The 57,671-nt window shown below is 40.1% G+C and carries 52 protein-coding genes and 4 pseudogenes (2 of these 56 running past the window's edge); 28 read left to right on the top strand and 28 right to left on the bottom strand.

Annotated elements, in window-relative coordinates; genetic code table 11:
* Together glgC and AL038_RS16215 are read left to right on the top strand one after the other, a co-directional pair.
* A protein-coding gene (gene glgC, locus AL038_RS16220; protein ID WP_201800101.1) for a glucose-1-phosphate adenylyltransferase crosses the window boundary here: on the top strand, window positions 1–937 show its 3' portion. It extends 464 nt beyond the left edge of the window; 937 of the gene's 1,401 nt are visible here — the last part of the coding sequence; its start codon lies off the left edge, out of view; the stop codon is at window positions 935–937.
* Window positions 938–1,056: 119 nt separating this feature from the next.
* Window positions 1,057–2,109 (top strand): class I fructose-bisphosphate aldolase, encoded by a 1,053-nt coding sequence (locus tag AL038_RS16215; RefSeq protein WP_062154592.1) that lies wholly within the window; start codon window positions 1,057–1,059, stop codon window positions 2,107–2,109.
* Between the two features lie 101 nt (window positions 2,110–2,210).
* On the opposite strand, the gene AL038_RS16210 is transcribed toward AL038_RS16215, so the two are convergent.
* From AL038_RS16210 to AL038_RS16190, 5 genes are all read right to left on the bottom strand, one after another.
* Window positions 2,211–2,459: a hypothetical protein gene (locus tag AL038_RS16210; RefSeq protein WP_062154590.1), complete on the bottom strand. Its 249-nt coding sequence runs from the start codon at window positions 2,457–2,459 to the stop codon at window positions 2,211–2,213.
* Between the two features lie 530 nt (window positions 2,460–2,989).
* Window positions 2,990–3,805: a serine O-acetyltransferase gene (gene cysE / locus AL038_RS16205; RefSeq protein WP_062154587.1), complete on the bottom strand. Its 816-nt coding sequence runs from the start codon at window positions 3,803–3,805 to the stop codon at window positions 2,990–2,992.
* Between the two features lie 361 nt (window positions 3,806–4,166).
* Entirely contained in the window at window positions 4,167–4,955 is a 789-nt protein-coding gene (locus AL038_RS18335) for a cupin domain-containing protein (protein WP_062154585.1), read from the bottom strand.
* A 268-nt stretch (window positions 4,956–5,223) separates the two neighbouring features.
* Window positions 5,224–5,781, bottom strand: coding sequence for a protoglobin domain-containing protein (locus AL038_RS16195; protein WP_062154584.1), 558 nt, complete (start codon window positions 5,779–5,781; stop codon window positions 5,224–5,226).
* A 231-nt stretch (window positions 5,782–6,012) separates the two neighbouring features.
* Window positions 6,013–8,043: a monovalent cation:proton antiporter family protein gene (locus AL038_RS16190; RefSeq protein ID WP_062154582.1), complete on the bottom strand. Its 2,031-nt coding sequence runs from the start codon at window positions 8,041–8,043 to the stop codon at window positions 6,013–6,015.
* Between the two features lie 271 nt (window positions 8,044–8,314).
* Between AL038_RS16190 and AL038_RS16185 the strand changes: the two genes are divergently transcribed.
* On the top strand, window positions 8,315–9,457 hold the full coding sequence (locus AL038_RS16185; protein ID WP_062154580.1) for a succinylglutamate desuccinylase/aspartoacylase family protein: 1,143 nt from the start codon (window positions 8,315–8,317) through the stop codon (window positions 9,455–9,457).
* A 117-nt stretch (window positions 9,458–9,574) separates the two neighbouring features.
* Here AL038_RS16185 and AL038_RS16180 read toward each other — a convergent pair whose 3' ends face one another.
* Entirely contained in the window at window positions 9,575–13,021 is a 3,447-nt protein-coding gene (locus AL038_RS16180) for an FAD-dependent oxidoreductase (protein ID WP_062154578.1), read from the bottom strand.
* Window positions 13,022–13,255: 234 nt separating this feature from the next.
* Here AL038_RS16180 and AL038_RS16175 point away from each other — a divergent pair, with 234 nt between their 5' ends.
* Window positions 13,256–14,242: an extracellular solute-binding protein gene (locus AL038_RS16175; RefSeq protein ID WP_062154576.1), complete on the top strand. Its 987-nt coding sequence runs from the start codon at window positions 13,256–13,258 to the stop codon at window positions 14,240–14,242.
* A gap of 66 nt (window positions 14,243–14,308) precedes the next feature.
* Window positions 14,309–16,018: a SpoIIE family protein phosphatase gene (locus tag AL038_RS16170; RefSeq protein WP_062154573.1), complete on the top strand. Its 1,710-nt coding sequence runs from the start codon at window positions 14,309–14,311 to the stop codon at window positions 16,016–16,018.
* An 82-nt stretch (window positions 16,019–16,100) separates the two neighbouring features.
* Here AL038_RS16170 and AL038_RS16165 read toward each other — a convergent pair whose 3' ends face one another.
* Complete coding sequence (locus AL038_RS16165; RefSeq protein WP_062154571.1) at window positions 16,101–18,023, bottom strand: sensor domain-containing diguanylate cyclase; 1,923 nt, start codon at window positions 18,021–18,023, stop codon at window positions 16,101–16,103.
* Window positions 18,024–18,211: 188 nt separating this feature from the next.
* Here AL038_RS16165 and AL038_RS16160 point away from each other — a divergent pair, with 188 nt between their 5' ends.
* Window positions 18,212–20,395, top strand: coding sequence for a PAS domain-containing hybrid sensor histidine kinase/response regulator (locus AL038_RS16160; protein WP_062154570.1), 2,184 nt, complete (start codon window positions 18,212–18,214; stop codon window positions 20,393–20,395).
* On the opposite strand, the gene AL038_RS16155 is transcribed toward AL038_RS16160, so the two are convergent.
* A complete protein-coding gene (locus AL038_RS16155; RefSeq protein ID WP_062154568.1) occupies window positions 20,376–20,558 on the bottom strand; it encodes a hypothetical protein in 183 nt (60 codons plus the stop codon). The genes AL038_RS16160 and AL038_RS16155 overlap by 20 nt on opposite strands.
* A gap of 215 nt (window positions 20,559–20,773) precedes the next feature.
* On the opposite strand from AL038_RS16155, the gene AL038_RS16150 reads away from it, so the two are divergent.
* A protein-coding gene (locus AL038_RS16150; protein WP_414635094.1) for an IS1 family transposase occupies window positions 20,774–21,477 on the top strand; the annotation gives its coding sequence in 2 pieces (ribosomal slippage) (window positions 20,774–21,053 and window positions 21,053–21,477; 705 coding nt in all).
* Window positions 21,478–21,499: 22 nt separating this feature from the next.
* Here the strand turns inward: AL038_RS16150 and AL038_RS16145 are convergent.
* A pseudogene (locus tag AL038_RS16145) lies at window positions 21,500–21,925 on the bottom strand (IS1 family transposase); the annotation flags it as partial.
* A gap of 47 nt (window positions 21,926–21,972) precedes the next feature.
* Here AL038_RS16145 and AL038_RS18640 point away from each other — a divergent pair.
* Both AL038_RS18640 and AL038_RS18635 read left to right on the top strand, forming a co-directional pair.
* On the top strand, window positions 21,973–22,338 hold the full coding sequence (locus AL038_RS18640; protein ID WP_062154562.1) for an IS630 transposase-related protein: 366 nt from the start codon (window positions 21,973–21,975) through the stop codon (window positions 22,336–22,338).
* A complete protein-coding gene (locus AL038_RS18635) occupies window positions 22,325–22,795 on the top strand; it encodes an IS630 family transposase (protein WP_106405028.1) in 471 nt (156 codons plus the stop codon). Before AL038_RS18640 ends, AL038_RS18635 begins: the two co-directional genes overlap by 14 nt.
* Window positions 22,796–22,814: 19 nt before the next feature.
* Here AL038_RS18635 and AL038_RS16130 read toward each other — a convergent pair whose 3' ends face one another.
* Entirely contained in the window at window positions 22,815–23,081 is a 267-nt protein-coding gene (locus AL038_RS16130) for an IS1/IS1595 family N-terminal zinc-binding domain-containing protein (protein WP_062154560.1), read from the bottom strand.
* A 78-nt stretch (window positions 23,082–23,159) separates the two neighbouring features.
* On the opposite strand from AL038_RS16130, the gene AL038_RS16125 reads away from it, so the two are divergent.
* The 3 genes and pseudogenes from AL038_RS16125 to AL038_RS19030 form a co-directional block, all read left to right on the top strand.
* The gene (locus AL038_RS16125; protein ID WP_062154558.1) at window positions 23,160–23,384 is read left to right on the top strand and encodes a hypothetical protein; all 225 of its coding nucleotides are present in this window, start codon (window positions 23,160–23,162) and stop codon (window positions 23,382–23,384) included.
* A gap of 45 nt (window positions 23,385–23,429) precedes the next feature.
* The gene (locus AL038_RS16120; protein WP_062154556.1) at window positions 23,430–24,053 is read left to right on the top strand and encodes a hypothetical protein; all 624 of its coding nucleotides are present in this window, start codon (window positions 23,430–23,432) and stop codon (window positions 24,051–24,053) included.
* A 47-nt stretch (window positions 24,054–24,100) separates the two neighbouring features.
* Window positions 24,101–24,844 (top strand): annotated as a pseudogene (locus tag AL038_RS19030) (RHS repeat domain-containing protein); the annotation flags it as partial.
* A 218-nt stretch (window positions 24,845–25,062) separates the two neighbouring features.
* Here the strand turns inward: AL038_RS19030 and AL038_RS16110 are convergent.
* Window positions 25,063–25,811 (bottom strand): IS5 family transposase gene (locus tag AL038_RS16110; protein WP_201800087.1). Its coding sequence is split into 2 segments (ribosomal slippage): window positions 25,063–25,397 and window positions 25,397–25,811, totalling 750 coding nucleotides; the frame shifts between segments, so codons are not numbered across the junction.
* 99 nt (window positions 25,812–25,910) lie between these two features.
* Between AL038_RS16110 and AL038_RS16105 the strand changes: the two genes are divergently transcribed.
* Window positions 25,911–26,417 carry an ankyrin repeat domain-containing protein gene (locus tag AL038_RS16105; protein WP_062154551.1) on the top strand — a complete coding sequence of 169 codons (507 nt, stop codon included), beginning with the start codon at window positions 25,911–25,913 and terminating at the stop codon, window positions 26,415–26,417.
* A gap of 152 nt (window positions 26,418–26,569) precedes the next feature.
* Here AL038_RS16105 and AL038_RS19025 read toward each other — a convergent pair.
* Together AL038_RS19025 and AL038_RS16095 are read right to left on the bottom strand one after the other, a co-directional pair.
* Window positions 26,570–26,806: pseudogene (locus tag AL038_RS19025) on the bottom strand (hypothetical protein); the annotation flags it as partial.
* 92 nt (window positions 26,807–26,898) lie between these two features.
* Window positions 26,899–27,312 (bottom strand): hypothetical protein, encoded by a 414-nt coding sequence (locus tag AL038_RS16095; RefSeq protein WP_062154549.1) that lies wholly within the window; start codon window positions 27,310–27,312, stop codon window positions 26,899–26,901.
* Between the two features lie 175 nt (window positions 27,313–27,487).
* Between AL038_RS16095 and AL038_RS16090 the strand changes: the two are divergent.
* A pseudogene (locus AL038_RS16090) lies at window positions 27,488–28,214 on the top strand (IS5 family transposase).
* Between the two features lie 298 nt (window positions 28,215–28,512).
* On the opposite strand, the gene AL038_RS16085 reads toward AL038_RS16090, so the two are convergent.
* Window positions 28,513–30,294, bottom strand: coding sequence for a tetratricopeptide repeat protein (locus AL038_RS16085; RefSeq protein WP_062154545.1), 1,782 nt, complete (start codon window positions 30,292–30,294; stop codon window positions 28,513–28,515).
* 336 nt (window positions 30,295–30,630) lie between these two features.
* On the opposite strand from AL038_RS16085, the gene AL038_RS16080 reads away from it, so the two are divergent.
* Together AL038_RS16080 and AL038_RS18195 are read left to right on the top strand one after the other, a co-directional pair.
* Window positions 30,631–30,939, top strand: coding sequence for an HdeA/HdeB family chaperone (locus tag AL038_RS16080; protein ID WP_062154542.1), 309 nt, complete (start codon window positions 30,631–30,633; stop codon window positions 30,937–30,939).
* Window positions 30,940–31,089: 150 nt separating this feature from the next.
* On the top strand, window positions 31,090–31,269 hold the full coding sequence (locus tag AL038_RS18195; RefSeq protein WP_062154540.1) for a hypothetical protein: 180 nt from the start codon (window positions 31,090–31,092) through the stop codon (window positions 31,267–31,269).
* Between the two features lie 225 nt (window positions 31,270–31,494).
* On the opposite strand, the gene AL038_RS18980 is transcribed toward AL038_RS18195, so the two are convergent.
* Together AL038_RS18980 and AL038_RS16070 are read right to left on the bottom strand one after the other, a co-directional pair.
* On the bottom strand, window positions 31,495–31,602 hold the full coding sequence (locus AL038_RS18980; protein WP_145917122.1) for an IS1/IS1595 family N-terminal zinc-binding domain-containing protein: 108 nt from the start codon (window positions 31,600–31,602) through the stop codon (window positions 31,495–31,497).
* A gap of 55 nt (window positions 31,603–31,657) precedes the next feature.
* Window positions 31,658–33,982, bottom strand: a complete 2,325-nt coding sequence (locus tag AL038_RS16070; protein WP_062154538.1) for a DNA translocase FtsK — start codon at window positions 33,980–33,982, stop codon at window positions 31,658–31,660.
* A gap of 250 nt (window positions 33,983–34,232) precedes the next feature.
* Here AL038_RS16070 and trxB point away from each other — a divergent pair, with 250 nt between their 5' ends.
* Window positions 34,233–35,189 carry a thioredoxin-disulfide reductase gene (gene trxB, locus AL038_RS16065; protein ID WP_062154536.1) on the top strand — a complete coding sequence of 319 codons (957 nt, stop codon included), beginning with the start codon at window positions 34,233–34,235 and terminating at the stop codon, window positions 35,187–35,189.
* A 125-nt stretch (window positions 35,190–35,314) separates the two neighbouring features.
* Window positions 35,315–36,514, top strand: a complete 1,200-nt coding sequence (locus AL038_RS16060; RefSeq protein WP_062154534.1) for a type II secretion system F family protein — start codon at window positions 35,315–35,317, stop codon at window positions 36,512–36,514.
* Window positions 36,515–36,926: 412 nt separating this feature from the next.
* On the opposite strand, the gene AL038_RS16055 is transcribed toward AL038_RS16060, so the two are convergent.
* The 8 genes from AL038_RS16055 to AL038_RS16020 all read right to left on the bottom strand — a co-directional run bounded on the left by AL038_RS16055 (window position 36,927) and on the right by AL038_RS16020 (window position 44,176).
* Window positions 36,927–37,322, bottom strand: coding sequence for a VOC family protein (locus tag AL038_RS16055; protein WP_062154532.1), 396 nt, complete (start codon window positions 37,320–37,322; stop codon window positions 36,927–36,929).
* Between the two features lie 133 nt (window positions 37,323–37,455).
* Window positions 37,456–38,490 carry a DNA cytosine methyltransferase gene (locus AL038_RS16050; protein ID WP_062154531.1) on the bottom strand — a complete coding sequence of 345 codons (1,035 nt, stop codon included), beginning with the start codon at window positions 38,488–38,490 and terminating at the stop codon, window positions 37,456–37,458.
* Between the two features lie 141 nt (window positions 38,491–38,631).
* On the bottom strand, window positions 38,632–40,050 hold the full coding sequence (locus AL038_RS16045; RefSeq protein WP_062154530.1) for an ATP-binding protein: 1,419 nt from the start codon (window positions 40,048–40,050) through the stop codon (window positions 38,632–38,634).
* A complete protein-coding gene (locus AL038_RS16040; RefSeq protein WP_062154529.1) occupies window positions 40,047–40,709 on the bottom strand; it encodes a response regulator in 663 nt (220 codons plus the stop codon). The genes AL038_RS16045 and AL038_RS16040 overlap by 4 nt, the downstream gene beginning before the upstream one ends.
* A 25-nt stretch (window positions 40,710–40,734) precedes the next feature.
* Window positions 40,735–41,937: an adenylate/guanylate cyclase domain-containing protein gene (locus AL038_RS16035; protein WP_062154528.1), complete on the bottom strand. Its 1,203-nt coding sequence runs from the start codon at window positions 41,935–41,937 to the stop codon at window positions 40,735–40,737.
* 78 nt (window positions 41,938–42,015) lie between these two features.
* Window positions 42,016–42,567 carry a diheme cytochrome c gene (locus AL038_RS16030; RefSeq protein ID WP_066246156.1) on the bottom strand — a complete coding sequence of 184 codons (552 nt, stop codon included), beginning with the start codon at window positions 42,565–42,567 and terminating at the stop codon, window positions 42,016–42,018.
* 27 nt (window positions 42,568–42,594) lie between these two features.
* On the bottom strand, window positions 42,595–42,999 hold the full coding sequence (locus tag AL038_RS16025) for a DUF1924 domain-containing protein (RefSeq protein ID WP_236839411.1): 405 nt from the start codon (window positions 42,997–42,999) through the stop codon (window positions 42,595–42,597).
* Between the two features lie 43 nt (window positions 43,000–43,042).
* Complete coding sequence (locus AL038_RS16020; protein ID WP_062154526.1) at window positions 43,043–44,176, bottom strand: cytochrome b/b6 domain-containing protein; 1,134 nt, start codon at window positions 44,174–44,176, stop codon at window positions 43,043–43,045.
* Between the two features lie 363 nt (window positions 44,177–44,539).
* Here AL038_RS16020 and msrA point away from each other — a divergent pair, with 363 nt between their 5' ends.
* A complete protein-coding gene (msrA, locus tag AL038_RS16015; RefSeq protein ID WP_062154524.1) occupies window positions 44,540–45,010 on the top strand; it encodes a peptide-methionine (S)-S-oxide reductase MsrA in 471 nt (156 codons plus the stop codon).
* A gap of 82 nt (window positions 45,011–45,092) precedes the next feature.
* Here the strand turns inward: msrA and AL038_RS16010 are convergent, their stop codons facing one another.
* From AL038_RS16010 to AL038_RS15995, 4 genes are read right to left on the bottom strand one after another with little or no spacing between them, the layout of a single operon-like run.
* The gene (locus tag AL038_RS16010; RefSeq protein WP_062154522.1) at window positions 45,093–45,566 is read right to left on the bottom strand and encodes a DUF2269 family protein; all 474 of its coding nucleotides are present in this window, start codon (window positions 45,564–45,566) and stop codon (window positions 45,093–45,095) included.
* 32 nt (window positions 45,567–45,598) lie between these two features.
* The gene (hemC, locus tag AL038_RS16005) at window positions 45,599–46,528 is read right to left on the bottom strand and encodes a hydroxymethylbilane synthase (RefSeq protein WP_062154520.1); all 930 of its coding nucleotides are present in this window, start codon (window positions 46,526–46,528) and stop codon (window positions 45,599–45,601) included.
* 19 nt (window positions 46,529–46,547) lie between these two features.
* Complete coding sequence (locus tag AL038_RS16000; RefSeq protein WP_236839409.1) at window positions 46,548–46,892, bottom strand: DUF6867 family protein; 345 nt, start codon at window positions 46,890–46,892, stop codon at window positions 46,548–46,550.
* Window positions 46,893–46,897: 5 nt separating this feature from the next.
* Window positions 46,898–49,252 (bottom strand): DUF5682 family protein, encoded by a 2,355-nt coding sequence (locus AL038_RS15995; RefSeq protein WP_062154517.1) that lies wholly within the window; start codon window positions 49,250–49,252, stop codon window positions 46,898–46,900.
* Window positions 49,253–49,572: 320 nt separating this feature from the next.
* Between AL038_RS15995 and AL038_RS15990 the strand changes: the two genes are divergently transcribed.
* The 9 genes from AL038_RS15990 to ccoG all read left to right on the top strand — a co-directional run.
* Complete coding sequence (locus tag AL038_RS15990) at window positions 49,573–50,349, top strand: tetratricopeptide repeat protein (RefSeq protein ID WP_062154515.1); 777 nt, start codon at window positions 49,573–49,575, stop codon at window positions 50,347–50,349.
* A 264-nt stretch (window positions 50,350–50,613) separates the two neighbouring features.
* Window positions 50,614–51,378: a quinoprotein dehydrogenase-associated SoxYZ-like carrier gene (locus AL038_RS15985; RefSeq protein WP_062154513.1), complete on the top strand. Its 765-nt coding sequence runs from the start codon at window positions 50,614–50,616 to the stop codon at window positions 51,376–51,378.
* On the top strand, window positions 51,375–52,316 hold the full coding sequence (locus AL038_RS15980) for a quinoprotein relay system zinc metallohydrolase 1 (protein ID WP_062154510.1): 942 nt from the start codon (window positions 51,375–51,377) through the stop codon (window positions 52,314–52,316). Before AL038_RS15985 ends, AL038_RS15980 begins: the two co-directional genes overlap by 4 nt.
* A 127-nt stretch (window positions 52,317–52,443) precedes the next feature.
* The gene (locus tag AL038_RS15975; RefSeq protein ID WP_062154508.1) at window positions 52,444–53,481 is read left to right on the top strand and encodes an FAD:protein FMN transferase; all 1,038 of its coding nucleotides are present in this window, start codon (window positions 52,444–52,446) and stop codon (window positions 53,479–53,481) included.
* Window positions 53,482–53,714: 233 nt separating this feature from the next.
* Window positions 53,715–53,849 (top strand): hypothetical protein, encoded by a 135-nt coding sequence (locus tag AL038_RS18840; RefSeq protein WP_272898028.1) that lies wholly within the window; start codon window positions 53,715–53,717, stop codon window positions 53,847–53,849.
* Between the two features lie 308 nt (window positions 53,850–54,157).
* Entirely contained in the window at window positions 54,158–55,021 is an 864-nt protein-coding gene (locus tag AL038_RS15970; RefSeq protein ID WP_062154506.1) for a YicC/YloC family endoribonuclease, read from the top strand.
* A 5-nt stretch (window positions 55,022–55,026) separates the two neighbouring features.
* A complete protein-coding gene (gene gmk / locus AL038_RS15965; RefSeq protein WP_062154504.1) occupies window positions 55,027–55,674 on the top strand; it encodes a guanylate kinase in 648 nt (215 codons plus the stop codon).
* The gene (locus AL038_RS15960; RefSeq protein ID WP_062154502.1) at window positions 55,675–56,397 is read left to right on the top strand and encodes an acetyltransferase domain-containing protein; all 723 of its coding nucleotides are present in this window, start codon (window positions 55,675–55,677) and stop codon (window positions 56,395–56,397) included.
* Window positions 56,398–56,668: 271 nt separating this feature from the next.
* Window positions 56,669–57,671 carry the 5' portion of a cytochrome c oxidase accessory protein CcoG gene (ccoG, locus tag AL038_RS15955; protein ID WP_062154501.1) on the top strand. 446 nt of this gene lie beyond the right edge of the window, so 1,003 of the gene's 1,449 nt are visible here — the first part of the coding sequence; it begins with the start codon at window positions 56,669–56,671; the stop codon falls past the right edge of the window.

The following is a 57,671-nucleotide window of genomic DNA, read 5'->3' as shown; positions in this document are numbered from 1 at the left end:
TGATTTAACCGTTGCTTGTTTAGATGTTCCCTTAGAAAGCGCGCGCAGTTTTGGCGTTATGCAAGTCGATAAAAGATGGCGAATTAAGACATTTGCGGAAAAACCTGAAAATCCGCTCCCTTCACCCAATAATCCAAATTATGCACTGGCTTCTATGGGGATTTATATTTTTAATACAGATTTTTTGTATGATCAGCTAGTTTATGATGCAAAAGAAACCTCTGACCATGATTTTGGTAAAGATATTATTCCCCGCGTGATTAAAGAAAATAAAGTTTTTGCTTACCCTTTTCGAGATATACAACAAACAGGACAAGTGGGCTATTGGCGCGATGTTGGGACGATTGATGCGTATTGGGAAGCTAATATGGAGTTAATTGCGGTTACTCCGCCGCTCAATTTATATGATCATGAATGGTCGATTTGGACATATCAAGAGCAACTACCCCCTGCTAAATTCGTATTTAATGATGAAGGACGGCGTGGATATGCTGTTGATTCTACGGTTTCAGGCGGTTGTATTATTTCAGGCGCGTTAATTGACCATTCACTTTTATTTTCCAATGTGATTGTGGACGATTATTCTGTTTTAAAAGACTGTGTTATTTTGCCTGACGTGCGTATAGCACAAAATTGTCGTCTTACGAAAGCGATTATCGATAAAGGTTGCTACATTAAGGCAGGGACAGTGATTGGAGAAAATCATGAAGAAGATAAGAAACGTTTTCGTATCAGTGAAAAGGGTGTAGTGTTGGTCACACCTGAAATGTTGGAACAATATATTCACGAATCACCTATTTATCCACGTTCACATACCGCTATTTTGCACGGTTCACAAGAATCAACACTGTCAACCACAGCTATACAGAAAAAAGCTAAAAAAACGAAAAAAAATCACAAAAAAACCCGCATTCACTCTGGTTATCTCGTAAAATAACCCGTTTAACATCGCTATATCAAAAACGATTTTTCATGACTGCTGAATCTCATTTTTAAAAAATGCGTTGATTCACTGGTTATTTATAATTAATAAATTTTGTACGGAGAAATATAAACATGACAAATATCGCTACTCTTTTGGGTACAGAAGCGGAGTCGTTATTAAATCACCAAAGCAAAGGAATTCCAAAAGAGATGCTTTCTTTACCCGGTCCTGATTTTATGGATCGTGTGATGAGCTTGACGGATAGAAAACCCAGTGTATTACGTAGTTTGGGTGGAATGTTTAATCATGGTCGTTTAGCGGGTACGGGCTATCTTTCTATTCTGCCTGTTGATCAAGGCATCGAACATTCTGGCGGTGCTTCTTTTGCCCCCAATCCCATTTATTTTGACCCTGAAAATATTGTAAAACTAGCCATTGCTGGCGACTGTAACGCGGTGGCTTCTACGCTGGGCGTGTTAAGTTCTATCGCACGAAAATATGTACATAAGATTCCTTTCATCGTCAAAATTAACCACAATGAAATTCTCAGTTATCCCAATATTTATGATCAAACCCTGTTTGCAAAAGTAGAACAAGCCTTTGATATGGGAGCGGCTGCGATTGGCGCAACGATTTATTTTGGTTCTCATGAATCGCGTCGACAAATTGAAGAAATCAGTGAAGCCTTTGCTTTAGCACATGATTTAGGAATGGCGACAGTATTATGGGCGTATTTACGTAATCCTGCTTTTAAACAAGGGGATACAGACTATCACACCGCCGCAGACTTAACAGGTCAAGCCAATCATATCGCGGCAACAATCAATGCGGATATTGTAAAACAAAAACAAGCAACGAATAACGGTGGTTATAACGCCATTAAATTCGGCAAGACTCATCCTAAGGTTTACAGTGAGCTGACAACAGACCATCCCATTGATTTAACCCGTTATCAAGTTGCTAATTGCTTTATGGGACGGGCGGGTTTAATTAATTCGGGTGGTGAGGCGGGTGGTAAAGATGATTTGAAAGATGCTGTGCGGACAGCCGTGATTAATAAACGGGCGGGTGGCACGGGTTTGATTTCGGGTCGCAAGGCTTTCCAAAAACCAATGGATGAGGGGGTAAAACTACTTCATGCCATTCAAGATGTTTATTTATCTAGTGAAGTCACCATTGCTTAAAACCGTTTCTTGCTAAAAAAAATGGGCGGTGTGTAACAGATACACTACGCCCATTTGTTCTAAGAAAAATATACGAATTATCACGCTTTGCTAATGCCTCATTAATTTACTTCACTATACAACCGACTCATAAAGCGCGAGTAAATTTCTCCTAACGTTTCTTCGTCAAACATTTCATTTAGTGTATATCGTAGTGCGTCTAACTCTCGTTGTTGCGTCGCGCACATAGCTTCCAAACGATTGGCTTTATCTACTGCCATAGCTGTTTGGCGTATAGAGCTGGTTAATACATTTGCATTAACATCACTCGTTTCTGTACGACTTCTTACGTCTAAAGTTGCGTCTATCATGACAGTCACCTCGTTAAATAGTTGTTGGGTACTGAGTTGATGGTAATAAATGCAAGACTTATACCGCGTACATCAAATTTAAAACCTTAATCCATACTTTATATTATAAAGCTATTCTGAGCGTAGCGTTTTAAACGATAACGGGGTACAACTTGACTCTCTAAAATAAGTATGGGCAGACAAGTAAGGGGTAAAGGACTTTTGCGACGGCTAAAGGGGGTATTTTTCAGACAATTGGTCAAGACGTACTCTTTTTCACATCAATGTACAAACTTTATACAGCGAAAACCAATTAATCCTGCTAATAGCTACAATAATGACAGGTGATTCGGTAGATATCTATGCAATATATATTCACAAACTATAACCTAGTTTAAATATAATGTGCTTATTATTTTCTTCAAGTCACTCTTTGCATAAAAATCTCAGCAGTGCCAAATAAACCTTACTTTCCTCATTCAAATAAAGCGTGTCTTTATCCTTCTCTATTTAGTACTATCATAACTGTCTGATTGGCGAATAACACATTATTATTCAATGGTATTTAAATCAGCCGATGGTATTGTTACCTTGCAAGCGGAAGCTGCTTTTTTACGCGCACGCAATCCAAAACACTGTTCATCTTCTGAGGTTGCCAACTCACATTTACCCTGCTGATGTAACAAACTGTGCATTTTTTGCATCTGCTGGTCCAATAAATGAATATCATCTAACATATTATTAATCGCATATTGCATAGAATCCATTTCCGACATGTCACCATCACAAGGCATACCATACGCATCAAAAATCTTTTTCTCTGTCTCCTGTTTATAGCGTTCTTTCCAATGAATATCCACATTAACGATTTTTGCAGGAATACCCACCATCGTTGCACCCTCAGGAACATCTTTAACAACCACCGCATTAGAACCAATCCGCGCGCCATCATGTACTTCAATAGGTCCTAATACTTTTGCCCCCGCCCCCACTACCACATTATTCCCCAAACTAGGATGACGTTTACCTTTTTGCCAAGACGTACCGCCCAAGGTAACGCCATGATATAAAGTACAATCGTCTCCAATAATAGCGGTTTCCCCAATCACCACGCCCATACCATGATCAATAAAAAACCGCCGTCCAATCACAGCCCCCGGATGAATTTCAATGCCTGTCAACCAACGGGCAAATGTGGACAAAGTACGCGCCAATAATTTCCAATTCGCCTGCCACAAACGATGACTTAATCGATGCCACAAAATCGCATGTAATCCGGGATAGTTTAATAAAATCTCTACAGTGCTACGAGCTGCGGGGTCGCGCGCAAAAATGCAAGCAACCGTTTCACGTAAATCGTTTAACATGATTATTATCCTACTTGTAAAATCAACTTTATTCCTCTTTTCCAATTAAGAACCATTCTGCTGAAAGAATCAACTATCCAACAAAATTCTACTTTTTTAAAGAAATAAGAAAATCAAGCTAATAAACAAGCCTATAAAAATTAGGTTTATATAACACCAAATAAATACAAGAAATTAATATTTATTCAGTTACAAAATAAGCAACAGCATAAACAGTAATCAAGATAAACCAACCCCTCTATTTTATCTTTATAGAACAATTAATCATGTTAATTTTTTGGATATAAGAGGGATTAGTGATAAGAAGAGCGGTTATGAGGGTGATGCCATAAACCAGATAAAAAAAGGTGTTTTCTATGTATTAGGCTTTTGTTCTAATTTCATCAATAAATTTAGCCGAAACACCATTAACAATAGAACGATTAATCATAGGATGATCTTCATCTTTTGCACCAAAATCAGTATCAGGATGATAAGCAATAACCACCAACTCATCCGTCGCATCCGTATGAAAAGAATGTATCGTATCTGTTGGAATAACAAAAATATCACCAACAACTAAAGGAACTTGATGGTCAGGTGTTGCACAAACACCTTGCCCACGAATAACCATACCAATTCTAACGCTAGGATGCGTATGTGGCGTTTGATTGGTTTGTGGCGGAAAAAATAGCGCGTTTAAACACGCATCACCATATTTAACGGGTGGAATCAATAAAGAATCTGTACAACCATCGATATAACATAAGCGTCCGCGCGGTTCTACTGCCCCGCCCAAACTAAATATTCCCCGATAGTCTAAGCGTTCAATAATAATGGCTTGTCCTGTACAACGAATTTCACCTTCAGTAACACAGGCATACATACCTGCATAAACAGGTAGCTTAAAATGCCCTGTTAATATTGATTCACCATCATGCTGATATAAAAAACAAGTGCTACCAGCAGGCACTACAAATGAAGCAGTACCTGATAAAGCATGTAATTTTGACGGAAATGCGAGAGTCGATTCGTCATACAATAAAGCAGTTTGAAAGGAGAATAAGCGGACAATGTGCATGAGTAATATTATTTTAATGGTGGAAAGGGTGATGAGAATGCACAACCATTGTGCGCCGTTAAGGCTATTTGACTCTGTGGGATTCGTCAATAATCAATGATTATTTTCTCCTAAAAATCTCCCTGTACTTATACACAAGCCTATATCTCACTAAATTACCTGCAAAAGTGGCAACCTGACACAACCCCTTTTAAAAAAGTGCGTTATGGTGCAAAAAGACACATCTAACGCACCCTACAAATTTTTTTACAAGCAACCACAATTTTCACTATTAGTACTTCTTAAAAAAAGCGCAGTAATCCAAATGAACGACGAAAGAACTTAAACACATCTAAATAAAATACTGCAAGATTAATAACTAAGATTTTAATGTGGACAACTTTTTATTAATTTCTAACTCCATCATACGTTGCAACAACGACAACTTAAAACCGCCCACATTTTCCATTGCTTCTATATAGTTAGTGAAATAACCCTCAGCAATAATTCCTGCAATGGTATCCGTCATTCGTTTAAATGCACTATAAACTCGCTCCGCCTCATCTAACTCGAATGTTCGTAAACATTTACCAAGAAAAACCTGTTGTAAACGGCTGGTCATGCCAAACATATAAGGATTTGTAACCCGTTTAGCAATATGGATTAAACCGACCGCCCATTGCTGTCGCCAAAAGTGAACATCATAATTACCGCAGATAACCGCTAAATACCACGCTTTCAATGTCCCCTCACGGGTTTTACGCTCATCATCCTTAAACACTGCGGCTGTTGGTTCATAAGCATAGAGCGTGTCATAAAAGACTTTTACTAGCCCGTCTGCCCACTGCTCTAGTTGTGGCGCGTATTTCCTCAGAATATCATAATCTTGCTGGGACAACCCTGTTAGAGTTGTCATATCTTTCAGCGTTTGCTCCATCGTTTTCTCCTCATCAATGTTGGTATTTCATCGCTTTGCTTTACAGCATAAATAATTAACCCAATTCCACAAGGCAAGAAATGAACCCGTTTCTACTCTGACTATCAAACACGGATAACACCACTTCAAGCAGCGTTATCCATTTCCTTAACACACGCCACACTTACCAGTTATTCAAGTCGTTGCGCTAACTACCTATAAATGACGTTTTTTACAAATGACAATAACCATTTACGATGCAGGTGTTTGTTCACCCTCTAAAATTTGTTTGGCAACGGCTAAATGTGCTGTTGTACCTAACAATAACACCGTGTCACCTACTTGCAACTCCTCATCAGGCTCAGGATTAATCAAATGTTTTTCACCCCGTCCGATACCAACAATACTCGCTCCTGTACGACTGCGTAACGCAACCTCACGGATTAAATGTTTCACAACAGGCGACGCTTGCGTTAATGTGACACAAGTTAATTGCGCTGTTTGCAACAATGTTTTTGGGGCTGGTATGTTCTGCTTATGATGATCGCTCAAACTTTCCCGAATAGTTAAATGCAACTTTGAATACAACATATTAAACCGTTTCCACATGGCGCGAACACTCCACGCCAAAAAGAGGAAAAGCACAACAAGTACCTGCCAAGGCGGTAAAATCGTTAAACTAAGCACCATTAACCAAATACTTAACAGTACAACACCCGTGATAAAAATAATCATGGTAAATACCGCTTGAATATGCGTTTTATGTTGGTTACTACTCAAATGTTCTGCACTTAATTCTGCTAACGCCATTGCTAAGGCTTGGAACTTAAAAAGGGTGTGCATCATAATCGGCAGACTTAAAAACATAGTGACAGTCCACAAAATAGTATGTTGTATTAAATAATTATCGCTAAAAACTACCCACTGATATTTATTTAATGTGTTTGCACCAATGAATAACGTTGCAACAATAAGAATATTCAAAACGATAGGAAACGCCATTTTGAATAAAATTTGTTTGATAACCTGCTGCTCATCACTATTACGTGTTGGCGACAAATTACTAACCCATTGATGATAAAGATTTAAAAAAGATAATATTGACGGCGAAACCCATTTTTCTAAAAAAACCACGACAGCATCCGAATTTTTAATTAAATAAGGGGTTAAGAGCGTTGTTATAACAGAAACCATAACGGCTATTGGATATAAAAACTCGCTAGTCACAGAAAGCGTTAAACCTAACTGAGCGATAATAAAAGAAAACTCCCCAATTTGAGATAAACCCATTCCAACCCGCAAGGATGTACGAGTATCATTACCCGCGAGAAACGCGCCTATTGAGCAAGTTACAATTTTTCCAACCACCACAGCAATGGTAATAACCAAAATAGGTAAAGCATAAGTAATTAATAAAATTGGATTAATTAACATACCTATTGTGACAAAAAACACCGCGCTGAACATATCGCGCACAGGCTCAATGAGTATGCCAATTTTGGCATTTTCCCGACTTTCCGCGACCAATACACCCGCTAAAAACGCGCCAAGCGCAACGCTATAGCCTAACCATGCAGCCATTAAAGACACACCAAAACAAATACCAAGTGTCGCAATCAACAACATTTCATTGTTACGATATTGAGCAATGTAGCGCAATGCTTTTGGCACAGACAACAAACCAATAATCATAACGAGGGCTAAAAAAACCGTTAGTCGTCCAATCATGCCTAACAGCTCGCTCATCTGCAACGACCCTGTTAGTGCGACACTAGACAACAATGCCAACATAGCAATGGCTAAAATATCTTCAATAATCAATACACCAAAAATAAGCGTTGCAAAACGTTCTTTAGTTAAATTTAAATCTTGTAATGCTTTGATAATAATGGTTGTTGAAGAAATAGACAAAATTGCGCCTAAAAAAAGGCTGTCCATTGCATTCCAGCCAAACCACTGTCCTAAATGATAACCAACCCATACCATCACCAAAATTTCTAAAAAAGCGGCAATAAATGCAGTTGCCCCCACTTTTAACAATTTACTGAGTTGAAAATGTTGCCCAATGCTGAACATCAACAAAATCACGCCTAATTCAGCTAATGTTTTAATCGTTTGCTCATCTTGTACCAACATAAACGGCGGGGTATGAGGACTGATGATTAATCCCGCGACAATATAGCCTAAAACAACAGGTTGCTTAAAACGGTGAAAGAGTATTGTCACTGCCCCCGCAATCACCATAATAACAGCCAAGTCTTGAAGTAAATCAATATGATGCATTATTAAAAAAGCCTCTCTATGCCATAAAATAATTTTGTGAATAAATTTGTCCTTTAAAGAACTATAGGTAGCAATTTTCAGAAAACAATGGTTTAAAAATGACTTAAATGGTTTTAATTAAAAAATCAGCATTATTTCCCTTAATTTGTCCCTACTAATCCATCAAGTCATAAAATTATTTTAGATATTTATATTGGTTGTATCGTCTAATTTAGACAAAATTGAATAAATCTAATAACTTTTACTAATAAACATCCACAGGACTATTTTTATGAAAACAACAACAACGCTTACCTTAGTTTCTCCATCCCCCCTAACCCAACGCAGTTTATTAGTACACCGCTACGGCATGGTAGGGGCGCGTCCTAAAGCCTATTTACATGCGGGATTACATGCAGATGAATTACCCGGTTTATTAGTTTTACATCATCTACAGCAATTATTGGATAATGCGGCAGAAAATGGCGAAATTATCGGGGAAATTGTCCTTGTACCCGTCGCAAATCCAATCGGTTTAGGACAATATTTAAATGGACATTTAGTTGGACGTTTTGATTTTGAAATAGGCAAAAATTTCAATCGAGATTATCCCGATTTAACAGAGGCCGTGTTAGCCATCGTTGAACCACAACTCACTAATTCTGCAACACAAAATGTGCAATGTATTCGTAGCGCGTTGCAACAACAGCTACAAATTCAAAGTAATGACACTGAACCAGAAGCCTTAAAAAAAGCCTTATTACGCTTATCTATTGATGCGGATGAAGTATTAGACTTACACTGCGACGGGGAAGCCTTAGTACATTTATATGTTTCAAAACATCATGTTGAACAAGGAATGACACTGGGCGCGCAACTGGGCGCGAAAACCATTTTAGTCGAGGACAATGTAGGTGGTGACTCATTTGACGAAGCGAATGCTGGGATATGGTGGAAATTGCGCGACAGGTTGCCAGACACCTTCCCTATTCCGTTAGCCTGCTTTTCGACAACCATAGAATTACGTGGGCGTGCCGACGTGGATGATACGCTTGCCCGTTCTGACGCGTTAAATCTTTTCCGCTATTTGCAACGGCGCGGAATTATCGCAGGCAAACCTGAACCATTACCCGCCTTACTCTGTAAACCAACGCCTTTAGAAGGTGCAGATGTTCTTAAAGCCCCGCTTGCAGGCATACTGGCGTATCACAAAGCACTTGGCGAATATGTTCACGCGGGCGAAGTAGTTGCTGATGTTGTCAATATCACGGCAAGCTCTCCCGAACAATCCCGTATTCCTGTAATTAGTCAAACAGATGGGGTTATTTTCGCGCGTCGATTAGAAAAATTAGTGCGTCCGGGGGAGAGTTTTTGCAAAATTGCAGGTACGCATAAACTCGCGCATCGGAAATATGGTAAATTGTTAGGTAATTGATATAAAAATGAAAAACCCTATATAAATGAAAAAGTTTTTTTATTTATTAATTCTGATTCAGACAGATTCTAAACGGATATTACCGCTATAAACGGCAGTATCCGTCATTTTTATACATCATCGCTCTGTTTGTAACAAATAATCCAACCACCGATTGCTTAAATATTCTTGTAACGTATTTTGTTGCAAACGCGCGTTTAAATTATCTATATCTATCCATTCAAGTGGTTGCTCTTGCCACGAACAGGCGAAAACCGCTTTAGTACGCATTCCCGTCACAGGGTCTATTTGCCATTGTAAACACTGAGCGCAAACACCTTTGAGCATACACTGCATAGTGCTGTAAACCGCGCCTGTAAAATCTGTTTTATCCACAAAATAGTCACGGAACGCGCCACAGCGAGCGTTTTGAACCGCGCGCAATAAGGCAGGACTGCCCAGCACTAACACCCGATTAACCACAGATAAAGGAATAGGTTGCACGGTTTGGGCGTAGCGACTTAACGCATCAAGCATCGAGTCGACAAAATGCAGGTCTTGTGGACGACCGTTAGTAAGCGGTGCTGTACTATCTGTTACCCAAACAATCACATCCGCCGCTGCTTCTAATTCAGTTTGACAATAAATATCTGTTGCTGAAGAAAAATGGGCGAAACACACTACCCGATTACCCGCCTGACGCATAGCGCGCCCAACCATGCAACTGTTTACAATACCCGCTTGTTCGGCAATGATTAAAACCGTTTCATTTCCATCACCAATGCGAGTACGTACCCCTGTTGGCCCCATTACTGCAAGCGGTTGTCCTGCTTGAAAAGTTGCGACCAGACGCGCGCTTGTACCTATTTTCTGAATTAAAAATTCAATTTCGCCACTGTCGGGTTGAACTTGTGAGGCAAACAATGCGAGGGCTTCCATGTGTAAGCGTGTACCTGCGATAACAGGGGCAAGACTTTCATAATTTTGCACACGGAAAAATTGTCCTGCTTGATAACGGCGAGCGGCAAGCGGTGCGCGAACGGTTAACGCAAGCGTTTGTTGACAACGGTGTTCCACTTTAACAACAATGGCTTGTAATTGGTCATAAAGGTAAGCACGAAAGGTTTGATAGGCGCGCTCATCCCCAATTTGTTGCACTCGCTCGGCAAAACTGGCCACAATCTGCGGGTAAATTTTTTGCGCGGACGCAATGGCTTTAACCACGCTTCCATGAAAAACAGGATGAGTATCACCCACTAAGGAGACACAACGTCCATCCTGCTGATACGAGGTAAATGCACCAAAATCAGAAACTTTACAATGAGCAGGTTTAACATCAGTTTGTTGTAAAGTATCTTGTTGACGGGTATATAAACGATATTGAAAACCATCCCTTTCTAATTCACCTTGATGTTCAAACGCATAAGCGACATTTGGACGCGCCCCTGTTGCAATAAAAACCGAGCGTGCAGATAAACATATCACTGCACCATCGCGTTTAAACTGAATAGCGGTTAAATGTCCCTCTGCATCTAAGTGGGCATGGTCTGGCTCGGCGTTTTCCACGTAAAAAATGCCTTCAGCCAATGCCTTATTTAATTCCTCATGATTGCGAATATAGGCAGGTGAGGCTTGTAAACTGCGACGATAAGCGATAGTAACACCGCCCCAGCGATGGAGTAATTGACGCAAATCGGGTGGTGTACCTGCCTGTTGGGCGCGGATTTTTTCAGCACGAACAGCGCGGGCATGGCTTAAAAACTCATCTAAAATTTCTAATGATTTTGTATCTAATCCCTGACGTAAACTACTTTCCCCCCATTGTTCGCTTAAAATTTCATAACGAAATAACGTTTTTTCAATTTGTAATAAATAATACGCTTGCACTTCCGTTGCGGTATCTGCGCCTGTTAATCCCCCGCCAATGACAACCGCAGGAAGGCGAATTTGTAAATTCGCTAAACTATTCAGTTTTGCCGCACCCGTGAGTTGTAAAGTCATTAAAAAATCATTGGCTTGACGCATTCCAATTGCCAAACTATTCGGAATTGCTAAGGCTTGTGGTAATCCTGCACCAACCGCAATAGCAAGATGGTCAAAGCCTAACGCCCATACATCTGCTATCGTCAATGTTCCCCCAAAACGCACACTACCAAATACTTGATAATGCGTGCGACGCAGTAACGATAAGTAAATCAATTTTAAAAAATTTTTATCCCAACGAACCGTAATCCCATATTCTGCCACACCACCAAACCCCGCCATAATGCGCTCGGCCAGTGGTTCTTGTAGTTGAGCATAATCACGGATAGGTTGTGTCAAGAATTCAATTGGTAATGGTTCTATTTTTAGCCCATCCACGCCCACGACGGCGAAGCCTTCCATTAACAAATGATGCGCAAGGGTAAATCCTGCAGGTCCTTGTCCTGCAATCAGGACTTTTAGCCCATTATATGGACAGGGTAAATATTGTTTTTGCCGTAGGGGATTCCAACGTGTGAGCAAATCATAAATTTCTACACCATAAGGCAATGCTAAAACATCCGTTAAAATGCGTGTTTCTGCTTGAGGAATATCAACAGGGTCTTGTTTTTGATAAATACAGCTCTTCATACAATCATTACAAATCCGATGCCCTGTTGCAGGACAAAAAGGATTATCAACCATGAGCATGGCAAGCGCACCAATCGTGTGAGCTTGTCGCTTGAGCAGGTGCATTTCAGAAATTTTTTCTCCTAATGGACAGCCTGTTAGCGTTACGCCTAATGGGTCAATTTTTAAAGTTAGTTCCCCTTTTTTCTCAGGAAAGCCTTTTGAGCAAAAATCACCATCATGCTCATGACAATACACGCAATAATCAACTTCACTTTGCACTTGACGGGCTGACATACGCGAATCTGTTAAATTAAAACCTTCTCGCTGTTGCTGTCCGTCTGTTATCAAACAGTCAATACTTTGATGTTTAACGGGAATTGTGTGGATTAAGTCATCATGATTGCGTTGATTAGGTAAGTGAAAACTGACCCAGTTTTGTACAAACTGTTGTGCGTCTGGTTCACGTAGCGCGTGAATGCACCATTGCGTTAATTGCTCTATCTCTTGCTTATAATCACTTGTATTACTTAAATAATATTGTCCTAATTGGGCTATTGCAAATTCCAAATCCGCTGTGTTTATTTGATATTTTTCAAATTCAGTGACAAGCCAATCTTGCAAATCAGCAAACGGTATTAAGGTTTCTACTTTGTTTAACCGCCGCCGCGCCCGCCGTTGTACGAACCATTTTTTAAATTCAAATATAGGGTTATGGTTTAAGGTTTGCTGGTTTGCCTTATTTAACGCGGTTTCTAGTCCAAACAACTGCGCAATAAAAATCTCTAATAGTGGCGCACAGGCTACTAATAATGTACTGATTTCAATGGGTGTAAATTCACAATTTGCATGACGATAAGCTAATAAATCGGTTTTTAATGCGGGCGATTGTTCGGCTAAAAAGTCGAGAAATTGCTGGTCAAAACGATAAAGTGTTTCTAAACGGGATAAATCCGCAAATGTGAAGCCGTTAAAGGGATAAGGTGCAGACATAGTTTTTCGTGTAATGGTTGTTAAAGGACAATTTTTTAATTAAAGGTGGTTTAAAACAAGATTTTCAGAATAATTGAGGCTAAGCAAATTATTGCTGTTTCTCTCTGGAAACCTTGAGAATTCTGTTAGTCCTGAAAATTCTATCGTGAACAACGCTTACGCTGTTCTTTGACAAGTTAGATGATAATGATTATCATTTGCTATAGAATGCAATATCATCGTCTGGAAAATATCATGAAAATACAAATAGTAGCGATTTTAGTGGGCTTGTTATCGAGCATACAGCCTATTCACGCCAGTGATGCAATTATTGTCTATTCTGCACGGATGGCGCATCTGATTAAACCTTTATTTGATGCTTATACGAAAAAAACAGGGGTTTCCATCAAATTTATTAGCGCGAAAGAAGAAGAACTGCTTGAACGTTTGGTAATTGAAGGAGAAAACACCCCAGCCGATTTATTATTAACGGTAGATGTGGGCAATTTATGGCTGGCAACGGAAAAGCAGGTATTGCGTCCAATAGATTCTGCTACGTTGGAAAAAAATATTCCTGCTCATTTGCGCGACCCTGAAAAGCGTTGGTTTGGGTTATCTGTGCGCGCACGTCCGATTATGTATAACACAGAAAAAATTAAACCAGAAGAATTAAAAGATTATGCAGATTTAGCTAACCCAAAATGGCAAGGTAAATTGTGTTTACGGACAGCAAAAAAAGTTTATAACCAGTCTTTAGTCGCAATGTTCATTGCGCGTGATGGCGTGGAAAAAACTAGAGCTGTATTAATGGGATGGGTAAATAATCTTGCGTTACCCGTACTCTCTAGCGATACACAGGTTATTGAATCTATTGCCAATGGACAATGTGAGGTTGGCATTGCAAATACTTATTATTTAGGGCGTTTACAACACGATAATCCAAATTTACCCGTTGCTATTCATTGGCATGATGGTGTACACATCAATATTTCTGGCGCAGGCGTAACGAAATATGCGAAACATCCTGACTTAGCAATACAATTGCTTGAATGGTTATCAAGCATGGAAGCACAAGACCAATTTGCTGAATTAAACTTTGAATATCCTGCTAATCCACAGGTTAAATTATCGGCGATTGTAGAAAAATGGGGGAGTTTTACCGCTGATACTTTACATGTTTCTGAAGCAGGGCGTTTGCAACTAGAAGCAACCCATTTAATGGAGCAAGTGGGTTATCGATGACGATAACATGATGAGATTTAACCGATTTAAGGAGGTGTTATTTTATTGAAATAAGAGGTTATAAATATGCACGTTTCCCTCAAATTTAGTTTACATGTGTTTTTTCTGCTAATTATTGCTGTTTTTCTTTTTGTTTTTCTGCGGGTTGCTAGCTCGGTAAATGCTGAACAACATCAATTTTATCGATTTCAGCTTAATCAATTTAAAACCACTCACGCACAACTCAATCAAATGATTATCGAATACCGTTACGAATTATTAGCCTTTCGTGACAATTTTGATAAAGAATTAGCCATTTTACAGCAATTACATGCTGAATTAACCCATATTCCTGCTTTTATTGATGCCGTTAATCAATCTGTAATGACTGAGTCTTTAGCCCAACAGGTTAATTTACTCATGAATAAACAAGCCATTATTATTGATTTTCGAGCGCAAAGTAAGCAGTTAAAAACGGCATTAAATTATTTAGAAGTGTTAAATTCTCAAATGGCGGGGGCAAGTTTTCAGCAAAATGAATGGTTTTTAGAATTTACCTTAAATGAGTTGTTATCTAAAATTGCGTTATTCAATACGGCAAAAGATGCGGAATTAGCGCAAAATTTACATGCCGTGGTGGAAAATGCAACGGCTTTTAAAACGGATTATGAAAAGTCCAGTAATAGTAAGTTAATGGAAGAGGTTATTGATAATGTTAATATTATCTTGCAAGCTAAGCCACATGTTGACCAGTTGACGACAAACTTGTTGACTTTACCGTTGTTAGCAAATTTGGAAAAGATAGAGAGTATTTATGATAATGGGTATCAAGCAGCGTTAAGCCAAGCAAATACTTATCGTGTAACGGCTTATTTACTCTCTTTGTGCTTGTTAGCATGGGTTGCGTGGTTATTTATTCATCATCTGTATAAAATCAGAAATGCGTTAAAACGCGCAAATGCAGAAATTAGCCATTTAAATACGAAATTAGAAAAGGAAAATGTTCGTTTAAGTGCAGAATTGGATATTACACGTCAATTGCAACAGATGATTTTACCTAAAGCGCATGAGTTAGCCGCGATTGAAGATTTAGATATTGCAGGGTTTATGCAACCTGCGGAAGAAGTAGGTGGTGATTATTATGATGTTATTCAGCATCATAATCGAATAAAAATCGGTATTGGTGATGTAACAGGGCATGGGTTAGAAAGTGGGGTGTTAATGTTAATGGTGCAAACGGCGGTACATACGCTGTTAGTGCATAATGAAAAAGACCCCGTTAAATTTTTAGGAACATTAAATAAAACCATTTATAGCAATGTTCAGCGGATGAATTGTGATAAAAATTTATCTTTATCTATTATTGATTATTATGATGGACAATTGTATTTAAGTGGACAACATGAAGATGTGATTATTATTCGTGCAGGTGGCAAAATTGAGCGGATTAGTACTGTAGATTTAGGCTTTCCTATTGGTTTGAGTGAAGATATTACGGATTTTATCGCCCAAACGCAAATTACGTTAAACCCGAATGATATTATCGTACTTTATACAGATGGAATTACAGAGGCAATGAATTCACAGAAAAAACAGTATGGTATTAAACGATTATGTGAAGTTGCCAGCCATTTTTGGGAATGTTCAGCAGAAATCATTCGGCAGAATATTATTAAAGATGTAGAAAAACATTTAGGGGGGTTAAAACAGATGGATGATATTACACTAATTATTATGAAAAAAAGGGATTTATTAGTGTCGTATGAGTCAATGTGTGGCGTTGGAGAATTGGTTTAGTGCGGTGATTCTAAATTCCCCCTTTAAAAAAGGGGGATAGATAAGTTTTTGCAATCTAATGGTTAGGCAAAATAATGGGTATTTAGCCTGTGTTTTCCGTTGTTTGGGTATAAAACCGATATGTGCCTTTGCCACTGCGTTTCGCGGAGTACATGGCGTTATCTGCTTGTTTTACAATATTTTCAATATCGTAATTATGCCCATCAAAAAAGGTGATGCCTATACTAACGCCAATACTGGCTTCTTGTTCCTTGTAAATATAGGGTTTTGTGAGATGTGCGAGAATTTTTTCTGCAATGGTCACTGCGTCTTGTTCGCGCATGACTTGTTCGGCAATCACCGTAAACTCATCACCGCCTAAACGGCAGGATACATCGCGGTCACGTAAACAGTGTTTGAGCCGCTTTGCAGCCTCTTGTAAGATAAAATCACCAAATTCATGTCCTAAACTATCATTCACTTTTTTAAATCCGTCTAAATCAAAGTACAGTAATACGCCTGTTTTTCCACTGAGTCGGGCTTTTGCCATGACTTGTTTTAAACGGGCTTGAAATAGACGGCGATTCGCTAAACCTGTGAGTGGGTCATAATGGGCAAGTTGTAAAAGTTCCTCTTCAACTTGTTTACGCTCGGTAATGTCTATCATCGTGCCTTCATAATACAATGCCCTTCCATCGTTGGATTGTACAAGACGGCTATTTTCTGCAATCCACATAATATCGCCATCATAACGGTAAACTTCGGCTTCGAAATTATAGACAGCTTTGGTTTCTTGCAGTTGTTGATGAAATTCGGCACGTCTTTCTGGATTGACATATAAGGCTTCCATATCAGGAACTTTTGTCATAATTTCTTCTGGGCTGGCGTAGCCATACATTTGAGCCAGCGCGGGATTTGCTTCTAATAATTTTCCTGTGGGTGTGGTTTGGTAAATCCCTTCTATCGCATTGGTAAAAATAGCTTGATATTTTTCCATGCTTTGTCGCAGGCTTTCTGTTCTGACAAGAACTTTTTGTTCTAGCATGTTATTTGCCTCTTGTAAGTCATCTTGACTGGCAAGTAATTGGCTTTCTAACAAACTGCGTTGGTTGACGACTGCCATTAATATCAGGGTAGAAACACAAATAACCCCTATAAAAGCCTGTAAAATGAGTAGCGAATAGTCCAGCGAATTATGTGTGAAAGGACCTGATTGTGAAATCGTGGCAAGAATAGCACTTGTACTCATTATCACGATGACCAGTAATGTTTCTCGCTGACCAAAACGAAAAACTGCCCAAAGTGGGAAAGGCATGAGTAAAAAAGTGAGAGGATACGCGCTGATAGTTGCTTCTATTGGTTGTCCGAAAACTAACCAGACAACTGTCATTAAACTGGCAAATAACAAAATTATTTCGGCTTTTTTATGACGATACCATGCGTGTTTTTGTTCGGTATAACCTGTAATAATGAAGGGTGCGATAACTAAAATCCCCACTAAATCAGCTAAACACCATGTCCACCATACTCGCAACGGGCTAATCGCATGAATCGTATCAAACAGTAAGCGAAAGGTTAAACCAATGCTCGCACTAAGCAGGCTAATAAATAAAGCACTACCGCAAAAAATACCCACATAAGCAGGACGGCTGAAAATAGCTTGCGGATGGGGGAGAAATTGGCGTACTAACCATATACCGATAAGTAATGATAAGGTATTTCCCGTCGATGTTAATAACTCTAGCCATGATAATGGTTTGATAAAAAGAATGTTTTCTAATAACTCACCTAACAGAATGGCAAAACCAAACCAATACCCCCATAAAAACACGGCTGCATAACCAATACCCGCCGCCGCCCAAATGGGTGTTACCCAACTTTCTATCGTAACAACTTCTAGGGCTAATGCACCAAAAAGATAATAAGATAAACTGACTAGAAAGAAGTTGACGACGGTTTGTAACCGTGTTTGAGGCAAAAAATGGATGGCTTCTAACGAATTTGATGATTGCATCATATAAGACATGGCACGATTCCTACCAAAAATATAAAAATAAGCAATTATAACAGCAGGTCAGGCTGTTTACCTTGTTGAAAAACATCATGTTGTCTAGTGTTGTTGCATAACAGGTATGAATCACCTGTCACCATTGTACACACAAGCAATTCTCTACTTAACATCAAGAAAACGATAACAATATAGAACCATTTGACATGATTACTGAAATATCTATCCCTGCTGTTTTTTTGCTCCGCGACACACATATTACTTACGCAAATGAACAAGCATTAACCTTAACAGGTCATACACTAGCAGATTTACAGGCTAAAGCGTTTACTCAACTATTTCCACCTTCCTTTCAAACCACATTAAATGAATATCTCAATCAACCACATATACCTATAGGACAAACCATTCGTTTTGAAACGCAATTAATCACGCAACAGGCAGAAAGCCGTTGGGTTGCCATTTCTTTTTGTCCCATTATCCAAGAAGGTTTATTGACTATTCTGGCACTTGCCATTCATTTAGATACAAAGGGAAAGGAAGATAGAGAAACGCAACGTTTAAGTTCTGCACTGGCGGAAAGTGCGCAACAACTAACCTTGATAAATCAACGCTTAGAAGCAGAAATTTTAGAACGGGAACAAACGGAAGAAATGTTTCGCACGGTTGTCGAATCTGCTTACAGCGGGATTTTATTAGTCAATCAAACAGGCATTATTACCTTTGTAAATTCACAAATTGAAAGTATGTTTGGATATTTGCGTGAAGAACTCATTGGACAACCACAAGAAATTTTAATGCCTGCACGCTTTCGTGATAAACACATCAAACACCACAACTATTTTATCGCCCGTGAACAAGCGCGCCGTATTGGTATGGTGCGTGATTTAAGCGGTGTACGCAAAAATGGCGAAGAATTCCCGATAGAAATTGGCTTAACACCCTTGCGAATTAAAGGGGAAGCCATGGTTTTAGGGGTGTTGATAGACATGACAGAACGGAGCGCGATAGAACAAGAAGTTCGCTTACTCAACACAGAACTAGAAAAACGGGTTGCCGAAAGAACCAGCGAATTAAAAAGCAAAAATGATGAGCTAATGGAACAAATAGAAAAACGCTTATTAGCCGAGGCAAATCTTAAAGCAGAACGCACCCTATTAACCAAGCGCGTAACGGAACGCACCAAAGAACTCAGCACTGCAAACGCCAAACTTGCCTATGCACTTCGTGCAAAAGACGAATTTCTTGCCGCAATGAGCCATGAATTGCGTACCCCCCTCAACTCAATTCTTGGCATGTCCGAAGGATTACAAGAACAAATCTATGGCGAACTCAATTCTAAACAACTGAAATCACTTCATACCATAGAAGAAAGTGGACGACATTTACTCAGTCTTATCAACGATATTTTAGACCTTGCCAAAATAGAAGCAGGCAAACTTAAACTTGATATGAATACCCTGTCATTAGAACAAGTTTGTCAAAGCAGTTTACGCATGATTAAACAAGCCGCCCTTAAAAAACGGATTAAAGTTAATTTTCAACTCTCTGATACAACACTACTCATGCTTGGGGATGAACGTCGTGTTAAACAAATACTGGTCAATCTACTCAGCAATGCCGTTAAATTTACCCCTGAAGGCGGAACAATAGGGCTAGACGTTCAGGCAAATGTAGAAAAACATACCATTCAAATGACCGTTTGGGATACAGGTATAGGCATTGCTGTTGAAGACTTTCCCCTACTTTTTCAACCATTTGCACAACTAGATACCAGTCTTTCCCGCAAGTTTTTAGGAACAGGTTTAGGCTTATCATTAGTCAAGCGTTTTATTGAAATGCACGGCGGCAAAATTATCGTCAATAGCGAAATCAACAAAGGCAGCAGTTTCCTCGTCTCCTTTCCATGGCGACTTATCGTAGAAAAATCTGCGGATACAACGGTTTTTCTTCCAAATACCTACCCTGAAAAAACACTACCTCGTGAATACACTAACCGCGAAAATGCCCCACTGGTACTTATTGCAGAAGATAATGAGGAAAATTTAGACACAATGGCACGTTATCTAAATGCCCGAGGCTATCGCCTGATTACAGCCCATAATGGCATGGAAGCCATCGCACAAACTCAACAACAACACCCACATATCATCTTAATGGACATACAAATGCCCGTTATGGATGGATTAGAAGCTATTCGTTATATTAAAGCGGATAAAGTATTAGGAAATATCCCCATCATTGCAATTACAGCACTTGCAATGCCGGGAGATAAAGAATGGTGTTTACAAGCAGGCGCAAACGAATATTTAAGTAAACCTGTGAGTTGTCGCCAACTGATAGAAACGATAGAAAGCTTACTGCAAAAAGCTAAAAATGCTCCTGCCTAATCGCACTCAAAGGATGACTTTCAATCTCAAACAACTGTTTATTTAATGTTTGGAAAAATTTACGACTTTCCACACAATCACAATAATCAAATCCATTCAACAAAGTACATTGCTGTCCACACCCTTGCCGTCGTGCAAAAGCTAACTGTTTTTCTTTATTCATACTCCATCATCCAACGCGATAAATATTTCAGTAAGCGGGTAAGTATAGCGCATAGAGAAAAATAGTAAATAAGCTACAAAATCAATATTTTACATAAATAAAAGCAAAGAAATTAATGTATTAGACGCACAAAGGTAGTGCTAAACAGGTAGGTAGTGCTAAACAGGTAAGGTTGTTAGTATATCAAAGAACATCCCTGAAAAAGAGAACGCAAAATGCCAGATTGTCCCGAATGTCAAAGTCATCATGTGATTAAGAATGGAAAAACACATTTTGGCAAACAAAACTACAAATGTCGTGGGTGTGGTCGCCAATTTGTAGAAAATGCCAACCCAAAGCGAATCAGCCAAGAGACCTGGGAACAGGTAGAGCGATTGTTAAAAGAAAAACGCTCCCTTGCAGGCATCTCACGAGTGACAGGCATTTCAGGGACATGGTTACAACGTTATGTGAACCGATTATATGAAAAGCAAAAGCTAGAACCGATGGTTAAAAAAAAGGCGCGTTGCAATTAGAATGCGATGAGATGTGGTCATTCGTGGGTAAACGTCGTGAAAAAGTGTGGATATGGTTAGCATTAGATAAAGAAACAAGAGAAGTGGTGGGATTTGCGGTTGGAAAACGAGATAAGAGAGGTGCATCAGCATTATGGGAATCCCTTCCAAGCGTTTATCGTCAATGTGCCGTGTGTTATACGGATTTTTGGGAGGCATATAAAGGGGTATTACCCAGTAAATGTCACCGCGCGGTTGGGAAGGAGACAGGTTTAACTAATCATATAGAACGATTTAATAACACATTGAGACAGCGAGTCAGTCGCTTAGTTCGCAAAACGTTATCCTTCTCTAAGAAATTGCAAAATCACGTGGGAGCTATCATTTTTTTCATTAATCATTACAACTTATCCTTACTTGTTTAGCACTACCAAAGATTTGGTAGTGCTAAAGAAGCAGTGATTTGTTATAATCATTAATGAAAAAAATAGTAGCCCCAATGTGATTTTCTATTTTCTTGGAGAAAGATAAGGTTTTCCTCACTAAACGACTGACACGCTGTCTTAACGTATTATTAAATCGCTCTATATGATTGGTCAGCCCCGTCTCCTTCCCTACTGCTTGATGCCGTTTACTCGGAAGAACTTTCTGGTACGCTTCCCAGAAGTCGGTGTAACAGACTGCACATTGCCGATATACCGCTGGGAGTGAATTCCAGAGTGCTTGCGCTCCCTCAACATCTCGCTTCCCAAAGGCAATCCCGACAACCTCTCGTGAGTCTCTATCCAACGCTAACCATACCCACACTTTCTGGCGACGCTGCCCAACAAATGACCACATCTCATCGCATTCTAAGCGCAACTGTCCTTTTTTTTAACGGCTTGTTCTATAGTAACCGTATTTTAAAAAGAGGATAAGAAATGACCTATTCAATAGATTTCCGTAGAAAAGTATTAAAAGTGAAACAAGAAGAAAATCTCACCCTAGCAGCGGTAGCGAAACGCTTTCAGATAGCCATCGCAAGCGTCGTCAGGTGGAGCAAAGTATTAGAAGCCAAAGGGACACGTAACAGACCAACTAAAATAGACATGGAAGCCCTAAAACAAGATGTAGAGTTATATCCAGATGCTTACCATTATGAACGCGCAGTACGGTTTGGAATAACTGAGGGAGGAATTCGCCATGCGTTAAAACGTCTAGGGATTAGCCGTAAAAAAAACCCTCAAACATCCCAAAGCCAACCCCGAAGCACGGCAAACCTTCCAAGACAAAATGAACTGTTATAAACAATCTGATAGGCAAATTGTTTTCATCGATGAAAGTGGTTTTGCTCATGATATGCCACGCCGTTTTGGTTATGCTCCTATCGGCAAACGTTGCTCTGGCACGCAAGACTGGAATGCAAAAGGACGTACTAATGTCATCGGGGCTTTGCTCAATTTTTGTTTATTAACCGTCTCTTTAGTTTCTGGGGCGATTAATTCCGATGTCTTTTTCGCTTGGATAACCCAAGACTTACTTCCTAAACTCCCTCAGAATTCTGTCATTGTCATGGATAATGCCACTTTTCATAAACGTAGTGACATTCAGCAGGCTATTTTAGACGCTGGGCATCTCTTGGAATATTTACCCCCTTATTCGCCTGATTTAAATCCTATTGAGCATAAATGGGCTCAGGCTAAGACTCTCCGTAAACAACAACATTGTTCTATTGATGAGCTCTTTTTACTGAATTCTATTTAATCTTTTTATAGTACTGTTGCTATAGTCTTTGTTGCGCATACAAACCATTGACATAATGTTGTAGCCATGTGCCTGAGATTCCTGTAACACGGGCTATTCCTCTCAGTGAAAGTTTTTCTTTTAATAGCTTGTCCACCTGTGCCCACGTCTCTTGGCTTATGTATTTCTTGGTGGGTTGTTCTACAAATCGTCGTCCGCATTCGCGACATTTGTAGTTTTGTGTCCCTGTGCGGGTTTTTCCGTATTTCACGATGTGTGTCGCTTTACAGCTTGGGCAGGTTAGCATTTTAGGGACTCTTCTCTTTCTTCTGTTTTCTTATTTTAATATCACTTTCTCTTTAGCACTACCAAAGATTTAAAGGATATGATTGATAAAGACACCAATGGTGGAAGAAAACCACTTTCTCCTGATGATGCAGAAGCAGCTATGGATTTAGCGAAAGGATTAGGATTGCCAGTAAGAGATGATAGAAAGGCAGACCATTGGAAAGGTGGACCGCATATCCATATTGGAGAAGGTAAAACCAAAATTAATCTTGATAAGGGTGATCATATACCTGCGTTGCCCCGTTGTCCTAATCCTAAATGACAGCGAGTATTGAGAATAACCATAACAACGCGGATAGGACATAACATGGAAAAAATTTGCGGGTTTGCTGTCGTTAAAAAAGCAAAAAGCAACCTTTTTGAAGACTGGGTACCACTTAGAATAAAAGATATTTATTATCATGGGGTAAATAGATACAGTTGGATTAGTGTTTATGATCCTCCTTTTAGCGAGCCCCCATATAACGGGATTTTACCTACACACTATCGTAAATTATTAGATTCTCTATATTGTACATCGTCACTAAAAATTACAGACGATTTAGGGATTGCACAGGAAATATTGCAGTTTATAACTCAACATGAAGAAGAACCCACTTGTGAAATTGTTGTTATCTACTCAAAAGAAATAGGGAAATACTGTGGTAGCTTCTATGCTGACATGAAAATACACTGGCTTGGGGAAGATGTAGACACAATGTTAATAGAAGGAATATATAGACACCCCTCATTATTTATGGGGTTCGTTCCTTACTTAAATCAATATGGATTGTTTGATATAAACACTCCTGTTTCAGATGCTTATATTGAGTACTATTACCAGTTATTAGAGGCAACCAGAGAAGAAGATATTTTAGAACCTTTCCCTTTTTGTATAGATGGGGTTAGGGCGTATGTTGACAAAGTGTGGGTAGGAGTACCTGAGCTATAACAGGAATAGCCAAGTAGGGTGGGCATCGCCCACCTTACCATTATGATGTCCTAGGCAACCTCCGCCAAGTCCAACAACCGACAAAAACCATTGAATACGTTATCGATGCCAAAAACCGTCGTGTCGGTAAAAAAGTCAATGGCGTATTAACACAAGGGTTTATCTATCAAGGCAAACTCAAACCCGTTGCGCAATTAGACGGTAATGGAGAAGTTGTTGCCAGATTTGTCTATGCTTCAAAAGCGAATATCCCTGATTACATTCTCAAAAACGGCAATACCTACCGCATCATTTCTGACCACTTAGGTAGTCCGCGCTTAATCATTGATGTGCAAACAGGCTTAATTGCGCAACGCTTAAATTACGATGCATTCGGCAATATCATTGAAGATACAAATCCAGAGTTTCAACCCTTTGGTTTTGCAGGTGGGTTGTATGATGTTGATACCAAACTCACACGATTTGGTGCTAGAGATTATGAGGCGGAAACGAGGCGGTGGACGAGTAAAGACCCAATTGGGTTTGCGGGGGGCGATAGTAATTTATTTGGGTATGTGGCTAATGACCCTGTGAATTGGGTTGATGAAAGTGGGTTGGTAGGAACAAACCCGAGTTGTTCTTGTATTGCAACCAATGTAAACTCAAAAACTTATCTTCTCCAAAAAAACATTGGGTTGGTGGATATAGAGAATGGTCATGTGAATTTGCCTGTAGGAAGTCAGACCCAAATGCGATACCAGAAAAACTTCGAGGAACAGAATCTACATCTTATTGGATTGATGATGGTTTAGTTGGTATATGCAAAGGCGCGAACTATGAAAAGTCTTGGAATACGATGATTAACGATTGGACATGGAAAAATGCTGAGCCACCAACCAGTTCATTTAACCCTAAAAGTTGTGGTATTTCTGAGTTAGAGGAATGGGCGAAAAGAAATGAATGTCCTTAGATATTTTTCAGTTTTTATTATTTGTTTAGAGCCTGTCATCAAATAAGAAGGGTTAAAGGTTCAAGCCAAAAGAATCAAGGTAGAAGCCAAATAAACCCCACTTAAGAAATTCCTAGCGCGTTTATCATATCGTGTAGCTATGGCGCGGTATTGCTTTAATTTACCGAAGAAATGCTCGATTAAATAACGTGCCTTATAAAGGACTTTATCATAATCAGGTGGATTTAAACGATTTTTCCTGAACGGAATCACAGGTTCTATGCTTTTCTGTTTTAAAACATCTCTAACCCGTTCATCAGCATCATAAGCCTTATCAGCCAATAAAGCGTTTGCCTTTATCTGAGGAATAAGAGCATCAGCCCCTTCAAGGTCGCTTGCCTGTCCCGCAGTCAAAAAAAAAGGGTCGGATTGCCCAGTGCGTCAACAACGGAGTTAATCTTGGTACTTAAACCCCCTGCGCTACGTCCAATGGCTTCATCTGCACCACCACCACTACTATGTTGATGCGCTCTAACTATTGTGCTGTCTATCATGGCATATTCATTATCGGCATCGGCACTTAGTATCTTGAAAACACGTTCCCAGACACCTTTTTTAGACCAACGACTGAAGCGGGTATGGACGACACGGAAATCACCAAAGCGTTCGGGGAGGTCGCGCCAAGGAATGCCACTGCGATAACGGAATAGAACAGCATCAATAAACAAGCGGTTATCTTTAGCCGTCATCCCGACATGTCCTTTACGTCCAGGGAGTAGCGGTTCTAGTTTTGACCATTGTTCATCGGTTAAGGCATAGCGACGACTCATTGTTTTATCCTTGGCGATATCTGGGTATATATTTATAATATAACACTTTTTACTATTTGATGACACGCTCTAGTAGGATGTTCTGCTTCACAAGAAGAAATGGATTGGACCGTTATATCTACATCTGGCTATATCGTAGGAATGCAAAAGTTGCTAACTGCAGGTTTTGACATTAATACGCAAGACACCAGAGGAAATACGCCATTGCATTATGCTTGTGGGTGGGGACTCAAAGATTCTGAACGTCAGGCAAAACGGTTCGGTATACCACTAAACCAGATGGAAATTGAACATGCTGACTTTGTAGTTTTTTTGTTAAAAAATGGGGCGAATCCTAATATTCACAATAAGCAACAAGAGACACCTTTAATGTCGGCAATCTATCATGGGAGAATAGCAACCATTAAACATCTTTTGAATAGTGGGGCAAATGTAAATTTTCAAACAGATAGTGGGTACACTCCCTTAATGTTAGCTACCTATCATTGTTATCAGGATATAGTGCAGCTATTACTCGACTTTGGTGCTGATTCCTCAGTAAAAAAGACAGTGAATTCTTATGGGGCAACTATGGATGTAACTCAATACCAATGTAAAACTAAATAGAGGGGCATTACCCACCTTACTACCACTAAAGACAAGGCCATTAGTTATTCGTTTTGTTTCTGATTACATTCTGAAGAATAGTATAGTAAACGCACTATAAAACGATGCGAAGGACTGGCAATCCTGTGAGGACTGCCAGTCCTAAATTTAAATCACTTTGTGGTACATTTACTATATTGTGCGTTGTTGAGGCGGTTTCCATTGGCATCGTATTGATAGGTTTCTGTGACTGTGCCGTCTTGTTTGACTTCAATTAAGCGTCCTGCGAGGTCGTAACTGTAATCAATACTGTGGGTAATGCCTTCTATCGTTTCTAATTTCTGGGTAATTCGTCCTGCTTTATCGCGAGTGTAATAAACCTGATACAGGGGATTATTGGCACAAAGTGCGGTTTCCGCGCTTAGTTCGCCAAAAAGGCGGTTAAAAAACGCTTAAATAACTTAAAAATCTGTGTATTATGGTGCGTTAATGTTAGTTAGGGTTACAAATCCCGACTAATCAGGGGGTCATAAGTAATTATTGTAAAACCATGTAACTCAGCAGTTACCAAATCAATAGGTAAAGATTCCCCATAAAAACTAAGTTCTAAAAAATTAAATGAGGTTCTATCTTCCGTTGCAAATAAAACAATGCTACAACCTGTTCCTGGAAGTAAGGGATGTTCGGCATCAGCATAATATGTGCAGTCTAATTTTCCCAAACGTGAGTTATCAAATGGTTCAAAATCTGTAAATGAACCCGAACAAAGACTTGGCATTATGGACGAAGTAGTAAATGTGCGTTCCTTAACAATGAGTTGGTGAAGTACAACATTTGCCATTGTTTCACCAAAATGACTACTTAAAATATGAAACATAATATGATGTTCTAATTTAGATAATTCACCGATATTCAAGAAAGCACCTCCATCATTTATTTTAGGGAGTAAATACAGTTGAAAGTTTGGCTACACCGTCAATTATTCTCTCACAAGCGGTCATATTAATACCTTCAACAGTTAGGGCGTGTCATTAAATAGTAAAAAATGTTATATTATAAGTATATATCCAGATATCACCAAGGATAAAACAATGAGTCGTCGTTATGCCTTAACAGATGAACAATGGTCAAAACTAGAACCGCTACTCCCTGGACGTAAAGGACATGTTGGAATGACAGCTAAAGATAACCGCTTGTTTATTGATGCTGTTCTATTCCGTTATCGCAGTGGCATTCCTTGGCGCGACCTTCCCGAACGCTTTGGTGATTTCCGTGTTGTCCATACCCGCTTCAGTCGTTGGTCTCAGAAAGGTGTCTGGGAACGTGTTTTCAAGATACTAAGTGCCGATGCTGATAACGAATATGCCATGATAGACAGCACTATAGTGGCGGTGGCGCGGATGAAGCCATTGGGCGTAGTGCAGGGGGGTTAAGTACCAAGATTAACTCCGTTGTTGACGCACTGGGCAATCCGACCCTTTTTTTTTGACTGCGGGACAGGCAAGCGACCTTGAAGGGGCTGATGTCCTTATTCCACAGATAAAGGCAAACGCTTTATTGGCTGATAAGGCTTATGATGCAGATGAACGAGTTAGAAGTGTATTAAAACAGCAAGGCATAGAACCTGTGATTCCGTTCAAGAGAAATCGTTTAAATCCACCTTATTATGATAAAGTCCTTTATAAGGCACGTTATTTAATCGAGCATTTCTTTGGTAAATTAAAGCAATACCGTGCAATAGCTACTCGATATGATAAACGCGCTAGGAATTTCTTAAGTGGGGTCTATTTGGCTTCTACCTTGATTCTTTTAGCTTGAACCTTTAACCCTTCTTATTTGATGACAGGCTCTATATTTCCTCTCTATTACATCAAAAATATAAAGCCTTGTCGGGCGGATTGCGCGGTGATTAGGAACATGTGGGATTACGCAAAAACAATTGCGTTAATTTTTCTGGGATTTCATTAATTGGCTTGTCGCTATAAAATAGCTTAAGTACATGATTTTAATACTATTAAATAAAGACGTGGCAGGGCAACACCCACCCTACCGCGAATACGGATATCATCGCCTCTAGCGGTGTTATCCATATTCTTTCAGTCTCAAGGTATTACGGTTATTTTGTAGTACCTACCGATGAGTATTGTTCCGATTGGATTGTTTTGAGATTTTCCAACACAATCGCATTATTTGGGTCTATTTTTAGAATTTCCTCATATATCTTAATCGCTTCTGCCTCGCGACCAGTTGCTGCCAAAATACTGGCTAAATTGGCTCGCGCGGTTAAGCCTTCAGGATAATATTCAATCGCTTGACGATAAGCAGCTTCTGTTTCTGCATATAAGTGCTGTTCGTAAAAAATATTTCCTTGATTAACAAGAAATTTAGCGCGGTCAAATGGGCGCAAGCTCGGCGAACTGAGGGCTTGATTGATTAAGTTATTCGCTTGGTCGTATTGTTTTAACATGCGATGCGCTACAACCATATTCAGCATGGTTTCTACAGTGATACGCACAGATTGGGTGCCGTCACTGTTGGTAATCCGTGTTACTGAATTTTGTAAGGCTTGTAATCCTTCGGTTGGGCGATTTGCTTGAATAAGGTGTTTACCCAAAATAACCCAACCCCGTTCTTTTTTGGGCGATTTTGTGGTGTTGTCTTGCCATAATGCAATGGGGTCACGCCATAATTGATTACGTTGCCATGTGGTAATACCTAATGTTATTAGTATGATACTAATAAGAATAACGGTATGTCGTTGGTCAAACCATTGAAAGACCACTTCTAATAAAAACCATCCACTCAGTAAACATAGCCCTAAATTGGGCAAATATGTGCGGTGTTCAAAAACAACGTCGGTAATGGGTATAACACTAGATTCAACCAGATGAGCAAGGTAATAAAATAAAATGCCTAAAACTAATAAGGGTAAACGTCTTACTTGAGAAAGTGCAAAACCGATTACCATTAAATGTCCTGCTAAAGCAAACAAAACTTGTCCATTCCAAAAACTGGTGGCTAGTGGATAAAAATAATCAATGTGTTGTCCAACAGGAAAGAAAAATAATCCGATATACGCCCATAACACACTGAATTGTGTTGCTAAATAAATTAGACGCGAAATTTCTTGTGTTTCTTGGGTAAGTGCTTGCATTGCCTCTAAAGAAAAAGGGTTGTATCCCAAGATAATGGTTATCAACACCGCCCCTGCTATTAATCCAAGTACCATAACCCCTGCGGCTATTTTTAAGCGTTTTATATGTAAGGGGAAACAGAGTAATTCTAATAAGAGAAAGGCTAAGGGAAGCGTTGCCGTGTTTTGTTTGGTAAAAAAAGCGCAAACACATAAGATTAAACAAGCTATTAACCATATTGTTCGTTTGGTAACGGTTGTTGCTAAACGGGTTTGTAAATAACAGGCTAATGCGGCGATATAAAACAACGCAGCGAGCGACGCTAGACGTTGAACAATATAAGTAACCGCTTGCGTTTGTAGCGGGTGTAACACAAACAACAAGGCAACAAGAATGGGTAACCATAATATACTTTGTTCGGATAAATGATGGCGCATGGTGGGTGTCTGCATCAAACTGCGAACAAACGCGAAAACAGCCACGCCCGCTAATGCGTGTATCGTAATATTGACCAGATGATAGCCAAAAAGTTCAAACTGATGAGTTTGAAAGTTTAAGGCAAAGGTGTAATACCCCAAAATACGCAGTGCCGAAAAATTCCATAACTCAGCAAGCGTGCCTTTCCACTGATAAATAACGGGGTTTTCTTGAATCGATGAAAAATCATCTAAATAAAACGGAACATCTACGGTTTGCGCATAAACAGCAATAACGGCAATTATTATTAAAAAAACTTGAACATACCAACGCGAAAGCAAGTGCATTCCATGAATCCTAAAGCGTTATGAAAGAATAGATTGATTGAGTAATGCTAAATAATGGCTGAATTTTTCCTTCTTCACCCCTTTCTATCAGCAAAGAGAAGCACGTAAACAAGGAAATTGCGAAGGAATCTTTTCACTACCATAGATTTTAACGTGCTTATGAGTGAAAAACATCTCAGATTCAAAATACATAATGTTATCGCTAATAGTTCACCACTAAAAATTATGAGGACACCGCTATTACTCGGCATTTTTTATGCTAGAGTAAATGCACGGATAACGGCATGTTATCTGTTTATCACTTATGCTTAATTTACCATCTTAACGGAGTCGTTTATGAAAAAGTTGTTCGGTGCAATTGCTTTATTGGCTTGCTTAGGCGCAACACCTTTAGTCAATGCCGCTGGTGCAGTGGACTTAAAAAACATGACTTGTAAGGATTTAGATGGCATGGATAAAGAAACGGCATCTATGATGTTGTTTTGGTTAGATGGTTATTTATCAGGGGTAACAGACGACACTTCTTTTGACCCTGCGTCATTAGGTGAGTTTGTCAACAACTTGGCAAAAGCCTGCTCCGATAAACCTGATGGTAAGGTATTGGAATTCGCAAAAGAAGTTGGTATCTCTGAAAGCAAGAATTAAATAAGTCTAGTGAGTCCTCTTCCTGCTTGTTGTCACACGACAAGCGGGAAGTCATGTTTAACATTTTTTTTATAATGGAGGTTTTTATGTCATCACCATACACGCACACACTGGATTATCGATGGTATTATTTTTACAAGGAAAATAGCTATGCCCAATTACAAAGCCATGCCGTCCAAACAACGGCAAGTTGTCCACAACCCCATTGCTCGCGCCCCCATTTTGCGTAAAGGTGGCGTACACGAACAATCCAAAACAGGTAAACGGATGAGCGATAAACAATCGTTAAAACGCACCTTATGTGATTGGTTAAAAGGAGAATACGAATAATGATGTTGTTTTTACAAGTAATGAATTTACCCCGAATATTTCCCGCCCGCTATATCCCGCCATACAATACTCAGCGATGTCTTCCTCCACATCGCTGATTTTCCCCCACCTTAAACCGCGTTGTTTCTCTTCCCTTCTGTATTATCCTGTCTATATTTCAACTATATTTTCCAATCTTTTGATTAAAAAATATTAATTTTTATCGTATTTCACAAATGACGGTTACTATACAAATCTCCGTCCGCATTCGCGACATTTGTAGTTTTGTGTCCCTGTGTGGGGTTTTCCATATTTCACGATATGTGTCACTTTACAACTAGGGCAAGTTAGCATTTTAGGGATTCTTCTATTTCTTCTGTTTTTAATATCACCACTTCTTTAGCGTTACCTATTTTTCGTTGATGGTGATTTCTAAATCAATATAGCGCGGTGTTGCTTTACTGCGTAAATCGGTCAGAACGGCGTGTACTTCTTCTGCGGTAACAACGCCACCATGTACGCGCACCGGCGTGCCTGTTCCAGCCGTGTTATAAAGCATATCCCCTTGACCTAAAAGAGCTTCTGCACCCATTTGTCCTAGAATATTCCGCGATTCGCTTTTATTGGTTACTTGTAAGGCAATCCGCGTTGGTAGGTTGGATTTCACCATGCCTGTAATTACGCTGACACTGGGATATTGTGTGGCTAAAATTAAGTGTATCCCCGCTGCACGGGCTTTCTGTGCTAAACGGGTGAGATGTTCCTCAATTTTTGTCCCCATGTCCGTTAATATCAGTTCTGACAGTTCAGCGACAACAAAAATGATGTAGGGCAAGGTTGCTTGGCTGGCGGCTAAATTCTCTAAAAATGCTTGGCTATCAGGGTTTAACAAGGATTCATTATAGCCTTCTATATTTCTCACCCCTGTATCTGCCATTAACCGATAACGCCGTTCCATTTCTTGTTCACACCATTGTAGGGCTTGTAAAGCAGCTTCTTTGTTATGAATCAAAGGGGTGAGTAAATGGGGGATGCCGTCGTAACTGTTTAATTGTTTGGTGCTACTGTCGACTACAATGAACTGTAATTCTTTGGGCGTTGCTTTGTACAGCAGGCTTAATAATAGGGTGTGTAAAATGGTTTGTTTTTCTGTAGGCGAGCTACCTGCCATCAGTAGGTGTGGAACACGTGTTAAATCAATAATAAATGCGTGACCACGTACATCTTTACCCAAGACCAATGAAAGCGGTGATGTATTGTCTTGATAAGTAGTCGCATTGAGTAGTTCGCTTAAATAAACGGTTTCACGTTCAGGATTAGGAATTTCTACCCCAATAACGCCTGTTTGTGTTTCTACCATGCGCACTTTTTCAATATTCAGGGATTGGGCGAGTAATTGGCTTAATTCTTCTAGTCGGCTGGCATTGACTTCAGAAAACATTTTTACTTCAAAGCCTAGTAACACAGGGCCGGGATAAACAATGCGTACATCCGCATCAACGCCAATATGTTGAAAGGTTTCTACCATCCATTCTTTTAGGCTGTCTTCGCTGCTCTTGTCCATAGCAGGTGCTGGATTCAGTAGGGCTAAATCGGGCAACACAACGGGCGTGTAAGAGGTGGTAGTACGTAAGGTTTCTTTTTCTAAAGGAACTTCTAAACGGGAACGCGTTGGTTCTGAGTGTTGGTGTGGGGAAATAGACACGTCAGGCGGTGCGGTATAAACAATATCTGTTAAAGTTGGAATATTATTTGTGATAGGCGGTGTTACGCTGGTTTCTTTAGGCGTGAGTTTGTCAATGACGGGCGTTTTTTCCTTGTCTATCGCATCTATTGCTATTTCAGGGTTTATTGCGTCGTTTTCTTCCTTGTCTTCTGTTTTTGTGTCTTCTTCCTCTTCATAATATTCATACTCTTCATAATATTCACGTTCTGCCCGACGCGCCTGCCATTTCTGCCATTTATCCCATAATAATGCCATTAATGATTTAATCGCTGCCCAAAGAAACAAGAGGCTTGCAATAATAAACAATATACTTTTTTTAATCAGTAAAAATAAATGCTTAAGATAGATAGCGATTTGTGGAAAAACGTGAGAAACCAAATATTGTTCAACAATGGGCATATATTGCAGGGTATGAAAGCCTAATGTGTCCATTAAGCGCAACCATGACAAGCCTGTTAATAGGGTAATGCCTGTAAAAAATAGCGCGATTAATAATAAAGTTGCCCCTAATTGGCTAAAGACGGCTTGCAAGGTTTTGCCTATAGCAATTCCTAAAATACCGCCTGCATGACTGGGTAATAACATCCCCTCCGCAGAAAAATGCACAATGGCTAAACCACAGCCCGCCGTCAGGGTTAGGATAAACCCAATGCCTGGCACTATCATTGTTTTTGGATCAGCTAGAATATCGAGATGACGACCCCTATAAATGATAAGACCCATCTGACCGATGATAATAGGAAATAGGAAAGCGAAATAACCAAACAGATAGAAAAGCAAATCGGCTAACCATGCACCAACAACACCGCCTTTGTTATGCACTTCTATCGCTTCCCCTGTATGTGACCAACCGGGGTCTAGGGGGGAATAAGTGCTTAAGGAAAAAAACAGGTATAACGCAATAAAGCAGAATGAAATTAACATAATTTCACGCAACCCATGTTTAATGCGTCCCTGTTGCGGGCTGTTAGAAATAGGGGCTTTTCGAGTACGGCGGGCTTGGCTCACGCTAAATCCTCAATCTATATAGTGATTCTGTTAGGCATGTCCAACCAGCTTCATACTATCTTGATAGCGTGGTTAGAATGGACAATATTAACAGGGTTTTACAGTTTTATTAAAGCTGATACGCTATCCTATTGAGTTACAAAAAAGATTCCGCTAATTGGTTTCTTTACAAAATAACTTAACGTAACATGTTGTTGTTGAGTTATGCAGTTATTATGGATGAAATTATAACATTTACTGGGAGTGATACATGAGCGAAGTGAAACATAGTCGTTTACTCATCTTAGGGTCTGGTCCAGCGGGTTATACTGCGGCTATCTATGCAGCTCGTGCAAATTTAGAGCCTGTTCTTATCACGGGTATGCAACAAGGTGGACAATTAACCACAACAACGGAAGTGGATAATTGGCCAGCCGATGTGGACGGTGTACAAGGGCCTGAATTAATGGAGCGTTTTCAGAAACACGCGCTCCGCTTTGATACAAAAATTATTTTTGACCACATTAATAAGGTCAATTTACAAACCCGTCCGTTTCAACTCGTAGGCGATAATGGACAATATACTTGTGACGCACTCATCATCGCAACTGGCGCGTCGGCTCAATATTTAGGTTTGCCTTCTGAAGAAACCTTTATGGGTAAGGGCGTGTCAGGTTGTGCCACATGCGACGGTTTTTTTTATAGAAACCAAAAAGTTGCTGTTATTGGTGGTGGTAATACAGCGGTTGAAGAAGCTCTTTATCTGGCTAATATAGCCTCTCATGTAACCGTGGTTCACCGTCGGGATAAATTCCGCTCTGAAAAAATCCTGATTGACCGCTTAATGGAAAAAGTCGCCGAAGGCAAAGTAACCCTAAAACTTAATAGTACCTTAGATGAAGTTTTAGGTGACAAAACAGGCGTAACAGGAATGCGGATTAAGCACGTTGAAACTAGCGCGACAGAAGACATTCAACTCATGGGTGTGTTCATTGCAATTGGGCATAAACCCAATACTGACCTGTTTACAGGACAATTAGACATGTCTAACGGCTACATCAGCGTAAAAACAGGCACGAGTGGCAATGCTACCGCGACCAGTATTGATGGCGTTTTTGCTGCGGGTGATGTTGCTGACCATGTTTATCGTCAAGCCATTACCTCCGCAGGAACAGGTTGTATGGCGGCATTAGATGCAGACCGCTATCTGGAACAATTAGCAAAGTAATCTAAAAATTAACTCGTTCAGACGGATAATATTTATTCATTGGATGTTATCCGTCTTATAAATCCAATAGATGCTATCCCTAATGCAAACATAAACCACATGAGAAAATCCAACCGTCAAACACCATGCGTTATAAATACCAAGCATTAGACCAACAAGGGCAAGAAGTTAGCGGTATTTTAATGGCAGAAACAGAACGTGAAGCCTCACGCCAACTCCAAAAACGCGATTTAACCCCGCTCGTTTTAACCGCCCTCAACAACGCCACTAAAAACCAAACCAAAACGGGTAAACCTAAACGTCGTGATTATCTGATTGTTCTTCATGAACTCGCCACCCTGCTAGAATCCGATGTTTCTTTAATAGAAGCCGTCGACTCCCTCGCCCACTCATCCCATCATGCTTTTATTACCCAAGCCTTTGCCGAGATTGCAAGCCAACTCCGTCAAGGTACAGGCTTTGCCGTCGCCCTACACAAAAGCCAATTACAACTCCCTTGGTATGTATATCAACTATTAGAAGCAGGAGAATTAACGGGTAAAGTTCCTACCGCCTTGCGCGATGGCGTTGAACAAATGGAATATGAAACCCGTGTCGCAGGCGAGCTACGCAATGCCATGATTTATCCCATTATACTCATTTTATCGGGCATTGGTGCGGTACTAATGATTTTTACCGTTGTAGTGCCTCGGTTTGCCAACATTCTAAAAACCCGTGGCGACAATATCCCCTTTCTCGCAAAAGCCGTCTTAGAAACAGGAATGTTTTTAAATACTCATTGGTTGTGGATAATCACAGGGGTGAGTGTTATCAGCTTCTTACTGGCTTATTTACTCAGTCAAGCCCGTGTTCGTCAACAACTACATGATACGGTTGCGCGCTTACCCCTACTCGGGGTTTGGATTGTAGAAGCTGAAACTGCCCGTTGGTCGGCAATGATGGGAACATTGCTAGAAAATCGCGTGTCTTTGGTTCGCGCCCTAGAATTGGCGGGACAAGGGGTAAAACTGCCAAGCTTGCAAGCCCGTTTAACCCAAGTAAATAAAGCCGTGCGTATGGGAACAAGTTTGTCACAAGCCCTACAAGATAATGAAGCCCTAAGCCCGACAGGACATAATTTAATCCGAGCAGGTGAACGCTCTGGACAATTACCGAAAATGTTAAAATCATTGGGAAAACTATTAGAAGAAAGTGGCAGAACCCGCATGAAACGGATGCTTGCGATTATTGAGCCTGTTTCTATTTTAGTGATTGGGGGCGTAATTGGCCTAATTATTACAGGGGTTATTTTAGCGATTACCAGCGTCAACGATATCAAGTTTTAACAATGTATCAAATGCAAAAACAATCACACCTGATACATTTAATTAAGCTAAAACAGAAAGATATATACAATAAAGGTAATTCCAACAACGGTGTACCAACTGGCGAGTTTGGGAAACTCCTTGCCTATATAAAATATATCAAAACCTTTAAAAGCCCACCATACCAAGGGGAGTAAAAGTAACAGAATAAAAATAAATGTAATCATCAACTATCCTCTGTTGTTGAAAATTTGAGCCGTGCTAAATCAGCTTACTAGTCGCTCAACTGTCTCAATTCTAACGTTACTATCAGCCTATCCCACATTAAGATTCATTGATAGATAGCAAGATTAAGTGGAATATCCTGACCTAAAACGCTTATCCATTCAGTGGCAGCAAGACGTAAACCTTTTATTTTGTTGCTACTCACCCTTTATTGATACCGTCCTAACCGTTGCAACACTTCTATTTCATAACCATCAGGGTCTTGCACGAAAAAGAATTTTGCTAACAATTCATCCGCTTCTTTAAATTCCACAATATCTCTTGGTGCAAAACCTAATGCTTTAAACCGTGCATATTCAGCGACAACATCAGCGACAGAAACAGCAATATGTCCATAACCACTCCCATGTGTATAAGGCTCGCTACGTCCATGATTAAGGGTTAGTTCTAGCTCGACAGGACATTCAGCATTGCCTAAATAAACCAAGGTGAAATCGCTAAACTCGCGTCGTGCAGTCACTTCAAATGCAAGAGCTTGTTGATAAAATTGAATAGAACGGTCTAAATCCAGAACGCGAATCATGGTATGTAAAAACGTTGCCATTAAAAAAAACCTCTGGTTTAATGTCAAGGATAAGCCCACGTAGAATGCACTAGGTACGTATTTTCACACCGTAATGCACCCCATGCGGGCTATATTTAGTAAAACTTAAAACTAAAATACACTTTGGACAACATCAGTATTCCATAAGTGTTTCAGACGAACCACTCCGTTGCATATCGCTCTCTTTTTTATCTTCCAATTGTGCCTTAATTGCATAGGCTAAATGATATGCAAAACGCACAGGAACAGCGTTGCCAATCATCTTATAACCATCAGCAACCATCTGATAATGAAAAATAAAATTATCTGGAAATGTTTGAATCCGCGCACATTCTCGCACACTTAAGCGACGATATAGCACTTCACTTTCTGCTGCAAAGACAAATTTATCTTTAGCCACATACTGCATTTTAGGTGCTTGCGGATGAAGCGGTGCATGTCTTCCCCCTGCTTGAATAGTAAAAGAAGGTTCATCCCATGCACGTACCCGATTGCGTGACATAAATATGCTAGAAAAGCCACCCAGCATATATTCATGATTAGCTACATTCATTGCTGGATTAGTTCTATTTTTTTCTAAGGCAGCAACCGCGTTTGTGTGTAAATCAAAAATAGCTTCTTTTAAACACAATTTATGTGTAAGGCTTGGGGGAAAAACGAATTTCTTGCCTAAATCCTTACGAAATCCAACAAAAATAATCCGTTTTCTATCTTGTGGAACTTCATAATCATAAGCATTTAATAATCGGTATTCGACGGTGTAATTTGCCTTATCAAACGCTTGTAAAATATTTTCTAAGGCTTGTTTATGTTTACTGTGCAACATGCCAAAAACATTTTCAGCCAGAAAAAATAATGGCTGTTTTTCAGATAGCAAGCGCACATAATCTAAAAACAATTGTCCACGCGCATCTTTAATACCCCGTTGTGTGCCTGCCTCGCTCCAGCTTTGACAAGGCGGGCCGCCAATCATGCCGATAACATCAGGAATATCCTTAGATTCAATTTGTACAATGCTGCGGGTGTCTAAGTAGGTTTCAGGAAAATTAGCGCGATGGGTTTCCCAAATACTGACATCATATTCATTAGCCCAAACAATGTTAAAGCCCGCTTGTGTAAACCCTAAATCCAAACCACCCGCACCCGAGAATAAAGAAGCGATTTTCATATAACCCGACCCAATTCGTTTGTAGGTGTAAATTTAATACTTTCTACCTGTTGAATTTCTACGTAAATAGATTTTTTACCCCGCCAAACAATTATTTTTCACGTTTTAAATTCTGGGTCAGACATTATATTTAATCATGCCTCATCCTTGTTGATTTGGCACTGTCTGAAAACTAACACAGACTTTTAAGCCTTGGTGATTGTCCGCTGTAGAAAGTGACAAGGTCGCGTGATGCAATTCTGCAATCCGTTTGACGATTGATAAACCTAAACCACTGCCTTTAATATCCGCATGATTTCCCCGCGTAAACCTTTCAAATACACGTTCATACTGTTCAGGTGGGATACCAATTCCATTGTCTATGACACAAATAATGATGTGTTGTGCGGTTACTTTAATTTCAATCGTCACAATGCCATTTATAGGTGTATAGCGGATTGCATTGTCAACTAGGTTACGCAAAAGTAAATACAGCGCGTCGGTGTTGCCTTCAATCGTTGCAGATTGGTTGCCGCCTTCTAACCCCAAATCTATGTTTTTAGCGTGTGCTGCAGGTATCTGATCACCAAGTACGTCTATACATAAAGCAACTAAATCAACAGGGGCCGTCTGTTGCGCATCTTGAGCATCCATGCGGGCAAGGGCTAACAATTGTGTCACTAAGTGTGAGGCGCGGTCCATACCGAGCAGGGCTTGTTGAAAGGCTTGTTCTCGTTGCACGGCATCACGTGAGCGTTGAGCGACTTCTATTTGCGTTTTAATGCCTGCTAATGGGGTACGCAATTCATGTGCTGCATCGGCAGTAAACCGTCGTTCATTTTCAAAAGCATGATTTAAGCGGTTGAATAAATTATTTAAGGCATCTAGCAGGGGTTTTATTTCTTGTGGAATCCCTTGTACTTTAATGGGATGCAACTGGGTAAAATCCCGTTGTGTAATTTCCATTTGTACTTGTCGTAAAGGTTCTAAACTTCTGCCAACACTGAGCCAAAAAGTGATGCCCAATAAGGGTAAGGAAAAGAGAAAAGGACTTAAAACAGAAAATAGAATGTCATCAATTAATTCGTCTCTGACGGCATAACTTTCACCTGTTTGGACAAACATTTTACTGTCTGAGTCGTATAGGTCAAAAACTCGCCATGTTTGTTCGCCAATTCGTTCATCTCGATAACCATGATCTTCTTCATCATCTTTATCACAAGCATTGTTACCAATAGGTTCATCATTAATAGGTGGCGTAAATTTGGGGGCGGAGGCGGAGCGAAATTCTTTGCCGTCAGCAAAGTAAATAATAAATGCAATATTGGTTTCGTAATGATGCCCATTGCGTGTTGAACGTTTTATAACAACATTTTTTTGTAAAAAAGGCACGTCCAATTTATAGCTATGTTGGATAAGACTTAAGAGGGTGCGCGCGGTTTGCGCGAGGTTTGCATCTTGTATTTCTTCAATTTCATGTGCGGTTTCTTGTTCAACCCAAATAACAATAACCCCCCAACAGGCGATTAATGTACTGCCCAGTATAAGAAGTAATCGTTTGCGTAAAGAATACTGTTTCATGGTGATGCTGTAACCATATACCCCACCCCCCGCACGTTTTGAATCAAATCTTTGCCTAGTTTTTTGCGTAAATGATGAATGTAAACCTCTACTGCATTACTTTCAACAAATTCATTCCAACCATATAAACTGTCTTCTAAACGGGCGCGTGACAATACTTTACCTTTGTTTTCTAATAATATTTTTAAAATTGCAAATTCTTTAGGTGACAGGGTAATGGCTTCATCCGCAAAGGTGACATAATGGGCAGCGGGGTCTAAACATAAATCCCCATGCCACAATTTAGGGTTAGCGCGTCCATTCGCACGACGTAATAAAGCCCGAAGCCTTGCAAGTAATTCATTAAAACTAAATGGTTTTACAAGATAATCATCAGCCCCAGCATCTAACCCTAAAACACGGTCATTAACCGTATCACGGGCAGTTAGCACCAAAACAGGAATGGTATTATTCGCCAATCGTAACTGTTTTAAGAGGGTTAAACCGTCTTTTTTAGGTAAGGCTAAATCTAAGATTAAGCCATCATATTGTTCTGCCTGCAATGTATGTTCAGCTTCTTCAGCCGTTTTTACCCAATTAGCCGCGTAACCTTCTTGATTCAATCCTGTTTGTACGCCATCGCCAATTAATAAATTATCTTCGACAACCAAGAGACGCATAACAATATCCTTTAAAATAATAAAGTTAAAGACTAAAAACCAATAAAGGTTCAGTTTTTCCTTTCATGTGAATGGTTCTTTGGGCTTGCGTTGTTGGTTTAACCGCCAGATGATTAAAAACAGCCTGAGAAACCAATAATTCACCCCGTGTTGCTTGTTCACAAATCCGTTTTGCGGTGTTTACCGTATCGCCAATCACATCATAGGTTTTCATTTTATTACTGCCTAATAATCCTTCAACCAATGCCCCCGTATGTACGCCAATACCCACACCTAAATCATAACAAGCCAATAATTGTACTATATTTTTTTGTAAAAACTGTGCGACAGACAGGGCAGAAACGGACGTGCGAAAAACTATCATAATTTCATCCCCTGTTAGCTTAACTTTAATCGCATCCGTTCCCGTCCATGCCTGTTCTGCGATAGCACAATAAGCATTTATCATTTCAACAACCATTTCAGGGGATTGTGCTTCACTCCAATGTGTAAAACCGCGTATATCCATAAACAACACGGTACGTTCCCGACGGGTTAGGCTCAATTTTGAAGGGTCAGCAACAGCAATTGCTAACATATCTTGTCCTAACAACCATTCGGAATAACGCTGTAACTGCTCACTGGTTGCCCGTAATAAACGTAAAAAGGATTCAGCGTTATATTGTGCAACCCCTAACATAACGCCTGTTAACGTAGTCGTGAGGGCTAAAAAAGTATGACTACCCTCTGTAAAAAAAAGGGCGAGATTGTAATCATTCTGATAAGTTAAAATGCCATAAATCCAATACATTACTAAAATTATATTCACCCGTAATACACTTTCTAACACCATTAAATAGCGTTCAAAAGACAGGGAAGTATGTAACCGTAAACTTTGTAAAATTCCAATGCCTAACGCAAAACCCCACATCGCAATATGGTTAGGTTTATCAAAAAAAATAACGCCATCTTGAGACATTTCCGCCACTGTATAAATCAGTACAACCACCAAATTGCCCAAAAAAGGACGGGGACACCCTAAATAACGCGATGTCCCCAAATAAGTGGCTTGTATAAAACACGCACAAATTAAGACATAAATATCTGTTTCAGAAAAATAACTTTTACCCTCTAATAACAATTCTAAAAAAATATTAGCGACGGAAAAATGCACCGTATTTGTAAAAAACTCTTGAGTTATCAGCTCACCGCGTGTGCCATGTAGCCGATGGTGCAATTCTCTATTCATAATCGCTTCAATTATTTTTAAATACCAACTGAAGGAGTCAAAAAATAATTTTTAACTCCTCACCTATAAAGTTAAGAATTAATCATCATCCCAACGACCATGATTAGGAATATCAACGGTTTTTTCGCTGTACAACCCTTTTTCGGCGGTAGTATGACAAGCATCACAACGGCTGAAAGATTTCACATCAGGATTTCCCGCAACCAATTTTGCAGGAATTTCATCATGTTTACGGCGGAAATAAGCCGTTTCAGTAATCCGCAACGGGGTTTCACTGGTTTGCAAACCCTTCAGTATTGTCTTACCTAACTTACTTTGCCCCTTATCAGCCGCATTGTCTGTTAAATAACTTAAAATGGCTTGCTGTTGTTCCGTCGCCAACTCCGCATTTTCACCAAAATGCTTATCCAAACTGCCCATTAATGCCGTCCATGAACGGGCAGGCAATAAAGCGGGTTGATAAGCAAAATGACAACCACCACATTCTTTAACATAATCTGCGTTTAACGTACTTTGCACATTACCACCCGTTTCCCTTTCCTCGCGTTCACCACGTTCACCGGCAAACAGCGGCGTAGTTACGATACTTAACGCAGTCAACAATAACAGTATTCCTGTTTGATATTTCATCAGCTTAACCTCTCTTATTAAAAAATATCATTGTGCTTGAATGTAACTGAGGACATCACCTTTCTCTTGCGGGGTACATTCACGCCCCATCGTCCATTTACAGTTACGCAATAACCATTTTTGAATGTCTTTTACATTACTTAAACGCGCAGAATTAACAGACGGCGCAAGTGGTTTGATGAGTTTGCCTGTTTCCATGTGTTTGCCCTCAGCGCGCAAATCAGCGGTATGACAGTTAGCACATTGCCGTTCTTTACCCGATTGTGCGTCTAGCGTGGATTGTTCCCACACCTTTTTCCCCGCTTCAACACTAAACGCGCTGGCACCTGCTTGGCGATACTCATTTAACAACTGGTCAACCGCCTCCGTTGCCTGTGCCGACAGGCTGGAAAATAAAAGTAATAAAATAAATAAATTACGCTTATACATCATAAATGTCCTTGCAGTGAGTAAAACTAAAATATTGTAAAAAGACTTAAGGGATAGCGGGATAGTGCATAGCACCGTCCTCAAACGTTCCCTGCTCCGCGTCCAAATGACAAGCCGCACAATTCGCTTTTTGTTTCACCAGTGGTAATTGCCAATACGCATCAGGTACGCTGGCATGTTTCGTTTGCCAATAATAAGTGTCTGTAATTCGTTGCGGGGTTTGAGTGGCGGGTGTACTACGATTGATATGCCATGCCGCTTCACTTAACTGTTTTTCTGCGGCATTAGCTTGAGCAAACGCTTGTAAAATAGCCAATGTATCGGGTTCTAATGCTAAATCGTCGTTAAAATGTGCTGATGTTTGTGTTAGCAAGAGTTGCCATGAACGGGCGGGCAATAAGGCGGGCGGATAGGCAAGATGACAAGCACCACATTCAGCTTGCCATGTTGTATTGATAGGTAATGCAACACCTTGAATAGGAATATAAGGCTTATCAGCAGTTTGCTGAAAATAACCCCAAAAGTAAAATACACCACTGGCGACCAGCGTGATAACAAGCAAACTAGCTAGAAAAAAATGTTTTGAAACAATAGGATGTTTAATTGATACAGGTGATATTTTATAGCCACTAATCATTGACTGCACAAGGTTTTCATCGTGAATAATACTTTCGGCTAATACCCCTGCAACATGCACCGCAATGGCACCCAACATTAACCATGCAACCACTTTATGTGCTTTGTGTGCGATTCCACCCATATTAAAGCTAAACCAACCTGCCAATATGCCATGCTGCTCTTCCCCCCATTGGGTTAAAAATCCAGTTGCAACAATTGTAAAGGCAAGAGATAACAGGAGAAAAACCGCCCAGCCACCAATAGGATTATGTCCTAAATAATGTACCCGCTGTGCTGTTAGCAAGGTTTGCAAATAACGCAAAACGGTAGGAATGGAGTACGCAAATTCTGTAAATCGCGCGTAATATGAGCCAATAACCCCCCAAATTAAGCGAAAAACTAATAGGGCGAAAAAAACATAGCCCGCAAAAAGATGGATATGCAAATAACGGTCATCCCCATGCGTAAACCAAGCGACAGCAAAACTCAGCGCAAATAACCAATGAAATAAACGCGTCGGCAAATCCCAAACCCGAACAACCTGCAAAGAATCAACGTGCATTTTTTATAACCATCTTAAATATCAGATAGTATTGCACTATAAACAGGTTGACTTAATAAAAACTTAAATAAAAAGACCAAAACAACAGAGATATAGCTAACGCACTTTAAAATGATTATTGTAGGGTGGAATAGGCGCAAGCCAGTGCAAGCTTTCTGCATAAACTCAGCTATTTTTGGCGTTTTATGGTGGAATACGCTACGCTATTCCACCCTACATTAAGCTGCTTTTTAAGTTGCGTTAGCTATACCATCGTCTCAAATAGTGTTATCCATCTATCTGTATCAAAAAATACTGACTTGATAACCATTATTACCAACACAATCTCATTTCCATAGGAAATAACATGAGGAGCAAGCAATAATGTTAGAAAAAGCAACCTTTGGCGCGGGATGTTTTTGGGGAATAGAACAACGGTTTCGGCAAATACAAGGCGTTGTTGATGTCGCGGTTGGCTATGCAGGCGGGCATCTTGCAAACCCTGATTATGAAAGCGTTTGTACAGATAGGACGGGTCATGCGGAAGTTGTACAAATAGAATTTGACCCCGCTATTGTCAGCTATGAACAACTGTTGGCGGTTTTTTGGAATTGTCATAATCCCACAACGTTAAACCGTCAAGGGCCTGATACGGGGACACAATACCGCTCAGTTATTTTTTTTCACTCGCCCGCACAAGAAGCCAGTGCCATTGCTTCAAAAATCGAGTTGGCAAAAAGTGGACGTTATGCAACGCCGATTGTAACGGAAATAGTTGTTGCACCAACGTTTTATCGTGCAGAAGAATATCATCAACAATATTTAGCAAAACGGGGCGTAGCCTATTGTCACTAGCTAAACATAATCGCTTGATAAAAATTTTAAAAAAGTGTACTCAATATTTAACAAGGTGCGAATTCATTCGCACCATAAAATGTTACACAGGCTTAAACACCATCCAATACAAATTTAATAACGGCAATAACGTTGCGATTGTGCCAAATATCAGCCAAAAACGTCCTAGTTTCCAATAAGTATCAGGAATAATACCATCCACTGCAAACTGTTTTGCCATGCGTGCTTGTTTGATTTGAATAGGAATTAAAATAAACAGCCAAATTAAACCCGATAACAAAAATAAGATATTTCCCCATAATAACCACTTTATGTGCATAAGCTCTAAACTTCCTACCATTGCCGTACCTAACCCTGCAATAAATAAAAAGGTTGCACCACCCGCAGTAAAAATATAATCGGTTAATGTAACTTGCCGTTGTGCAAAAGCGATAATCGCAGGATGGCGGGTTCTATCTGCCATCGTTTTCCACCAGCCTGTGATAATGATATTTCCCAAAAACAATATAATACCTAAAATATGTAGGCTTTTAAAAAATAGGTAAAGATTAAACATATTATTTACCCTAATTTTATTTTAAATCTGTTTTAGGCATTATCAGCGGCTAATGCTTGTAATAACTGTTTTGCGCCTTGTGCTAATAAATGCTGAGCAACCATTTCACCCAATAAAATGGCGTTATCTATCCCACCAACGGATTGCGCCCGTAAAATCTGTTTGCCCGCAACATCCGCGACTAAACCGCGCAAAATTAGTTCATCACCCACGATTTCCGCAAATCCGCCTATAGGGACTTGGCAACTCCCTCCTAAACGGGTATTAATCATGCGTTCAGCAATAACCCGTTGGTGCGTTTCTGGGTCATTCAAAACGGCAATTAATTGATTTACTTCTATATCATCGGTGCGACATTCTACGCCTAACGCGCCTTGTCCAATGGCGGGCAGAAGTTGTTCGGCAGAAAAAATGCTCCGAATTCGTGATTCTAAGCCCAACCGTTTTAATCCACTAACAGCTAAAACAATGGCATGATATTCACCATTATCTAATTTGCTCAAGCGTGTACCAACATTGCCACGTAGCGTGCGAATTTGTAAATCAGGCCGCAAGGCTAATAATTGACATTGTCGCCGTAAGCTGGATGTACCAACAATTGCGCCATCGGGTAAGTCTGCAAAATTGGCATAGTCATTAGAAACAAAAGCATCAAATGGATTTTCGCGTTGCATAATCACAGGCAAGTGTAACCCTGTGGGAAAATCAATAGGCACATCTTTCATAGAATGGACGGCAATATCGACGGTGTTTTCTAACAATCCCTGTTCTAATTCCTTAACAAATAAGCCTTTACCGCCAATTTTTGCTAAGGGTGCATCTAAAATTTTATCCCCTTTCGTCGTCATTTCAACAATTTCAATGCTTAAGCGGGGATAAATCTGTTGTAGCGTATCGCGGACATGGTAGGCTTGCCATAAGGCGAGAGGGCTTTTACGGGTTGCAATGCGAATTTTATTCATAGTTAAATTAAGTAGATACCTATACAGATTGTTTTTCCCGCCAGTTTAACGGGGTCACTTTTTCATACAGCCAAGGGTATTGTGTCACCATTTTATGCACTTGCATTAAACGATAACCTAATAATGCAAATCCATAAATTAATGCTAAATCAAATAAATATCCAAGAATAGAGAGTAAATCTTGTTGAAAGAGGGCAAAGAGGATAAAGCGTTCAAAAATGGTTAATAATGCGCTATATCCAATGAGTAAATGGATGGATTGCCATTGTCCTGCAACTGCACGTCCCATCATGTAAGCAGCAGAGCCAAACAGTAAGATGGATACAATGAAAAAAACCAGTAGTGAACCAGAAAACATATTCATTATCCTTATGATACTAATGGATAAATTAAACCTAACATTTTAGCAAGTAGTGGTAAAACTTTATTCGCATTTTCTGCATTAAAATCGTTATTAATCACAGCAACGCTTGTTGTTGTCTGTTGATAACCTTGGGCGGCACGCTCGCCAATGCGGAGTCGTTCTGTTTGCGAAAAACCGCTAAATGTCCGTCTTAATAAGGGTAAAAGATGCACAAATGTGTCTTCGGTCAGTTCCACTAACCAGCGGTCTAACAGTTGTAATAATTCATCGTCATGCAGTAAAACTGCGCCACTGCCTTGTAAGAAACCACCAATCCACGCGCCAGAGTAGGCTGGTTCGTTGGCAGAAGAGAGGGCTAAACTTAAGGCGGTCGCAACAGCATCGCTATCTATAACATGGGCGTTAGCAAGTAAGCGACAACAACCGCCCCCCACAAGTCCATGTAATCCAATTTGTTGCACGAGGCGTTGCAATGTTTTTTGCCAGTCGCTGGTGTGTCCCGCGTTTTGTAGTAAGTTAATCGCGTTGTTGGTTTGGGTAAGGTGTTGATACATGGCTTCTGCCGCATCATCATCTAAGGCACTGCACGCATTAGGTAAACCGATACATATTCGGGTGATAAGTGTGGCAACAACGTGTTCAATCGCGGTGGTTTTAAAACGGCGCACAGTGCCATAACGCAGGATATTTGCGAGCGCAGGTAAGGCTTCCATTAATTCTGCAACATCATGGGCAAGCGCGGTTTTTTCTTCTAAACAACGCATAGCAACTTGTATTGCTTGGGGCAATTCTGCCAGTAATACATCGTCTAGTAGTTGGCTGATAGTGGATAGGTTGGGGGCTTTTTCGAGCGCGTCGCAGATATAACGACTACTGGCTTCTACAACCGTTCCGCCCCAGATGCTGACTTCTACTAAACGAATAGCAAATTCAGGTTGCCATTGAATTCGCCAGCTTTCTTTAAATGTACCTTTTGCCGAGCCTGAGCCATATAATATTCCCCACTCGATTTTTAATAAGCGTAAGCGATGAAGTAGTTGCGATTTAGCTAAATCATTATCTTTACGTAAATCCAGTTCAATATCTTTTTCAGAGGCTTCTGCTTTTAAGCGCAACTTTTTTTGTAACCGGAGCAAATCTTGTTGCAAGGGAACGGTTGGCGCGGTGCTAGGAACGCTACCTAACCGATTATTAATCATTAATTTATCGTGAATAAGCATTAGCGGGGCATCATTGCCAAAACATAAACCTGCTAATGCGGCATCATTTAATTCTTCTAAATCGGGTAAGGGTTTTTCTCGCAGTGCTGCGAGGGCTTCGGCTAAACGTATCGAGTCGATAACGCTAGCCGTTGGTGCATCTAAGCCTGCACCATTGCGTAATTGTTGGGCGACTTTTGCTAACCAGCGGGTGCTGATGTTGTGGGCGCGTAGTTCTGGGCTTGTGTGTGATTCCCACAGGTGTTGATACCAACCAGGAGCGTGTACGCCTGCACCGTAACCGCTAGCGTAGGTGAGGCGTTCATAGTTCCAAGGAACCCATGTAGCTTGTACTTTGGCTTTTGGTAGGCCTTTTAAAACCGCATCATCGGCTTTTGCTGCCACTTCTTTTGCTAATGCAGGGACATGCCACGCGCCACAAACGACGGCAATGTTTTCATGTCCTGCTTTTATAACTTGGCGTAACGTTTTACGCATCCATGCTTCGCGTAAAATTTCTCGTTGTTGTCGTTTCTCATCAGGGTGTAAGGTATCGCCTAATTCTTCGCGCAATGCAGTCATAGCCTCTTCAATGCCTTTAAACAGGGCTAAACTGCTCATATCAGACCGTTGTTCTACCATATATTCCCACCAACGTTCTCCATCTTGAAAACCTGCGGCTTCGGCAAGTAGGTCTAACGGGTCTAGCGGATAATGAGATACAGCAGGAACTTCTATTATATCCGTAGCTTCTGACGCGGTGGTTGTTTCGGGCGTTAATGTCTCGGCAGGTTCTTCGGCTTGCGCTCTTAAAGCTTCTGCGGCAACAAGGGCGTGGGCTTTATTGATAGCTATTTGATGGGTTTGTGGTAAATCCATAAAATGCACAGCAATATTATTTTTTAGTGCATATTGAATGGCTTGCCATTCTGGCGAAAATTCAGCAAATGGATAAAAAACCGCCTCTTCTAGTGCTTCTGTGTCGTAAAACAGGAGGGCAACGGGCGGTATCATCTCGGGGTCGGTAATAAATGGGAGTAAAGCCTCACCTTCTGAAGGGGCTTCAATCACAATCGCGGTGGGTTTAATTTCGTGTAAAGCCATCAATAAACTCCGCGCTGACCCCGCGCCATGATGACGGATACCAAGTAAATGAAGCATCAGAATTTACCTATGAGAATGTAAAACACGCGTAATATGCTTGAATCTTTTTTTTAAGTGTTTTTTAATCGCCGTGAGACACAACGTATTTTTCTCGTTGTAAGTGCGGTTGTAGATAGTGCCAAGTAATGAAGGATAAAAAAGAGTTCATTTTTAATCATAGAAATTTCCTTTCCGCTGAATTTTTTGGCACTACCCAAATTCATTCACCTGTTTAACTTAGTTTAAGTCTATAGTTGTGAGTATATTAGCACTGACAGCGCGGACAATATTATGTTTGTTAGCTTATCACAAGTACAACCAGATTTGAGGGTACAACTATGTTACTGAACAACCTAAAATATTTACCACTGGCTATTTATTGCTTGCCTTTCTTTTCTCAACCAGTTGAATCTAAAGAAAACCCTCAACCACCGTATATTGCTTATGAAAACCGTGAGGGCTTAACCTTTAAAACCGCAGATTGTGTGAGTGCGGTGGAAAAAGTGTTGGCAAAAGATGGTTTTCAACGGGTTATTGCGAATGCGAATGGTGAAATTTTAGCAGCTTATACCAAAGTTGAAGACTATCAGTTTAAGGCTATTGTGAGTTGCATGGGAAGTTATGGCGTGTTGCGGGTGGTGATAGTCACAGATTTATCAGGACAGGGCAGTAATAAAGCCCGTAGTCTCACTCAAGGGATATTGCAAGCCTTAGGCAGTACTGAAAAAACGGGGGTTGTCGCAGCCGAGGCTGTAGCAAGCAGTGTAATCAAACCGCCGTCGATTAAAGGTGCTGAAGAGTATGAAAAAGGCAACCATTTTTATGAAGGTAACGGCGCAATACAAGATTTTAATCAAGCAGCAGAATGGTATAAAAAGGCAGCCGAACAGGGAAATAGTGACGCATTTTTTAAATTGGGCACGATGTATTATTACGGTTATGGCGTAACGCAAGATTTTCAACAATCGTATATTTGGTTTTCTCTAGCAGCAACCAGTGGTAGAAAAGATGCAGTTAATGCGCGTAATGAAGTGATGGAAAAGTTGACAAAACAACAAATCACCGACGGACAAAAGCAAACTAAAAAGTTGTATGAACAATATGTGAAAAAATAATGCGTGTAACCGTTAGAGGCGTATATAAGTCTGTAGGTATCTATTTTCACATTGTTACATACCTACTTTAAAGATTAGCGCGCTAGTTTAATCCTCATTTCTTATTCAGTTCTCTTTTTTATATGGGTGCGTTAGCGGTAACATAACGCACCCATATAAAGTATTTGCTGCTATTTTTTCATTAATGATTACAATCAATTCCTAACTTATTTATCACAACTAACAACTTATAACGACTACAAAAATTCCCCGAAGGAGACCTTAATGCGCATTCGACGCGGTTTTAACCTGCTATTACTGCTTATTCCCATCTTGCCCACCCAATTATGGGCGAATCCCCCACCTGACGACCCGCTTAAATCCGTACAATGGATAACCATGTACAACTTGTTTTTAAATAAAAAACCCGTTGTTTTTGACAGTCGTGTTAACGTTATCGCGCCCGAATCGGCAGAAGATTCTATGCACGTTCCCGTTGTCGTGCGTGTTAATGAACTTACTGATATTCAAGAAATTCTTATTTTTGCCGATTTTAATCCCCTGCCTAAAGTTCTCCGTTTTATCCCAACACATGCCAGTCCTTTTATTGGTTTTCGCCTGAAACTTCAACAAGCAACACCTGTTCGCGCGGCTGTTTTAACGCCGACAGGTTGGCATGTGGGTGGTGTGTGGATTGATGCCGCAGGGGGAGGATGTACGCTACCGAGTGCAGGACGTACTGCAAACACATGGGAAAGTACATTGGGCAAGATACGTGGGCGATTATGGACACATGAAAACACGACGCGCGGGAAAATTCAGCTCATGCACCCTATGGACACAGGCTTAGTGAAAGGGATTCCCGTTTTTCACCTAGAAAAAATTCTGCTAACACAAGCGGATGGACAAATACTATTACAACTTGAACCATTTGAACCTATCAGCGAAAACCCAATTTTTACCTTTGAGATTCCTAACAACGATACAATCATTAAACTCAGCGCGACCGATACAAACGGCAATTCATTCACAGGAGAGCTACAGAAATGAAATATTACATCCTCTTAGCTTGGTTAAGTATGGTTAGCGTTAACGCCTATGCGTTGAATTATGCACTAACGCCCGAAAAAATCGCGCCTGATACGTATGCTTTTATCGGTAAAACAGAAGATTTTAGTCCCCAAAACGGGGGAAATATCATCAATACAGCGTTTATCGTTACAAATAACGGTGTGATTGTGATTGATACAGGAGTTTCTCAGCTCTATGGCAACGCGCAACGTGCGGCGATTAAAACGATAACCGATAAACCTATTCTTAAAGTTATCCATACAAATTATCACCCTGACCGTTTTTTAGGCAATCAAGCCTACCACGATGTCACCATCGCCGCGCTACCCGCCACAATACAAGGGATGAAAGAACACGCTGAAGACTTTACAAATAATATGTATCGGATGATAGGCTCATGGATGCAAGGGACTGAGGCACAATTTCCGACAGAATCTTTGCAAGCGGGTGAATTAATTATCGATAACCACGCCTTACAATTGTACGCACTACAAGGACATACGCCTGCTGACTTGGTCATTCTTGATAAAACAACGGGCGTACTATTTACTGGCGGCGTGGTGTTTTACCAACGAATGCCAACCACACCAAGCGTCACCCGTTTAGAAGATTGGTTAACAGAATTAGACACACTAGAAAAGATTCCCTTTAAAATATTGCTTCCCTCACACGGTGCGCCAACCTCAGACAAACGGGCAATTATACAAACCCGCCAATATTTACAATGGTTAGCTCAGACATTGAACACAGCGGCAGAATCAGGATTAGATATGGCAGAAGTGATGCAAACAGAACTCCCTGATATGTTTGCAACGCTTGGTGTGGGACATGTGGAATTTGTCCGCTCAGTAGTACATTTATATCCCGCTTTAGAAATCAACGCATTAAATTTGCCCACTGAGGAAAATCATCAATAGAGACTTCATAGCGCGTCCGTTAAATCCCGCCTAGCCCCCTTTTCCAATTCCAAAAGGGGGAATCTTTCTTATCCTGACGGCTTTATCACTACCGATTGTTTTAATTATTATCACTAGGAAATTTAATATGTTAAAAAAAGTTTTACCGCTAACCTTTCTACTAGGATTATTAGCGGGATTAAGCAGTTGTAATTCTGTACCAGAACCCTTGCAATTAACAGGTGATTCAATGGGTTCAACGTATCACGTTACCATATCACGATTGCCCGCAACCATGACGGCTGAACAAGCGAAAGCGGCGATTGAACATATTTTGACGCGCATGAATGAAACCGTGTCAACCTATCATGAAAATTCTGAAGTCTCTCGTTTTAACCGCTCTACCAGTACCGATTGGTTTAGCGTATCGCCTGAAGTCGTAACCATTACTGAAGAATCCCTAAAAGATAGCGTGTTAAGTCAAGGGGCGTTTGATGTCACATTAGAACCGTTAATTACATTGTGGGGATTTGGCGCACATTCTAATTTAATGGAAGAACGCATCCCCTCAGAAACAGAAATTCAAGCAGCACTGGCTAAAACAGGCTATAAAAAACTGGAAGTACGCAAAAATCCACCCGCCTTGAGAAAAACAGAACCACAAATAACCATTGATTTATCAGGCATTGCTGTTGGATTTGCTGCGGATGAAGTTGCTGAATATTTTGAAAAGCAAGGGATTCATGATTATTTGGTTGATATGGGGGGAGAATTGCGCGTTAAGGGACACAACCCACAACAACAGCCGTGGCGAGTTGCAATTGAAAAACCCTTACTTAACCAACGTGAAGCACAACGTATTGTTGAAATGACCGACCATGCGATTACAACGGCAGGCGATTATCGTAACTACTTTGAAAAGGATGGTAAACGTTACTCACACATTATCAATCCACGCACAGGGCGACCAATAGACCATAATTTAGCAGCCGTCACGGTTATTCATGAAAGCGCGTTAGTTGCCGATGGCTTAGATACCCTGTTAATGGTATTAGGTGCGGAGCAAGGCTATGATTTAGCAGTTAAAGAAGGCTGGGCAGTTTTCTTTTTAGTAAAAACCCCAGAAGGATTTCAGGAGAAATATACCCCTGAATTTGCAAATTTTTTAGTAAAAGAAAACCCTTAAAATTAAATAAAGTAGCGGTATATAAATCCGCTACTTGCATAGTATTAACATTCACAATCACTGATTCGCCAAACCATAACAGAAATAAAGTTGCTATTAAAAGATACTCAACCTCATAAATTTACAGATTTAATTTTTAGCTAGTGCATATTGCACCCATTAGCTTGCTTGCTGGAATGTAGAAAAACAACTATTAGTTAGTCACAAGGGTACAAAAATAAGGGGGAGCGATTATGTCACTGACGATGGGAATTATTGGCTTATTATTAATAGGGTTATTAATGGGCGCGGGCATTGTGGGATATAAAATGATGATGACCGTTAAATCCGTTGCACAAACAGAAGATGACGAACATTTATTTATTTAACACTTATTAGTAAACCGTATTCAATAATAAAAATAAACGCGCATTGCCTACATCAGGATTCATACGGTTTACTAAGTTTAACCGTTACCACAAATTCCAAAAATCCAGATTAAAGCTAGATTAATCAGAAAAATGCGTTAATAAAAACAAACCTCTTTTTCTGCCTTATTCATTTGGCACTATCACATTTTACGCGGATAAACGTAAAGAGGACGTGACAGGTTCACGTCCTCTTTTTTTGATAAAAATATCGCAACAGTGAATATGGTATATTGCGCGTTCTATTCGCTGAACACAGGATTATAGCCATGATTCGCAGTATGACCGCCTTTGCGCGAGAAGAACATCAAGAAATATGGGGGAAAGTTTGTTGGGAACTTCGCTCCGTTAATCACCGTCATTTGGATTTATCCATTCGTTTACCTGAAGAATTTCGCAGTTTAGAGCCATTATTCACTGAACGCCTCCAACAGAAAATTAAACGTGGTAAGGTCAACTGTGCATTGTATTTTCAGTCCACCCAACAAACAAATAACGCGCTAAATATTAATGTTGAATTAGTCAATCAGATTTATCAAGCAACCCGTAAAATTAATGAAATTACAGGACAATCTAGTCATGTAGATGCGTTAGATATTTTAAAATTTCCCGGTGTATTAAATCTGCCTACGCTAGATATTGAACAAATCAGCGATACGTTGTTAAAACACTTAGATGGTGCTGTTAAGCAATTAATTGCTCACCGTGAACGAGAAGGCACACAATTAGCGTTACTGATTCAACAACGATGTGAAGCTATCGCACAAGCAGTGCAACAAATTCGTGCTGAATTACCTCAAATTTTATCAGGACAACGTGAACGCTTGTTAAACCGTTTATCTGAGTTAAAAGAATTAGATAATGACCGCGTTGAACAAGAAATGGTTATTCTTGCACAGAAAATGGATGTTGCTGAAGAATTAGACCGTTTAGAAACGCATTTGCTGGAAGTGAAAGAAATTTTTACTCAAGATGAACCCATAGGCAGACGACTAGATTTTTTAGTTCAAGAATTACACCGTGAGGCTAATACCTTAGGCTCAAAAGCAAATCATATTAGTACAACGCATTGTGCGATTGAATTAAAAGTATTAATTGAACAAATCCGCGAACAAACACAAAACATCGAATAAGTTTTATGACGCTTAATCAATCCTATCCAGTGACAGGCAATCAACAAGGCGTGCTATATGTGATTGCCGCGCCCTCGGGGGCAGGAAAAACCAGTTTAGTTGCTGCATTGTTACAGCGCGTAAGCAACATTTGTGTCTCTGTTTCACATACAACCCGCGCCGCTCGTCCAGCCGAAGTTAATGGTGTGAATTATCATTTTGTGAGTATTGCAACCTTTGAAGCGATGCTAACCAATGCAGTTTTTTTTGAACATGCAAAGGTTTACGACAATTACTATGGCACATCGAAACAAACGGTTGTTGAAAAATTACAACAAGGTATTGATGTTATTTTAGAAATTGACTGGCAGGGCGCGCAATCCGTGCGGGCGTTAATGCCTGACAGTGTGAGTATTTTTATACTTCCGCCATCCCGTCAAATTTTAGAACAACGTTTGCGTGCGCGTGGGCAGGATACAGAAACCGTTATCACACGACGGATGCAGGCAGCCGTCGCAGAAATGAGCCATTATTCAGCGTTCGATTATGTTGTTATCAATGACCAATTCGAACAAGCATTACAAGATTTACAAGCAATTGTGCAAACACAACGTTTAACACGGGCGCGCCAACAGGTGAAGTACGCGCAATTACTAACAGAATTATTAGCTTAAATGATGCTTGCTACACCCGCTACACGCTTTTCCCTTATTGATGCTAGTCGTGGGTTTGCCATTGTGTTAATGGTGATTTATCACGCCTGCTATGACCTTAATTACTTTCATTTTGTTGACTGGAATTTGTATGAATCCCCCTTTTGGGTCAATTTTCGTACATTCATTGTAACGTTGTTTATTGGCATTGCGGGCATCAGTTTGTCCCTTGCTTGTCGTCAATCCGTATTAAGCCTGACCTATTTGCGCCGTTTAGGGTTATTAATTTTGTGTGCGTTGTTGATTAGTGCGGTTAGTTTCGCGCTGTTTCATCAACGTTATATCTTCTTTGGAATCCTACATTTTATGGTTGTAGCGAGCATTATTGGTTTAGCCTTTGTTCATCGTGCATGGTTAAGTTTAGGTGTCGGTATTATCTGCTTACTCATGGGGTTATTAATACAACATCCTGTATTTAATCAACCTAGTTTGCAATGGGCAGGCTTGATGACGCATAAACCGCATACGGAAGATTATGTTCCCTTTTTGCCTTGGTTTGGTGTGTTTTTGCTCGGCATGTTTATTGGGGAACGAGGACAAAATTTTTTATCTATTTACAATAAATTAGATTATGTAGGTCAGCCATTACTCTGTTGGTTAGGTAAACGGAGTTTGTGGATTTATCTTGTGCATCAACCTTTGTTAATGGGCATTTTATTTCTTGTTGCACAGCTAAAAAGATAATTTGTTTTTTGATTAAAAACTGTCTGCATCAACGTTTTTAAACCACGAAAGTAGTACGGATACCACCACTTAAAGCCGTGTTATCCCGCTTAAAAAACGATTCAAGTTGACAGACACTAATGCCGTAATTTTCTTGTTTTTCATTCTAACATCATGATTCATAAGCTCTTTAATCTTCAATAATGAAAAGCATGGTTTCCGATAGTTTTTTGTTAATTGTATCTATCCCGTAGTAAATTCTTTTTCACCCTTTAAGTTAAATGAGTCTTTTATGAAACCTATTGAAAACTCAACGTTATATCCAAACGTTCGCAAAGGAAAAGCGCAAGCGATTCCGTCCGAGGATGTAGAGCAGTCGCTTTATGCTAAACGCCAAAAAATTTATCCTCGACAAGTACATGGCTTGTTTGCGCGCTTGCGAATTACTAGCGTTTTAACTTTATTGGGTATTTACTATATTTTCCCTTGGTTACAATGGGATGGACGGCAGGCTGTTCTATTTGATTTACCCGCACGCCAATTTTATATTGGTGGGTGGATTTTTTGGCCACAAGATTTTATTTATCTTGCATTTTTACTGATTATTGCTGGGTTTAGCTTGTTCTTTTTCACGACCTTAGCAGGGCGTTTATGGTGTGGTTATGCCTGTCCACAAACGGCATGGACTGAAACATTTTTGTGGATGGAACGGTTAGTTGAAGGTGACCGTAGTCGCCAGATGAAACTGGATAAAGAACCCATGTCCGCGCGGAAATTTCGGATTAAAGCTACTAAACATGGTTTATGGATAGGTTTTTCATTGATTACGGGTTTTACTTTTATTGGTTATTTCACACCCATTCGGGAATTAATGGATAATTTAATCCCTTATAATCTTTCGGGTTGGGAAACATTTTGGTTTTTTTTCTATAGTGCTGCAACCTATGGTAATGCAGGGTTTATGCGTGAGCAAATCTGTATTTATATGTGTCCTTATTCCCGTTTCCAAAGTGCTATGTTTGATAAGGATACGCTGATTATTGCTTATGATGCAGAGCGGGGTGATCCACGCGGCTCACGGAAAAAAGGCGAGGATTATCAAGCAAAAAATCTAGGTTCATGTATTAATTGCACGATGTGTGTGCAGGTTTGTCCGACGGGTATAGATATTCGTGATGGTTTGCAATATCAATGTATTGGTTGCTCTGCTTGTATTGATGTCTGTGATGACATAATGGAAAAAATGAACTACCCAAAAGGGTTAATTCGTTACACCACCGACCATGCAATTCATG

The sequence above is a fragment of the Beggiatoa leptomitoformis genome (genome assembly GCF_001305575.3).
GTDB lineage: Bacteria > Pseudomonadota > Gammaproteobacteria > Beggiatoales > Beggiatoaceae > Beggiatoa > Beggiatoa leptomitoformis.
This window is presented reverse-complemented; position numbering and strand designations above follow the sequence as displayed.

Bases quoted from the DNA above. Each gene is read 5' to 3' on its own strand.
- AL038_RS15995 (WP_062154517.1), bottom strand. From the start codon at position 49,252: ATGCTTCATTTACTTGGTATCCGTCATCATGGCGCGGGGTCAGCGCGG.
- AL038_RS16190 (WP_062154582.1), bottom strand. From the start codon at position 8,043: ATGCATCATATTGATTTACTTCAAGACTTGGCTGTTATTATGGTGATT.
- AL038_RS16035 (WP_062154528.1), bottom strand. From the start codon at position 41,937: ATGAATAGAGAATTGCACCATCGGCTACATGGCACACGCGGTGAGCTG.
- AL038_RS15990 (WP_062154515.1), top strand. From the start codon at position 49,573: ATGTTACTGAACAACCTAAAATATTTACCACTGGCTATTTATTGCTTG.
- AL038_RS15960 (WP_062154502.1), top strand. From the start codon at position 55,675: ATGATGCTTGCTACACCCGCTACACGCTTTTCCCTTATTGATGCTAGT.
- AL038_RS16020 (WP_062154526.1), bottom strand. From the start codon at position 44,176: ATGCACGTTGATTCTTTGCAGGTTGTTCGGGTTTGGGATTTGCCGACG.
- AL038_RS16180 (WP_062154578.1), bottom strand. From the start codon at position 13,021: ATGTCTGCACCTTATCCCTTTAACGGCTTCACATTTGCGGATTTATCC.
- AL038_RS15970 (WP_062154506.1), top strand. From the start codon at position 54,158: ATGATTCGCAGTATGACCGCCTTTGCGCGAGAAGAACATCAAGAAATA.
- trxB (WP_062154536.1), top strand. From the start codon at position 34,233: ATGAGCGAAGTGAAACATAGTCGTTTACTCATCTTAGGGTCTGGTCCA.
- AL038_RS16195 (WP_062154584.1), bottom strand. From the start codon at position 5,781: ATGGAGCAAACGCTGAAAGATATGACAACTCTAACAGGGTTGTCCCAG.
- hemC (WP_062154520.1), bottom strand. From the start codon at position 46,528: ATGAATAAAATTCGCATTGCAACCCGTAAAAGCCCTCTCGCCTTATGG.
- AL038_RS16080 (WP_062154542.1), top strand. From the start codon at position 30,631: ATGAAAAAGTTGTTCGGTGCAATTGCTTTATTGGCTTGCTTAGGCGCA.
- AL038_RS16030 (WP_066246156.1), bottom strand. From the start codon at position 42,567: ATGAAATATCAAACAGGAATACTGTTATTGTTGACTGCGTTAAGTATC.
- AL038_RS16175 (WP_062154576.1), top strand. From the start codon at position 13,256: ATGAAAATACAAATAGTAGCGATTTTAGTGGGCTTGTTATCGAGCATA.
- AL038_RS15975 (WP_062154508.1), top strand. From the start codon at position 52,444: ATGTTAAAAAAAGTTTTACCGCTAACCTTTCTACTAGGATTATTAGCG.
- AL038_RS18640 (WP_062154562.1), top strand. From the start codon at position 21,973: ATGACCTATTCAATAGATTTCCGTAGAAAAGTATTAAAAGTGAAACAA.
- AL038_RS15985 (WP_062154513.1), top strand. From the start codon at position 50,614: ATGCGCATTCGACGCGGTTTTAACCTGCTATTACTGCTTATTCCCATC.
- AL038_RS16215 (WP_062154592.1), top strand. From the start codon at position 1,057: ATGACAAATATCGCTACTCTTTTGGGTACAGAAGCGGAGTCGTTATTA.
- AL038_RS16010 (WP_062154522.1), bottom strand. From the start codon at position 45,566: ATGTTTAATCTTTACCTATTTTTTAAAAGCCTACATATTTTAGGTATT.
- gmk (WP_062154504.1), top strand. From the start codon at position 55,027: ATGACGCTTAATCAATCCTATCCAGTGACAGGCAATCAACAAGGCGTG.
- AL038_RS16120 (WP_062154556.1), top strand. From the start codon at position 23,430: ATGGAAAAAATTTGCGGGTTTGCTGTCGTTAAAAAAGCAAAAAGCAAC.
- AL038_RS16025 (WP_236839411.1), bottom strand. From the start codon at position 42,999: ATGATGTATAAGCGTAATTTATTTATTTTATTACTTTTATTTTCCAGC.
- AL038_RS16130 (WP_062154560.1), bottom strand. From the start codon at position 23,081: ATGCTAACCTGCCCAAGCTGTAAAGCGACACACATCGTGAAATACGGA.
- AL038_RS16210 (WP_062154590.1), bottom strand. From the start codon at position 2,459: ATGATAGACGCAACTTTAGACGTAAGAAGTCGTACAGAAACGAGTGAT.
- AL038_RS16125 (WP_062154558.1), top strand. From the start codon at position 23,160: ATGATTGATAAAGACACCAATGGTGGAAGAAAACCACTTTCTCCTGAT.
- AL038_RS16040 (WP_062154529.1), bottom strand. From the start codon at position 40,709: ATGCGTCTCTTGGTTGTCGAAGATAATTTATTAATTGGCGATGGCGTA.
- AL038_RS16155 (WP_062154568.1), bottom strand. From the start codon at position 20,558: ATGAATAAAGAAAAACAGTTAGCTTTTGCACGACGGCAAGGGTGTGGA.
- AL038_RS16160 (WP_062154570.1), top strand. From the start codon at position 18,212: ATGATTACTGAAATATCTATCCCTGCTGTTTTTTTGCTCCGCGACACA.
- AL038_RS18840 (WP_272898028.1), top strand. From the start codon at position 53,715: ATGTCACTGACGATGGGAATTATTGGCTTATTATTAATAGGGTTATTA.
- cysE (WP_062154587.1), bottom strand. From the start codon at position 3,805: ATGTTAAACGATTTACGTGAAACGGTTGCTTGCATTTTTGCGCGCGAC.
- AL038_RS16055 (WP_062154532.1), bottom strand. From the start codon at position 37,322: ATGGCAACGTTTTTACATACCATGATTCGCGTTCTGGATTTAGACCGT.
- AL038_RS16170 (WP_062154573.1), top strand. From the start codon at position 14,309: ATGCACGTTTCCCTCAAATTTAGTTTACATGTGTTTTTTCTGCTAATT.
- AL038_RS16165 (WP_062154571.1), bottom strand. From the start codon at position 18,023: ATGTCTTATATGATGCAATCATCAAATTCGTTAGAAGCCATCCATTTT.
- msrA (WP_062154524.1), top strand. From the start codon at position 44,540: ATGTTAGAAAAAGCAACCTTTGGCGCGGGATGTTTTTGGGGAATAGAA.
- AL038_RS18635 (WP_106405028.1), top strand. From the start codon at position 22,325: ATGAACTGTTATAAACAATCTGATAGGCAAATTGTTTTCATCGATGAA.
- AL038_RS16060 (WP_062154534.1), top strand. From the start codon at position 35,315: ATGCGTTATAAATACCAAGCATTAGACCAACAAGGGCAAGAAGTTAGC.
- AL038_RS18980 (WP_145917122.1), bottom strand. From the start codon at position 31,602: ATGCTAACTTGCCCTAGTTGTAAAGTGACACATATCGTGAAATATGGA.
- AL038_RS16045 (WP_062154530.1), bottom strand. From the start codon at position 40,050: ATGAAACAGTATTCTTTACGCAAACGATTACTTCTTATACTGGGCAGT.
- AL038_RS16105 (WP_062154551.1), top strand. From the start codon at position 25,911: ATGGATTGGACCGTTATATCTACATCTGGCTATATCGTAGGAATGCAA.
- AL038_RS15980 (WP_062154510.1), top strand. From the start codon at position 51,375: ATGAAATATTACATCCTCTTAGCTTGGTTAAGTATGGTTAGCGTTAAC.
- AL038_RS16085 (WP_062154545.1), bottom strand. From the start codon at position 30,294: ATGCACTTGCTTTCGCGTTGGTATGTTCAAGTTTTTTTAATAATAATT.
- AL038_RS16000 (WP_236839409.1), bottom strand. From the start codon at position 46,892: ATGAATATGTTTTCTGGTTCACTACTGGTTTTTTTCATTGTATCCATC.
- AL038_RS18195 (WP_062154540.1), top strand. From the start codon at position 31,090: ATGCCCAATTACAAAGCCATGCCGTCCAAACAACGGCAAGTTGTCCAC.
- AL038_RS16050 (WP_062154531.1), bottom strand. From the start codon at position 38,490: ATGAAAATCGCTTCTTTATTCTCGGGTGCGGGTGGTTTGGATTTAGGG.
- AL038_RS16185 (WP_062154580.1), top strand. From the start codon at position 8,315: ATGAAAACAACAACAACGCTTACCTTAGTTTCTCCATCCCCCCTAACC.